The organism is Phreatobacter sp., assembly GCF_030691135.1.
Classification (GTDB): Bacteria; Pseudomonadota; Alphaproteobacteria; order Rhizobiales; family Phreatobacteraceae; genus Phreatobacter.
In genome coordinates, this window is record NZ_JAUYFA010000099.1 from 1 (window position 1) to 51917 (window position 51917).

Annotated in this window: 47 protein-coding genes and 1 pseudogene; 22 read left to right on the forward strand and 26 right to left on the reverse strand. The window is 68.6% G+C overall.

All coding sequences use genetic code 11. The annotated features are described in order from the left end of the window. Positions 1-212 precede the first annotated feature (212 nt). Genes Q8O26_RS18265 through Q8O26_RS18275 form a run of 3 tightly spaced genes read right to left on the reverse strand, consistent with a single transcriptional unit; the run spans position 213 to position 1658 of the window. On the reverse strand, positions 213-656 hold the full coding sequence (locus tag Q8O26_RS18265; protein WP_305578206.1) for a thioesterase family protein: 444 nt from the start codon (positions 654-656) through the stop codon (positions 213-215). Positions 657-695: 39 nt separating this feature from the next. Then, the gene (locus tag Q8O26_RS18270; protein ID WP_305578208.1) at positions 696-1169 is read right to left on the reverse strand and encodes a hypothetical protein; all 474 of its coding nucleotides are present in this window, start codon (positions 1167-1169) and stop codon (positions 696-698) included. Between the two features lie 18 nt (positions 1170-1187). Next, complete coding sequence (locus Q8O26_RS18275) at positions 1188-1658, reverse strand: GtrA family protein (protein ID WP_305578210.1); 471 nt, start codon at positions 1656-1658, stop codon at positions 1188-1190. Between the two features lie 139 nt (positions 1659-1797). Here Q8O26_RS18275 and Q8O26_RS18280 point away from each other — a divergent pair, with 139 nt between their 5' ends. From Q8O26_RS18280 to Q8O26_RS18300, 5 genes are all read left to right on the forward strand, one after another. After that, positions 1798-2847, forward strand: a complete 1050-nt coding sequence (locus tag Q8O26_RS18280) for a glycosyltransferase family 2 protein (protein WP_305578212.1) — start codon at positions 1798-1800, stop codon at positions 2845-2847. 15 nt (positions 2848-2862) lie between these two features. Beyond that, positions 2863-3660, forward strand: coding sequence for a ChbG/HpnK family deacetylase (locus Q8O26_RS18285; RefSeq protein ID WP_305578214.1), 798 nt, complete (start codon positions 2863-2865; stop codon positions 3658-3660). 151 nt (positions 3661-3811) lie between these two features. Next, positions 3812-4738 (forward strand): hypothetical protein, encoded by a 927-nt coding sequence (locus tag Q8O26_RS18290; protein WP_305578216.1) that lies wholly within the window; start codon positions 3812-3814, stop codon positions 4736-4738. Positions 4739-4855: 117 nt separating this feature from the next. Beyond that, entirely contained in the window at positions 4856-5146 is a 291-nt protein-coding gene (locus Q8O26_RS18295; protein WP_305578218.1) for a hypothetical protein, read from the forward strand. A 129-nt stretch (positions 5147-5275) separates the two neighbouring features. Then, positions 5276-7375, forward strand: a complete 2100-nt coding sequence (locus Q8O26_RS18300; RefSeq protein WP_305578221.1) for an ABC transporter ATP-binding protein/permease — start codon at positions 5276-5278, stop codon at positions 7373-7375. A 7-nt stretch (positions 7376-7382) separates the two neighbouring features. Here Q8O26_RS18300 and Q8O26_RS18305 read toward each other — a convergent pair whose 3' ends face one another. The 8 genes from Q8O26_RS18305 to Q8O26_RS18340 form a co-directional block, all read right to left on the reverse strand. Then, positions 7383-7862, reverse strand: a complete 480-nt coding sequence (locus tag Q8O26_RS18305; RefSeq protein ID WP_305578223.1) for an META domain-containing protein — start codon at positions 7860-7862, stop codon at positions 7383-7385. Positions 7863-7911: 49 nt separating this feature from the next. Continuing rightward, positions 7912-9342, reverse strand: a complete 1431-nt coding sequence (locus tag Q8O26_RS18310) for a sigma-54 dependent transcriptional regulator (protein ID WP_305578225.1) — start codon at positions 9340-9342, stop codon at positions 7912-7914. Between the two features lie 163 nt (positions 9343-9505). Continuing rightward, entirely contained in the window at positions 9506-10141 is a 636-nt protein-coding gene (locus Q8O26_RS18315; protein ID WP_305578227.1) for a Spy/CpxP family protein refolding chaperone, read from the reverse strand. A gap of 82 nt (positions 10142-10223) precedes the next feature. Next, a complete protein-coding gene (locus Q8O26_RS18320; protein WP_305578229.1) occupies positions 10224-11066 on the reverse strand; it encodes a DUF937 domain-containing protein in 843 nt (280 codons plus the stop codon). 68 nt (positions 11067-11134) lie between these two features. Continuing rightward, entirely contained in the window at positions 11135-12577 is a 1443-nt protein-coding gene (locus Q8O26_RS18325) for an MATE family efflux transporter (protein WP_305578231.1), read from the reverse strand. Then, the gene (locus Q8O26_RS18330; protein ID WP_305578233.1) at positions 12574-14421 is read right to left on the reverse strand and encodes a monovalent cation:proton antiporter-2 (CPA2) family protein; all 1848 of its coding nucleotides are present in this window, start codon (positions 14419-14421) and stop codon (positions 12574-12576) included. Before Q8O26_RS18330 ends, Q8O26_RS18325 begins: the two co-directional genes overlap by 4 nt. A gap of 154 nt (positions 14422-14575) precedes the next feature. Further along, positions 14576-15991, reverse strand: coding sequence for a metalloprotease TldD (gene tldD, locus Q8O26_RS18335; protein ID WP_305578235.1), 1416 nt, complete (start codon positions 15989-15991; stop codon positions 14576-14578). Positions 15992-16067: 76 nt separating this feature from the next. Continuing rightward, the gene (locus Q8O26_RS18340) at positions 16068-16601 is read right to left on the reverse strand and encodes an invasion associated locus B family protein (RefSeq protein WP_305578294.1); all 534 of its coding nucleotides are present in this window, start codon (positions 16599-16601) and stop codon (positions 16068-16070) included. 511 nt (positions 16602-17112) lie between these two features. Between Q8O26_RS18340 and coxB the strand changes: the two genes are divergently transcribed. The 8 genes from coxB to Q8O26_RS18380 all read left to right on the forward strand — a co-directional run bounded on the left by coxB (position 17113) and on the right by Q8O26_RS18380 (position 25305). Further along, positions 17113-18030, forward strand: a complete 918-nt coding sequence (coxB, locus tag Q8O26_RS18345; RefSeq protein WP_371134605.1) for a cytochrome c oxidase subunit II — start codon at positions 17113-17115, stop codon at positions 18028-18030. A 43-nt stretch (positions 18031-18073) separates the two neighbouring features. Beyond that, positions 18074-19690: a cytochrome c oxidase subunit I gene (gene ctaD / locus Q8O26_RS18350; RefSeq protein WP_305578237.1), complete on the forward strand. Its 1617-nt coding sequence runs from the start codon at positions 18074-18076 to the stop codon at positions 19688-19690. 119 nt (positions 19691-19809) lie between these two features. Beyond that, a complete protein-coding gene (locus Q8O26_RS18355) occupies positions 19810-20715 on the forward strand; it encodes a heme o synthase (protein ID WP_305578240.1) in 906 nt (301 codons plus the stop codon). 12 nt (positions 20716-20727) lie between these two features. Continuing rightward, on the forward strand, positions 20728-20892 hold the full coding sequence (locus tag Q8O26_RS18360) for a CoxF protein (protein WP_305578241.1): 165 nt from the start codon (positions 20728-20730) through the stop codon (positions 20890-20892). 7 nt (positions 20893-20899) lie between these two features. Next, positions 20900-21517 (forward strand): cytochrome c oxidase assembly protein, encoded by a 618-nt coding sequence (locus Q8O26_RS18365; protein ID WP_305578243.1) that lies wholly within the window; start codon positions 20900-20902, stop codon positions 21515-21517. A gap of 49 nt (positions 21518-21566) precedes the next feature. Continuing rightward, the gene (locus tag Q8O26_RS18370; RefSeq protein WP_305578245.1) at positions 21567-22448 is read left to right on the forward strand and encodes a cytochrome c oxidase subunit 3; all 882 of its coding nucleotides are present in this window, start codon (positions 21567-21569) and stop codon (positions 22446-22448) included. A 170-nt stretch (positions 22449-22618) separates the two neighbouring features. After that, positions 22619-23962, forward strand: a complete 1344-nt coding sequence (locus tag Q8O26_RS18375; RefSeq protein WP_305578247.1) for a pitrilysin family protein — start codon at positions 22619-22621, stop codon at positions 23960-23962. Further along, positions 23962-25305, forward strand: a complete 1344-nt coding sequence (locus Q8O26_RS18380) for a pitrilysin family protein (protein WP_305578249.1) — start codon at positions 23962-23964, stop codon at positions 25303-25305. The genes Q8O26_RS18375 and Q8O26_RS18380 overlap by 1 nt, the downstream gene beginning before the upstream one ends. Before the next feature lie 9 nt (positions 25306-25314). Here Q8O26_RS18380 and Q8O26_RS18385 read toward each other — a convergent pair whose 3' ends face one another. Both Q8O26_RS18385 and Q8O26_RS18390 read right to left on the reverse strand, forming a co-directional pair. After that, positions 25315-26115 carry an SURF1 family protein gene (locus tag Q8O26_RS18385; RefSeq protein WP_305578251.1) on the reverse strand — a complete coding sequence of 267 codons (801 nt, stop codon included), beginning with the start codon at positions 26113-26115 and terminating at the stop codon, positions 25315-25317. Between the two features lie 21 nt (positions 26116-26136). Next, positions 26137-26508, reverse strand: a complete 372-nt coding sequence (locus tag Q8O26_RS18390; RefSeq protein ID WP_305578253.1) for a DUF983 domain-containing protein — start codon at positions 26506-26508, stop codon at positions 26137-26139. A 239-nt stretch (positions 26509-26747) separates the two neighbouring features. On the opposite strand from Q8O26_RS18390, the gene Q8O26_RS18395 reads away from it, so the two are divergent. Together Q8O26_RS18395 and Q8O26_RS18400 are read left to right on the forward strand one after the other, a co-directional pair. Next, on the forward strand, positions 26748-27131 hold the full coding sequence (locus tag Q8O26_RS18395) for a response regulator (protein ID WP_106746950.1): 384 nt from the start codon (positions 26748-26750) through the stop codon (positions 27129-27131). A 113-nt stretch (positions 27132-27244) separates the two neighbouring features. Next, positions 27245-27922 (forward strand): protein phosphatase CheZ, encoded by a 678-nt coding sequence (locus Q8O26_RS18400; protein ID WP_305578256.1) that lies wholly within the window; start codon positions 27245-27247, stop codon positions 27920-27922. Positions 27923-27961: 39 nt separating this feature from the next. On the opposite strand, the gene Q8O26_RS18405 is transcribed toward Q8O26_RS18400, so the two are convergent. The 3 genes from Q8O26_RS18405 to purD are packed head-to-tail and all read right to left on the reverse strand — an operon-like array spanning position 27962 to position 31171. Beyond that, on the reverse strand, positions 27962-28852 hold the full coding sequence (locus Q8O26_RS18405) for a TIGR01459 family HAD-type hydrolase (protein ID WP_305578258.1): 891 nt from the start codon (positions 28850-28852) through the stop codon (positions 27962-27964). Positions 28853-28907: 55 nt separating this feature from the next. Further along, entirely contained in the window at positions 28908-29819 is a 912-nt protein-coding gene (locus Q8O26_RS18410) for an alpha/beta fold hydrolase (RefSeq protein ID WP_305578260.1), read from the reverse strand. A 59-nt stretch (positions 29820-29878) separates the two neighbouring features. Next, positions 29879-31171 (reverse strand): phosphoribosylamine--glycine ligase, encoded by a 1293-nt coding sequence (purD, locus tag Q8O26_RS18415; protein WP_305578262.1) that lies wholly within the window; start codon positions 31169-31171, stop codon positions 29879-29881. Between the two features lie 119 nt (positions 31172-31290). On the opposite strand from purD, the gene xseA reads away from it, so the two are divergent. Beyond that, a complete protein-coding gene (xseA, locus tag Q8O26_RS18420) occupies positions 31291-32883 on the forward strand; it encodes an exodeoxyribonuclease VII large subunit (protein WP_305578264.1) in 1593 nt (530 codons plus the stop codon). A 7-nt stretch (positions 32884-32890) separates the two neighbouring features. Here xseA and Q8O26_RS18425 read toward each other — a convergent pair whose 3' ends face one another. Further along, on the reverse strand, positions 32891-34012 hold the full coding sequence (locus Q8O26_RS18425; protein WP_305578266.1) for a carboxylate-amine ligase: 1122 nt from the start codon (positions 34010-34012) through the stop codon (positions 32891-32893). A 291-nt stretch (positions 34013-34303) separates the two neighbouring features. Continuing rightward, on the reverse strand, positions 34304-35050 hold the full coding sequence (locus Q8O26_RS18430; protein ID WP_305578298.1) for a 16S rRNA (uracil(1498)-N(3))-methyltransferase: 747 nt from the start codon (positions 35048-35050) through the stop codon (positions 34304-34306). 173 nt (positions 35051-35223) lie between these two features. Between Q8O26_RS18430 and Q8O26_RS18435 the strand changes: the two genes are divergently transcribed. Continuing rightward, on the forward strand, positions 35224-35709 hold the full coding sequence (locus tag Q8O26_RS18435; RefSeq protein WP_305578268.1) for a hypothetical protein: 486 nt from the start codon (positions 35224-35226) through the stop codon (positions 35707-35709). A gap of 7 nt (positions 35710-35716) precedes the next feature. After that, positions 35717-36658 carry a 4-hydroxybenzoate octaprenyltransferase gene (ubiA, locus tag Q8O26_RS18440; RefSeq protein ID WP_305578269.1) on the forward strand — a complete coding sequence of 314 codons (942 nt, stop codon included), beginning with the start codon at positions 35717-35719 and terminating at the stop codon, positions 36656-36658. Here the strand turns inward: ubiA and Q8O26_RS18445 are convergent. The 4 genes from Q8O26_RS18445 to Q8O26_RS18460 form a co-directional block, all read right to left on the reverse strand. After that, positions 36651-37349, reverse strand: coding sequence for an FMN-binding negative transcriptional regulator (locus Q8O26_RS18445; RefSeq protein WP_305578271.1), 699 nt, complete (start codon positions 37347-37349; stop codon positions 36651-36653). The two genes, ubiA and Q8O26_RS18445, sit on opposite strands and share 8 nt — an antisense overlap. 52 nt (positions 37350-37401) lie before the next feature. Next, the gene (locus tag Q8O26_RS18450; RefSeq protein WP_305578273.1) at positions 37402-39111 is read right to left on the reverse strand and encodes a methyl-accepting chemotaxis protein; all 1710 of its coding nucleotides are present in this window, start codon (positions 39109-39111) and stop codon (positions 37402-37404) included. Positions 39112-39230: 119 nt separating this feature from the next. Next, complete coding sequence (locus Q8O26_RS18455) at positions 39231-40196, reverse strand: bifunctional riboflavin kinase/FAD synthetase (RefSeq protein WP_305578275.1); 966 nt, start codon at positions 40194-40196, stop codon at positions 39231-39233. An 86-nt stretch (positions 40197-40282) separates the two neighbouring features. Continuing rightward, positions 40283-40735 (reverse strand): MaoC family dehydratase, encoded by a 453-nt coding sequence (locus tag Q8O26_RS18460; RefSeq protein ID WP_305578277.1) that lies wholly within the window; start codon positions 40733-40735, stop codon positions 40283-40285. 219 nt (positions 40736-40954) lie between these two features. On the opposite strand from Q8O26_RS18460, the gene Q8O26_RS18465 reads away from it, so the two are divergent. Both Q8O26_RS18465 and mutL read left to right on the forward strand, forming a co-directional pair. Then, positions 40955-42493 (forward strand): EAL domain-containing protein, encoded by a 1539-nt coding sequence (locus Q8O26_RS18465; protein ID WP_305578279.1) that lies wholly within the window; start codon positions 40955-40957, stop codon positions 42491-42493. A 32-nt stretch (positions 42494-42525) separates the two neighbouring features. Next, a complete protein-coding gene (mutL, locus tag Q8O26_RS18470) occupies positions 42526-44328 on the forward strand; it encodes a DNA mismatch repair endonuclease MutL (protein WP_305578281.1) in 1803 nt (600 codons plus the stop codon). Between the two features lie 2 nt (positions 44329-44330). Here mutL and Q8O26_RS18475 read toward each other — a convergent pair whose 3' ends face one another. Next, positions 44331-45227 (reverse strand): patatin-like phospholipase family protein, encoded by an 897-nt coding sequence (locus Q8O26_RS18475; protein ID WP_305578283.1) that lies wholly within the window; start codon positions 45225-45227, stop codon positions 44331-44333. 104 nt (positions 45228-45331) lie between these two features. Here Q8O26_RS18475 and Q8O26_RS18480 point away from each other — a divergent pair, with 104 nt between their 5' ends. Then, entirely contained in the window at positions 45332-46294 is a 963-nt protein-coding gene (locus Q8O26_RS18480; protein ID WP_305578285.1) for an alpha/beta hydrolase, read from the forward strand. A 12-nt stretch (positions 46295-46306) separates the two neighbouring features. On the opposite strand, the gene Q8O26_RS18485 is transcribed toward Q8O26_RS18480, so the two are convergent. Next, entirely contained in the window at positions 46307-49852 is a 3546-nt protein-coding gene (locus Q8O26_RS18485; RefSeq protein WP_305578287.1) for a NahK/ErcS family hybrid sensor histidine kinase/response regulator, read from the reverse strand. A gap of 206 nt (positions 49853-50058) precedes the next feature. Between Q8O26_RS18485 and mscL the strand changes: the two genes are divergently transcribed. Beyond that, entirely contained in the window at positions 50059-50469 is a 411-nt protein-coding gene (mscL, locus tag Q8O26_RS18490; protein WP_305578289.1) for a large conductance mechanosensitive channel protein MscL, read from the forward strand. Between the two features lie 8 nt (positions 50470-50477). Here the strand turns inward: mscL and rsmD are convergent, their stop codons facing one another. Then, positions 50478-51032 (reverse strand): 16S rRNA (guanine(966)-N(2))-methyltransferase RsmD, encoded by a 555-nt coding sequence (gene rsmD, locus Q8O26_RS18495; RefSeq protein WP_305578292.1) that lies wholly within the window; start codon positions 51030-51032, stop codon positions 50478-50480. A gap of 3 nt (positions 51033-51035) precedes the next feature. Further along, positions 51036-51917 (reverse strand): annotated as a pseudogene (locus tag Q8O26_RS18500) (RNA-binding protein); the annotation flags it as partial.

The following is a 51917-nucleotide window of genomic DNA, read 5'->3' on the forward strand; positions in this document are numbered from 1 at the left end:
GCTCGGCCGGCGCCGCCACGGGGGCGGCCGGCGCCTCGACGGCGCTCGGCACCGCCTGCGCCATGGCTGCGAAGGGCACGAGCGGCCCCGTGGCGCTGAGAAGCGCGGCGAGGACCAGCCGGGGGGCGATGCGATCTGTCATGAATCCGTTCGTCGTCAACACGATGGCCAGGTTCCATAGCTGAAATAAGGCAAGGTGTCGCAACGCGGGATTAACGGGCCCGCGCGATCGCCGCCGTGAGGCTTTCCGGCAACGCGATCGGCCGCCGGCTGGCGGCATCCACATAGACATGGACGAAATGGCCATGGGCGAGGGTCGTCTCGCCGCCCTGCGCGAAGATGCCGATCTCGTAGCGCTGGCTCGACCTGCCAGCCTCGGCGAAGGCGAGGCCTGCCTCCAGCGGCGCGGGGTAGCTGGCGGGGGCGAAATAGGAGCAGCGCGTGTCGACGACGAGGCCCATCCACGGCCCGGTCACCGGCACCAAGCCGGCCTCGGCGATGAGGAAGGCGTTCACCACCGTGTCGAAATAGGAATAATAGACGACATTGTTGACGTGGCCGTACTGGTCATTGTCCGACCAGCGCGTCTGGATCGGCGAGAACCAGGTGAAGTCGCTCCGCAGGCGGGGCGTCGGGCGAGGCGGGACGACGGTCATCGGCAGGGGCTTTCTCGAGGGAGAAGTGGCATCGGCAGGCTAGGCGAGGAGCGCCGCCGGATCGAGGGGGCGGATGTCCGGCTCGACCCAGGCCAGCCGCGCTTGCGGCGACAGCAGGCACTCCCGCGTCCAGAAGGTGAAAACGCCGTCCTTGGCGCCGAAGGGGCCGGCGACATAGGCATTGACCCGGCCGGCGAGATCAGCCGGAGCGCCGGCCTTGAGGAACCGGGCGGCGGACCAGACGAAATACACCGTCACCGTCTCGTGATAGCCGCGCATGGCGTCGTTGACCCTGCCGCCGGCGAGATTATAGGCCTTGATCCCCTCGCGGAGCAGGACCCGCGCCGCCGTCTCGCCATAGGTCGCCACGTGCCAGAGGCCGGTGGCGAGGTGGGCCTGGTGCGACCAGTCGGCGAAGGGCAGGGTGCGCGCCCGGAAGGCCTCGACGATAGCGAGGATAGCGGCGTCCGAGCCGAAGGGCGGGAAGCTGCGCGCCGGTGTGTCCATGGCCATGGAAGGCCCCCTGCAGTGTCAGTGCCGGCCGCCCGGCCGGGAGAAGACGAAGATCCGCGCCATCGCGAAATTGGCGACGAAGGCGAGGCCGATGGGCACGATCGCGGCGAGCGACAGGGGGAGATAGCGCACCGCGAAGAGAAAGCTGACGACCTCGATGGCAAGCCCCACCGTGCCGGAGGCGACGAAGCGCAGATAGGTCGGCCAGGTCAGTCGCCGGCCGCTCTCGGCGGAAAAGGTGAAGAGCGTGTTGAACAGGTAGGAGTTCGACACCGCCACCGCCCAGCCCAGCGCCTTGGCGAGGCCGAGGGCCGGGTCGCTCGCGGCAAGGCCGAGGGGGGTGAGCGCCAGCACGGTCACGCCGACGGTGATCGCATAGTTGACGAAGCCGTTGCCGACGCCGATCACGCCGAAGGACAGCATCTTGCGGCCTTCGCGCATCAGGGCGGCGGTGCGGCCGGCGGGCGGGTTCTGTTGTCCGTCATTCATCACAGCGCCGTCGTCTACACGCTTTTGCACCATGAAACAGCCGGCACGCGGTGACCATGATCTGCAATCGCCCTTCACGGCGGCGTGAACTCGGCTATCATGATCCCAGTTTCAGGAGCGGTCCCCGGGCCGTCGGCACATGATCATCAGCGACAGGCGTGTCATCGCCTTTCCCGGCGCCGAGACGCCGCCCTTCGGCCTCACCATCGTGGTGCCGGCCTATAACGAAGCCGAGGCTCTCCCTCACACCCATGCCAAGCTGACGGCCTTCGCCCGCAAGCTCAGGGAACAGCGGGGCCTTGCGGTCGAGATCCTCTATGTCGACGACGGCTCGCGCGACGGTACGCTGGCGGTGGCCGAAAGTCTCAAACCCGACGGCGCCGATGTCCAGGTCATCGGTTTCTCGCGCAATTTCGGCAAGGAGGCGGCCCTCCTCGCCGGCCTCGACAATGCCCGCTTCGGTGCCGTGATCTTCATGGATGCGGACGGCCAGCATCCGACCGCGGTGGCCGAGACGCTCGTGTCGCGCTGGCTCGACGAGGGCTATGACGTCGTCTTCACCTACAAGGCCCATCGCCGCGACGAGCCGCGCCTGCGCACCATGTTCGTCAACGCGTTCTACGGCCTGGTCAATGCCGGCGTCCGCCACAAGATTCCGGCCGATGCCGGTGACTTCCGCCTGCTGTCGCCGCGGGCCGCTGCGGCCCTGCGCCGCCTCCCCGAGCGCGGCCGCTTCTTCAAGGGCCTGTCGAGCTGGGTCGGCTTCCGCCAGATCGGCATCCCCTACGAGCCGGACGCCCGCGAACAGGGCGAGGCCAAGTGGAGCTTCTGGGGTCTCCTCGCCTTTTCGATCGAGGGCCTGACCTCGTTCTCGATCGTGCCGCTGCGGCTCGCCAGCCTTCTCGGCGCGCTGCTGGCCGCGCTCGCCTTCTGCTACGGCCTGTTCATCGTCGGCGAGACCATCATCAACGGCCGGGGCGTGCCGGGCTATCCCTCGGTCTTCGTGGCGGTCACCTTCATCGGCGGCGTCCAGCTGCTGATGATCGGCGTCCTCGGCGAATACATCGGCAAGATCCTCTCGGAACTGAAGGGACGGCCGGTCTATCTCGTCGCCGAGCAGAGCCTGAAACGTGCCGCCGACCAGGCCGCGACCACCGACGCCCCGGGCCCGCTCGCCCAGGGCGACTGAGCGCGGACCCGCCCGATGAAGCGCCTGATCCTCTGCGCCGATGACTATGCGCTGGCGCCGGGGGTCTCGCGCGCCATCCGTGAACTGGCGGCCGCCGGGCGCCTGAACGCCACCTCGGTGATGACGCCGGGACCGGACCTCGCCGCCGAGGCGCAACGGCTGATTGCGGTCGCGCCGCCCGGGTTCCAGATCGGCCTGCATCTAACGCTCACCGGAGGGCTGACGCCCCTCACGGCGCCGCGTCTGGCCATGGCGGAGGGCATCGGTTCGCTCCTGATGCGATCGCATCTGCGCCGGCTCGATCGCGCCGAAGTCGCCGCCGAGATCGCGGCGCAGATGCGGGCCTTCATCGCCGCCTTCGGCGCGCCGCCCGCCTTTGTCGACGGGCATCAGCACGCCCATCTCCTGCCCGGCATCCGCGACCTCGTCGTGGCCGCGGCGGAGCGCCATGCGCCGGGCGCATGGATCCGCCAGTGCAGCGGGCCGGGCGGCGCCGGGACGGGCCTCAAGGGGCAGGTCATCGCCGGCCTGTCGCGGGGCCTGCGCCGCCTCCTTGCGCGTCACGGCGTGCCGACCAACCCGGCCTTTTCCGGCGCCTACGACTTCCGCCAGGCCTCCAATTTCGCTGCCATTTTCCCGACTTTCCTCACACGGTTGCCGGATGCCGCTCTCGTCATGGTCCATCCCGGCCATGTCGACGAGGCGCTGAGGGGGGTCGATCCGGTCCATGAGCCTCGCGCCCACGAATATACCTATCTCGCCGGCGACGCCTTCCCGGCCGATCTGGCGACGGCCGGCTTCGTGCTCGCCTGAGCCTGCCTCGCTTCTGCAATTTCCTGTTGCGAATGATTTGCAGGTAATCGAGAGTAGATTACGAATCACCGTCGGGACATTGTCGTGCGGTCGCCCCTGCCATTGGGAGCGCCGGGGCGGGTTCCGGCGAGGGGATCACCGGGGGCAGGACATGAATCGCATCGCCGCAGCGGCCGTGGCCGCATCGCTCTTCGCCCTGCCCGCCATGGCGGCCGATGTCGGTCGCCCGCAGGCCGGCGCGCCGGCGAGCGAGGCCGCCGGGCCCGATGACGCCTATGGCTTTCTCGACGGCACCGGCGTCGGCAGCCCCGGCGACCGCGGGCTGACCTCCGAGATCACCGCCCGCTTCGGTAAATTCGATGGCCGTTACACCGGCATCAATACCAAACTCGAGGCCGGCTGGACGCCGGTCCAGCGCCTGCAGGTCTCGCTGGCGGTGTGGGCGGCCTATCACGACATCCGCAACAACACCGTTCCCGGCTATCCGAATCAGAACCGCTTCGGCTTCGACGGCATCGCCGGACAGGTGCGCTACCAATTGAAGGAGCGCGGCGCGTCGCCCTTCGATCCCGGCCTCACCGTCGGCCTGGAACTGCGCTGGGGCCGCTTCTCCGAGGGGCTCGGCATCTCCGCCGAGCGTTTCGCCGCCACCTTCAAGATCGCCGCCGATGCCGCGCTGATCGGCGACCGGCTCTACGGCTCCGTCAACCTCAATATCGGCCCGGGCACCGAGCGCCCGCGCGGCGCGCTCGGCTATGCCAACGATTCCAGTCTCGAGCTCGGCGGTGCCCTGGCCTGGCGGCTGGGCGAGGGCAGCAGCACCTTCGTCGGCGGCAATCTGCGCTATGTCGCCGCCTATGGCGGCGCTTTCCTCAACCAGTGGGGCGGCCATGCCGTGCTCGTCGGTCCGACCCTCTTCCACAAGATCGGCGATGTCGGCCCGCTGAAGGACACCTTCGTCTCGCTCGCCTGGAACGCCCAGGTCTGGGGCAGGGCGGCGGGCGCCGCCACCGGCGGCCTCGACCTCGTCAATTTCGAGCGCCACCAGGTGCGTGTGAAGCTCGGCGGCGCCTTCTGAGCGCCGGGCGGCCCGGCCGCCGTGCACAGCCGCCGTGCACAGCCGCGTGAGCGGGCCTGCCGGGCGCTTCCGTCTGCGCCATGGATCGGCCATAACTCGCGCTGACAAGGCAAGGCCATGGCACGTTTCTTCTTCAACCGCAGGGCACCGGATCCGGAGACGGCGGACGCGTCGCGCCGCCTGACAACCCTCGTCCGCGAGATCCTTCACCTAACGGAAGATGACGGCGTGACCGTCAGCGAGATCGCCTGTTCCCATCCCGAATGCGGCGATGCCGAAACCGTCATCCTCATCATGCGCGTCGGACGCCGCACCGAAGCGGTGAAGGTGCTGAAGGCCATGCGCCTCGTCACTGAGGAGGAGTTGCGCCAGGCGCTTGCCGGCGCGCCCTCCGATGCGCTGTCCTGACATGGCTCTTCCCATGCCGCGGGGCGTGTGATTCATGAGGACGCGCGCCGGGGGGATCGTTACTCGCCCAGGGTTGCCCACACTCTTCCGCACGGCCTTTCCCTTTCCGACCAGCCCCGGGGTTCCCTCATGCTTCCCATCGCCATAGCAGCAGGATCGGCCGGCCTCGCGCTGGCGGTGGCGAGGCTCGTCGGATGGGTCGACCTGCCGCCCTATGTGTTCATCCTGACGATGGTCGCCGCCGTCGTCGCCTGGCTGTCGCGGCCGACATCGACGCTCATCCGGGCGATCATCGGCTTCCTCGTCGTCTGGCACCTCGTCTCGCTCGCCATCCTGCTCGCCAACGAAGCCGGCCTGATCTCCGAGGCTCTCGGCCCCTATCTGCCGACGCGGGCCAGCATCCTCCTGTCGGTGATCTTCGCCCTCGGCGTCTATGGCCTGAGCTTCGTCGGCACGATCCGCCAGATCACCAATCTCGCAGATCCCTTCTTCGAGACGCGTGACGTCGGCACCATCGAGCTGCCCTTTGGCATCGCCTTCCGCCTGCAGGAACGCTACATCGCGCATGCCCTGCTCTACCTGCTGCTGGTCATCAACATCGCCCAGGTTCTTGCGACGGTGCTGCTCAACCAGTGGAACAACCGCTTCTACACCGCGCTCCAGCAGCGCGCCGAGGCGACGTTCTGGGTCGAACTGCAATATTTCACTATCGTCGCCTTTCTCTGGGTGATCCTCGCCGTCTATGAACTCTATCTCACCCAGTTCACGCAGATGCGCTGGCGCCGCTGGATGACCGCCAGGCTGACGGGCCACTGGCTCGACGACGGCGGTCATTATCGCATGCGCCTGCAGGGGAACCAGGCCGACAACCCCGACCAGCGCATCGCCGAGGACGTCAGGCTGTTCACCGACAACACGCTCGGCCTGATGATCCGCTTCTTCTCGGCGATCCTGTCGCTCTATGCCTTCGTGCTCATCCTCTGGGGCCTGTCGGCGAGCTTCAAATACAACGTGCTCGGCATCGACCTCGAATCGATCCCCGGCTACCTCGTCTATGCCGCCCTCTTCGTCGCCATCTTCGGCACGGTCTGCGCCCATCTCATCGGCCGCAAGCTGATCGGCATCAACTTCCTGCGCCAGCGCTACGAGGCGGACTTCCGTTATGCGCTTGTGCGCGTGCGCGAGAACGACGAGCAGATCGCCCTTCTCAAGGGCGAGAATGCCGAGGCCCAGGGCCTGACGCGTCGCTTCGGCAACGTCGTGTCGAACTGGTTCGACTACATGAAATACACCAAGCGGCTCACCTGGTTCACGACCTTCGTCAACCAGGCCTCGGTGATCTTTCCCTTCATCCTGCTGGCGCCGGCCTATTTCTCCGGCGCGGTGCAGCTCGGCGCCCTGACCCAGACGGCCGGCGCCTTCGGCCGGGTGGAATCGGCCCTTCTCATCTTCACCAACCTCTATGCCTCGCTGGCCGACTACAAGTCGGTGATCGATCGCCTCACCGGGTTCGAGAAGTCGGCCGACGGCGCGAGGGCGAAGCCGGCGACGGCCATCGACACTGTCCGCGACGGCGACCGTCTGCAGCTCGCCAACCTCGCCGTGACCCTGCCGGATGGCCAGCAACTCGTCTCCGCCCCCGACCTCACCGTCAATGCCGGTGAACGCGTGCTGGTCACCGGTCCGTCGGGCTCGGGCAAGTCGACGCTGTTCCGCGCCATTGCCGGCATCTGGCCGCATGGATCGGGCACCGTCGTCTCGCCCGCGGGGGCCGACATCATGCTGCTGCCACAGCGGCCCTATTTCCCGGTGGCGACGCTGCGCGACGCGGTTACCTACCCAGCCGAGCGCGGCGCCTATACCGATGCCGCGATCGTCGAGGCTCTGGAGGCAATGAACCTCTCGGCGCTGGCCACCCGCCTCGACGAGGAGGCCGCCTGGCACCAGATCCTGTCGGGCGGCGAGCAGCAGCGACTGGCCCTCGCCCGCGCGCTGCTGTGCAAGCCGGACTGGCTCTTCCTCGACGAGGCGACCGCTGCCATCGACGAGACCGGTGAGGCCGCCCTCTACAAGGCGCTGTGCGACCGGTTGCCGAATTCCACCATCGTGTCGATCGGCCACCGCTCGACGCTGGTGAACTTCCACGACCGCCGCATCCATCTGGTCAAGGACGAGACGGGTCTCCACGTCGCCGGCGACGCGCCGCTGATGGCGCTGGTCAAGGCCTGAGGCGGGGTCAGAAGGCCGGCTCGAAGGTCACCGTGCCGCGCACGCCGGTGAAGGTCATGCCGCGCGCGCCGTGCGGCCGCCAGCGGGTCGCGCCCTGGATCGCCCAGAAGATGGCGCGCTCCTGCCGGTCGACCTCGCCACCGCACTTCCGCTCGATGAAGTTCAGCGGTCCGAAGCGGATGTCGCTCGGGCCGGCATTGCGGCGGTAGTCGGCGCTGACCGGGTTGCAGCCGCCGAAGCCGGTCATCCGGAGGCCCGGCGTGAAGGTGAAGGCCGGCCGGTCGTTGGCCACCGGCCGCCGGCCGTTGACCGACACCACAGCGAGGCGCAACCCGACAGGAAAGCTGTGGAACAGCATGACCTCGGCGCGGGTCGGCTGGCGCTGGCGCTGCGGCTCCTGCCGGCGCTGGGCTTCGGCGGCCGCTGTGGCGGTGATGAGGGCCGCCGCCGCCAGGGACGCGACGATCGCAGGACGTGTTGGGGTCATGCCCCCGGTTTAGGCAGATGGAGCCGGCGGTTCAACCCCGGCCCCGACATCAGCCGGCCTGCTGAAGCCCTTCGCGCGCCCAGCTCTCCCGCTTTCGGTAGATGGTGGACGGGCTGATCTCGAGGGCGGCGGCGGCCCGTGACAGGTTGCCGTCGAAGGCGGCGAGCGCTTCCTCGATGATCCGCCGTTCCTGCACCCAGAACGGCTCTACCGACGGCCTGAGGTCGCCGACCGTCGACGTTGCCGGCGCGGTGCCTGCCGCCGCGGGCTGCGAGCCATGGGCGAGCGCCAGGGGCAGCATGGGCGCCGTCACGTGTTCGCCGTCATGCATGACGACGAGGCGGCGGATGACGTTCTGCAACTGCCGGACATTGCCCGGCCAGGAATAGCGGGCGACGATCTGTGCTGCCGCCGGGTCGAAGCCGCGGAAATGCCGGCCCTCTTCCGCCGAGAAGCGGCCGAGGAAGGCCTCCGCCAGGCAGAGCACGTCGTCGCCGCGCCGCCGGAGCGGCGGCAGATGGATCGGCAGCACGCAGAGCCGGTAATAGAGGTCCTCGCGGAACCGTCCCGCAGCGACATCGGCCCGCGGGTCGCGGTTGGTGGCGCAGACGAAGCGCACGTCGACCTCGCGGGTGCGCGTGTCGCCGACGCGCCGCATCTCGCCGGTCTGGATGAATCGCAGCAGCTTGGTCTGCAGGGCGAGATCCATCTCGCAGATCTCGTCGAGGAACAGCGTCCCGCCATCGGCGAGTTCGGCGGCACCCGCGCGGTCTTCGGTCGCCCCGGTGAAGGCGCCCTTCACATGGCCGAAGATCTCGCTCTCCATCAGGTCCTTCGGGATGGCGCCGCAGTTCAGCGCCACGAAGCGCGTGGCGGGCCGGCCGGAATGGGTGTGGATGGCCTGGGCAGTGACCTCCTTGCCCGTGCCGCTCTCGCCGGTGACAAAGACCGGCGCCTTCGAGGGGCCGATGCGGCGGATCTGCTCGTAGACCTCTGTCATCGCAGCGGAGGCGCCGATGAAGCCCTCGAAATCGGTGGCGTCGCGCCCGCCGGTCCGGCGCGGCCTCGCCGGAGCGCGCTCGGCCTCGATCAGCTTGCCGACGCGCCGGACGAGGTCCGGCCCCGACACCGGCTTGCCGGCGACGTCGCTGGCGCCGGCGCGCATGGCCTCGACGGCGAAGCCGAGGGAGACGCGGGCGCTGGTGGCGAGGATCGGGCCTTCATAGCCGGCGAAGCGGAGGGCCTCGATATCGCCGGCATGGGGGGCGTCGGCGCCGTCCATCGAGACAATCACCAGGTCTGGATCGCGCTGGTCGAGGATCTCCAGCCCGTCGTCGATGGTCTCCGCCGCGCGGCAATCGACCTCGGAAGCCAGCGCCTGGCCGGCCATGCGCCGGAAGGCCGGATCGGCATCGATGATCAGGACGAGACGCCGGACATGCCGGGGCGCGGGCTCTTCTGGGCCCTGGAAAGGCATCATGGCCGGGCGACCCCTCACGCGGACCGAACTTCAATGCGGCCACTCTCCACGATCAGGGTAAACGCGGCGTTTCCAATCCCTTGCCAAATCGGCCGGATGGCGTCCCGAAACGGAACGGGCCCGCATGAGCGGGCCCGTCAAATGTCGAGAGGATCTGAGGATTTCAGAGCCGGCCGCCCTCGCCGCGGCCCGGGCCGCCCTGATGGCGCTCCCAATGGCCACCGCGACCATGGCCGCCGTGGCCCTCGCCGCCCCAGCCGCCGCCACCGCCACCCATCATCATCCGGCCGCCGCGCTGCATCATGCGGTCGACGCGGCGCTTCTGGCCCTCGTCGAGCGAGGCATAGAGCGGACCCGCCGCATCGGCGAGCTTGCGCATGGACGCGGCGTTCTCGCCCATGCGGTCGGCCATGGTGCGCAGGCGCTGCACCGGATCCGGGCGGGCGGCGGCATCACGGTTCTCGCGCATGTCGCGCCGGCGCTGCATCTGCTCCGTCATGCGCTGGCTACGCTGGGTAGCGGCCTCGCGCATCGCCGTTTCCAGCGCCGGCCAGTGCCGCTCCTGCTCGCTATTGAGGCGGAGCATGGCCTTGAAGCCGGCGATCCGCGCATCCGTCATGGCGGCGCGATCCTCGGGGCTCATCTGCATCATGCGGCCCGGGCCGCCGCGATAGCCTTCACCACCGGGGCCCGCCTCCGCGTTGGGGCCGCGCGGCCCGCCGGGACCCGGCTGGGCAAGGGCGACGGCGCCGATCGCCATGCTGGCCGCGACGCCGGCGGCAATGATCAACTTCTTCATGGGAGAGTCTCCTCGTGGGGTTGCCCCAGTTCGATGAGGAGAAAATACGCCACTGCGGCCGATGGACCGAGTTAAACTTCGTTCATGTGGGCGGAGGCTTCGGTGCGGTCGCCGTGCCGAACTCGGAGAAGAGCTTCTCGAGCTGGATGAATTGCTGCTCCTGGACCTCGCGGCCGGCCTCGAACATGCGGCCCATCGTGGCGGTCCAGGTATCGGCCGCCTGCTGGCCCATCGTGCGTGCCCCGGCCGTCTCGGCCTGAGGTGCCTGCGGGTTCATGGCGGCGGCGAGCAGTGGATTGGCGGCCTGCATCTGGCGGGCGATCTCCATCATCTGCTCGAGGCCCGGCATGCCCGGCATTGCAGCCGGTTTGGGGGCCGCCGCCGGCCCGAAGAAATTGGTGAACATGCCCATCATGCCGCCCATCGGGTCGGCGGCGGCCGTCGCCTGCGGCGGCATCATCCGGGTGATCATGGCGGTTAACATCTCGCCGAGCGGGTTTTGCCCGCTCATCGCGCCCTTCATCAGGCCGCCCATCAGGAGCGAGGCCATCATCGGCATGACCTGCCGCATCGCCTCCTGCTGCATGCCGGTCGCCACCGCCGTCTGCTGGGCGATGGCCTGGGTGAGTTCGGGCGTGCCGAAGATACGGGTCAGGGCCTGCTGACCGGCCGCCATCATCGTCTGGCCCGCCTGCATGGGCTGCTCGAACATCTGGGCATAGTTGGTGCCCGTCGTGTAAAGGCCGAAGAGATTGGCCATGTCGGCGGGCGACTGCGTCGCGCGGTTGAGACCCAGCGAGAAGGCCGGCAAAAGGGCGTCCATCGCCGTCCTGACCTGCTGTGGTGCCATCCCGAACTGGCCGGCGAACTGGTCGAAGCCCTGCTTTGCCTGCGCCTGGGCGAGGATGTCGGCGAGGTTGAACATCGATGGCTCCCCCCGGGGTCGATTCCCGCCCCGTTAGCCGCCCATCTAATCACGGCGCCCGGCCAGCGTCACGACCCCGCTGTGGCGCCCTTGCCCGAGGTGAAGGGCGACAGCCCGCTCGCCGGCCCGGTCGCCGCCGGCGGATCGCCGGGCGGGCGGGTGGATATCCGGTCGATGACACGGAAGCAGATGACCATGGACAGGATGCCGAACAGGATGCCGCCGGCGGCCTGGCCGGCGATGATTCCCTGCGCGCCCATCTCGGGGCCGGCGATCCAGGCCCCTGCCATGGCGAAGGGCACGGTACCCACCGTCGCCCGCGCCCAGTTCAGCGCCGTCGAATAGGTCGGGAAGCCGAGATTGTTGAAGGCGGCATTGCCGACGAAAACCGCACCGTTGAAGGCCCACCCGAGCGAGGCATAGACGCAGAAGAAGGCGATGACCGCGGCGGAAGTTCCGGTGGCGTCAAAGAGTCGGACGACATGGGGCGACAGCATGAGCAGCGCCAGCCAGACCGCGACGCCGTAGAGGCTGAGGAAGACCAGAGCATCCACCAGGGTTTGCCGGACGCGACCGAACTGCCGGGCCCCGACATTCTGACCCATGATCGGCCCGACCGATCCGGACAGGGCGAAATAGGCCCCGAAGGCCACCGGCACGAGGCGGCCGAGCACCGCCCAGCCGGCGACCGCCCCGTCGCCGTAGCGGGCGATCATCGCGGTGACGATGCCGTTGCCGACGGGCGTCGCGATATTGGTCAGCACCGCCGGCACGGCGATGGCGGCGATCGGCCTGATGTCGCCGAGGACATCCGCCAGGACGGGCCGGGCGGTCAGCCGATGCACCAGCGTGACGCCACGGAAGCCCATATAGGCCATGGCGCAGCGCGAGATGATCGAGGTCACGGCCGCTCCGTCGACGCCGAGACCGAGCGCGAAGATGAAGACCGGATCGAGGATGGCCGTCACGACCCCGCCGGTCAGCGTCACCCACATGGCGCGCTTGGCGTCGCCGATGGCGCGCAGGATCGCCGCATACATCATGCCGAGGCCGAGAAAGGCCGTGGCCGGCACCACCATCCAGAGAAAACGGTCGGCGATGGCGAGGGTGCGGCCGGTTGCCCCGAGTGAGGAGAGCAGGAAGCCGGATACGGGCAGCATCATCGCCGACAGGATCGCCATCGACAGCGCCATGCCGATGAGGCTGGACGTCGCCAGCCGCCGCGCTTTCTCCCGGTCGCCGGCCCCCAGCGCCCGCGATACCAGCGCGGTTCCGGCGATCGACAGGCCGATAGCGAAGGAGGTCAGGAAGAACAGGACCGTGCCGGCATAGCCGATGGCGGCGGCCAGCTCCTGCTCGCCGAGCTGGGCGATGTAGAACAGGTTGAGGAGGTCGACCATGAAGACGGCCATCAGACCGACTGACCCGGTGAGGGTCATGACGATCACGTGGCGCATGGTGGAGCCCTGCGTGAACTTGCCCGGCATGCGGGCCGGGGCGACGACTGTCATCCCGAGAACCTCGTCTCGTCCGCCAGCACGTCCTCGGCTTCCGGGTTGAGGGCCTTCGCCTTGCGGGCCGGCTCGACCAGCGGCGCCGGCGTGACACGCTGCTGGTGCATGAGGTGCCGGCCGGCCTGGATGCCCTCATGCATCTGCAGTTCCAGCCGCGCCGCATCGCGCTTGCGCAGGTCGGCCATCGTCTGGGCGGCGATCTCGCGGTCGATGCCGAGCGCGACGAGAGCCTCGCGCCCGAAGACCAGGGCGCTCTCCAGCACCTCGCGGATCTCGTAGTCGACGCCCTCTTCCCTGAGCTTGATCGTGTGCTGCCGGTCGAAGGCGCGCACGAACAGCTTGGCGAACGGGAACTCGGCCTTGATCAGCTCGACGATCTTGTCGGAGGCCTCCTGCTTGTCGACGCAGACGCAGATCAGCCGGGCGGTGCCCGCACCGGCAGCACGCAGCACGTCGAGGCGGGTGCCGTCGCCGTAATAGATGCGGAACCCGAACGTGCCGGCCGCCTGGATCATCTCGACATTGTTGTCGATGATGGTGACCTCCGCCCGCTCCGACAGCAGCGCCTGCGACGCCAGTTGACCGAAACGGCCGAAGCCGATCATCAGCACCTCGCCGGTGAGGCCGTCGGCGACCTCCACCCCGTCGAGCGAGGGAGCCTTGGGCGCCGCGATGAGGAAGCGCAGGCCCATCAGCGCCAGCGGCGTCAGCACCATCGAGATGATGACGATGGCGGTCAGGGTAGCGTTGGCGCGGCCGTCGATGAGCCCCGTGCTGGTGGCGGCGGCATAGAGCACGAAGGCGAATTCGCCGCCCTGCGCCATCATCAGGGTGCGCTCCATGGCCTCGCTGTGGCCGGCGCGCGTGAGCCGGGCGACCGCGTAGATGCCGATGCCCTTGGCGATCATGTAGGCCGCCACATAGACGGCGATCAGCGCCCAGCTGGCCATGACCACCGACAGGTCGAGCGACATGCCGACCGCCATGAAGAACAGGCCGAGCAGGATGCCGCGGAACGGCTCGACATCGGCCTCCAGCTGGTGACGGAACGTGGACTCCGACAGCAGCACGCCGGCAAGGAAGGCGCCCATGGCCATGGACAGGCCGCCGAGCTGCAGGGCCAGGGCCGATCCGAGCACGACGAGCAGGGCCGCCGCGGTCATCACCTCGCGGGCGCCATAGGCGGCGAGGAAACGGAACAGCGGATTGAGGAGGTAGCGGCCGCCGACGATCAGCGCGGCGACCGATCCGACGCCGATGGCGACCGCGATCAGCCGCGAGGTCAGGTTACCGTCCTGCGCCCCGATGACGGTCGGCGCCAGGAAGGCGACGAGCGCCAGCAGCGGCACGATGGCGAGGTCCTCCAGCAGCAGGATGGAGACCATCTTCTGGCCGGGCGGCGTGTTGAGCTCGCCGCGTTCCTCCAGCGTCTGCATGACGATGGCGGTCGAGGTGAGGACGAAGCCGGCGGCGGCGACGAAGGACACGGCGAGGGGGAAACCACCGGCGAGACCCATCACGGTGAGGAGCCCGGTGCAGACGCCGACCTGCAGCAGGCCGAGCCCGAAGATCTGCCTGCGCAGGCTCCACAGCCGCGACGGCCGCATTTCGAGCCCGATGATGAAGAGGAACATCACGACGCCGAGTTCGGCGATATGCAGGATCGACGCAGGGTCCGAGATCAGGCGCAGGCCGAACGGGCCGATGGCGAGGCCAGCCGCGAGATAGCCGAGGATCGATCCGAGCCGCGCCCGGCGGAACAGCGGCACGGCGATCACCGCCGCGGCCAGCAGCGTGACGGCGGGAATCACGAAAGCGGTGGAGGAATGGGCGTCGGCCATGCGCTCGCGGGGGAAGGGGCGTGGAGGAGAGACAATAGCGTCAATCCGGCCCCGCATATCTAGGCGGCAATCTCGCGGACCGCATCCATGTGTTTTCACGCATGACGCAGCGTCAGCCGGCGACAGGGTGCCGGCCGCGGTGGCCTGGCGGATCTCAGCCCGTGCCGCCGACCGTGATCCGCTCCATCTTCAGCGTCGGCTGGCCGACGCCGACCGGCACCCACTGTCCCGCCTTGCCGCAGGTGCCGATGCCGGTGTCGAGGCTCATGTCGTCGCCCACCATGGTGACCCGCTTCATGTCGGCCGGCCCCGAGCCGATCAGCATCGCGCCCTTCACCGGCGCGCCGACCCGGCCGTTCTCGATCCGGTAGGCCTCGGTGCACTCGAAGACGTATTTGCCAGAGGTGATGTCCACCTGGCCGCCACCGAAGCTGACGGCATAGAGGCCGTTCTTCACGCTGGCGAGGATCTCGTCCTTGGTGTGGGACCCGCCGAGCATATAGGTGTTGGTCATGCGTGGCATCGGGACATGGGCATAGCTCTCGCGACGGCCATTGCCGGTGGCCGCGACGCCCATCAGGCGGGCGTTCTGCCGGTCCTGCATGTAGCCGACGAGGCGCCCGTCCTCGATCAGCACGGTGCGGTGCGAGGCCGTGCCCTCGTCGTCGATGGAGATCGAGCCGCGCCGGTCCGGGATCGTGCCGTCGTCGACGACGGTGACGCCCCTGGCCGCCACCATCTCGCCCATCAGCCCGGCGAAGGCGGACTGGCCCTTGCGGTTGAAGTCGCCCTCCAGGCCGTGGCCCACCGCCTCGTGCAGCATGACGCCGGGCCAGCCCGGGCCGAGCACGACGTCCATCTCGCCGGCGGGGGAGGGGATGCTCTCCAGGTTGATCAGTGCCTGGCGGATCGCCTCGTCGGCGGCATGTTTCCAGCGCCCCTCGGTGATGAAACCGGCATAGCCGGCACGCCCGCCGAAGCCGTGGCTGCCGGCCTCCTGGCGGTCGCCGGACCCGGCGACGACGGTGACGTTGAGGCGCACCAGCGGCCGCACGTCACGGAAGGTTTCGCCGTCGGGCCGGAGGATCTCGACCACCTGCCACGAGCCGGCCAGCGACACCGTCACCTGCCTGACCTTCGGATCGCGTGCCCGCGCATAAGCGTCGATCGTCTCCATCAGCTTCACCTTCTCGGCGAAGGCGGGCGCGTCCAGCGGGTTTGCGTCGGCATAGAGCCTGACATTGGAGCGGATGGGCCCGGCGGCCAGCGTGCCGGCATAGCCGCCGGCCACCGCCCTGACCGTCTCGGCCGCCCGCTTCAGCGCCGGTTCCGACACGTCGGAGGAATGGGCATAGCCCACCGCCTCGCCCTTCACGGCCCGCAGACCGAAGCCCTGGCCGTTGTCGGTGCCCGCCTGCTTCAGCCGACCGTTGTCGAAGAGCAGCGATTCCGACTGCTTGTATTCGATGAAGAGTTCGCCGTCGTCGGCGCCGGCCAGGGCGTCGTCGAGGATGGCGCGGGCCCTGGCCGGATCGAGGTCGGCGCGGGCGAAGAGGGACAGGTCGGCCATGGCGGCTCCGGCGCGAAGGAAAGAAGTCTGACCGGCTATCTAGTGTGCCGGTCGCCGCGACGCGAGCCCGTCGCCCTCAGGGCAGGGCGTCGAAGCCCGGCCTGAACCCGTTGAGCGAGACCGGCACGCCGATCCCCTCTTCCGGGGTCTGGAAGATGATGAAGGTCGCGGTCTGGCCGCCGGAGAGTTGTGCCAGCAGATTGTCGTCCATCACCACCTCGGCGACGCAGCCAGAGGGCAGGCAGCGCACGAAGCCGGCGCGGCCGACATCGGCACTGTCGATCTTCAGGCCGAGTCCGGAAGGCAGCAGCACGCCGAGCGGCGCCAGGACGCGCAGCAGGCGCGCCCTGCCGTCGGCCGTCTTCAGCGCGATCACGGTGAGCGCGACGTTGGGCCGGTCCTCGGCCGCCACGTTCTGCACCAGGGCGCATTGTTCGGAGCGCGAGCCCGGCGGCGTGTCGCAGCGTACCTGCCAGTCGCCATGGGTGGCGCGTACGGCGCCCTGGGCAAGGGCCGCGCCGCTGACCGCGACCAGCGCTAGCGCGGCGAAGGCTGTGCCCAAGAGGCCGCGGCGCAGGGCCGTCCTCGGCAGTCGCGGCGATGTCGGCATGGTCATCCGTGGGGCTCCGGAGCTCGGGGCACGATCTGTGGCGGGCGTCGCCAGGTCCGCTGACCCGGTGAACGAATCGCCGCCGACGCGCAGCGGGGACGACGGAACCGCGAGGGACCATTCTCGCGCAATGGTGTCAAGATTATGCAGGAGCGAACGTCCGGCCATGTCGATTTCACAGGAGACGACCGCCTTTCGGCCAATTCCTAAGCCTGTCTCCGGAGTTTATAAACGCTTCAGGCTGCAGGCGGTCCCGAAGGCTCGAAAAGCTCTCAACGGTCGCATTGCGAGCATGGCGTTTTTGTGTTTCAAGGGGCCGGCAAAACCCTCAGCTGAGCCGCTTGTGAGACGCATTGATCGGAGATGCGTCCCCGGTCGTACAGGAGAGGTAGCTGAAAGCCCCGACGTGCGGTCAACCGATCCGCCGGGACTGCGAGCGACAACAGAGACAGGGTCGATGTCCGGCGATTTTCGGCCCTTGGCTACGGAGCGGAAGAACATGGGTTTGGCGATGCGGAACGGCGCGCCGGCGGCTCGGGGCGGAAAAACCGCTCTTGGAGCACGTGTGTCGGGTGCCTTGGCGGTTCTGGCTGCGATGGCGGCCTCGGGGTCGGCTATGGCGCAACAAGGCCTCGGGCAACCGGTGCCGGGGGGGCTGGCCTTCCAGGAGTCCGCCTCTCCGGTCATGGATTTCATCCAGTGGTTCCATAACTGGCTGCTGCTGCCGATCATCACGATCATCAGCATCTTCGTGGCCGGCCTGCTCCTCTGGTGCATCTACCGCTACTCCGAGAAGCGCAACCCGAAGCCCTCGACGACCACCCACCATGTCGGGCTCGAAGTGGCCTGGACGGTCATTCCGGTGCTGATCCTGATCATCATCGCCATCCCGTCGTTCCGCCTGCTCTATCAGCAGCAGGTGATCCCGCGCGCCGACATGACGATCAAGGCGACGGGCTCGAGCTGGCGCTGGTCCTACGATTATCCCGACCACGGCAACTTCAACTTCGTCTCTACCATGCAGACGGATGCCGAGCGCCAGCAGCGCATCCGGGCCGGCGCCCCCGCCAATGAGGTGCCGCGCCTGCTCGCCGTCGACAACGAGGTCGTGGTTCCCATCAACAAGGTGATCCGCGTCCAGGTGACGTCCTCTGACGTGCTGCACGCCTTCGCCGTGCCGTCCTTCGGCGTCAAGATCGACGCTGTGCCGGGACGCCTGAACGAGACCTGGTTCCGCGCCACCCGCGAAGGAATCTATTTCGGCCAGTGCTCCGAGCTGTGCGGCAAGGATCACGCCTTCATGCCGATCGCCGTGCGCGTCGTCTCGGAACAGGCGTTCGCGACCTGGGTCGAGGATGCGAAGCGTCGCTTCGCTTCGGCCGACCGGGCGACGACCGTCGCCGCCAACGATATCCCCGCGGCGCGCTGACGCGCCGCCCCCGAGACGATACCTGTCGAGGATCGACCCCATCATGGCAAACGCTCACGCGACCGCCGGTCACGACCATCACGACGACCACGCCATTCCCACGGGTTGGCGCCGCTACGTCTATTCGACGAACCACAAGGACATCGGCACGATGTACCTGATCTTCGCGATCATCGCGGGGCTCATCGGGTTCGCTCTCTCCATCGGCATCCGCATCGAGCTGATGGAGCCGGGGATGCAGATTTTCACCAATCCCCACACTTTCAACGTCTTCACCACCGGCCACGGCCTGATCATGATCTTTTTCATGGTCATGCCAGCGCTGATCGGCGGTTTCGCCAACTGGTTCGTCCCGATCATGATCGGCGCGCCGGACATGGCCTTCCCGCGGATGAACAACATCTCGTTCTGGCTGCTGCCGCCGGCCTTCGCACTGCTGCTGATCTCCCTCTTCGTCGAGGGCCCGACCGGCTCCAACGGCTTCGGTGGTGGCTGGACGGCCTATCCGCCGCTGTCGTCGAAGATGGGCCACCCCGGCCCGGCCATGGATTTCGCGATCCTGTCGCTGCATATCGCCGGCGCCTCGTCGATCCTCGGCGCGATCAACTTCATCACCACCATCTTCAACATGCGCGCCCCCGGCATGACGCTGCACAAGATGCCGCTCTTCGCCTGGTCGGTCCTCGTCACGGCCTTCCTGCTGCTGCTGTCGCTGCCCGTCCTCGCCGGCGCCATCACCATGCTGCTGACGGACCGCAATTTCGGCACGACCTTCTTCGATCCGGCCGGCGGCGGTGACCCGATCCTCTACCAGCACCTGTTCTGGTTCTTCGGTCACCCCGAGGTCTACATCCTGATCCTGCCGGCCTTTGGCATCGTCAGCCACATCATCTCGACCTTCTCGAAGAAGCCCGTCTTCGGCTATCTCGGCATGGCCTATGCCATGGTCGCGATCGGCGTCGTCGGCTTCATCGTCTGGGCGCACCATATGTACACGGCCGGCCTGTCGGTCACGACCCAGGCCTATTTCGTCGCCGCCACCATGGTCATCGCGGTGCCGACCGGCGTGAAGGTCTTCTCCTGGATCGCCACCATGTGGGGTGGTTCGATCCGCATGACGACCCCGATGCTCTGGGCCGTCGGCTTCATCTTCCTCTTCACCGTCGGTGGCGTCACCGGCGTCGTCCTCGCCAATGCCGGCGTCGACCGCGCTCTCCACGACACCTATTACGTCGTCGCGCACTTCAACTACGTGCTGTCGCTCGGCGCCGTCTTCGCCATCTTCGCCGGCTGGTACTACTGGTTCCCGAAGATGTTCGGCTACATGTACTCCGAGTTCATCGGCAAGCTGCACTTCTGGGTGACGTTCGTCGGCGTCAACCTGGTGTTCTTCCCGCAGCACTTCCTCGGACTGCAGGGCATGCCGCGCCGCTACGTCGACTATCCCGACGCCTTCGCGATGTGGAACTACGTGTCGTCGGTCGGCTCCTATGTCGCCGCCGTCGGCGTGGTCATCTTCCTCGGCGGCGTCGTCCATGCCTTCGTCCGCAAGGAAGCCGCAGGCGAGAATCCGTGGGGAGAGGGTGCGACCACCCTGGAATGGACCCTGTCCTCGCCGCCGCCCTTCCACCAGTTCGAGCAGCTTCCGCGGATCCGCTGAAGCGCTCGTCGCCATGAAGCCCGGAGCATGACGCCCCGGGCTTCGGCTCCGGACAGGGATGACCGTCATCCCGCCAAACCCTCGAGACCGTTTTGTCCCTCGTCGACGACACTGCGAGCATGAACCGCTCCGCCCTGGTCAGCCAGGCCGAGCCGCGGGACTTCATTGCCCTCCTGAAGCCGCGGGTCATGTCGCTCGTCGTCTTCACGGCTTTGACCGGGATCGTCATCGCGCCGGTCGGCGTGCATCCGGTGCTGGCGGCGATCAGCCTCCTGTGCATCGCGGTCGGTGCCGGCGCCTCCGGCGCCTTGAACATGTGGTACGACGCCGACATCGATGCGCTCATGGGCCGGACCGCCACGCGGCCCATCCCCTCCGGCCGCGTCACGCCGGGCGAGGCGCTCGCCTTCGGTCTGGTGCTGTCGGTGCTGTCGGTCCTCGTGCTCGGCCTCGTCGCCAACTGGCTCGCCGCCGGCCTGCTCGCCTTCACGATCTTCTTCTACGCCGTCGTCTACACGATGTGGCTGAAGCGCTGGACGCCGCAGAACATCGTCATCGGCGGTGCTGCCGGCGCCTTTCCGCCGATGATCGGCTGGGCCGCCGTCACCGGGTCCATCTCGCTCGAATCCTTCGTGCTCTTCCTCATCATCTTCATCTGGACGCCGCCCCATTTCTGGGCGCTGGCGCTGATCAAGTCGGAAGATTACGCGCGCGCCGGCGTTCCGATGCTCCCCGTCGCCTGCGGCGAAGCGGAGACGCGCCGCCAGATCCTGCTCTATACGCTTGTCCTCGCCCCCGTCGGCATGGCGCCCTGGTTCCTCGGCTTCGCCGGGCTCACCTACGGGCTGGTCGCGGCGGCCGGTGGCCTCGGCATGATCTGGCTCGCCATCGAAATCTATCGTCGCCGGGAAGGCGCGCCGGCCCGCAAGGCGTCCGGTCGCATGTTCGCCTTCTCGATCCTCTATCTGTTCGCGCTCTTCGCCGTGCTCCTCGTCGAGCAGGGCGTCCTGGCGCGGATCCTCTGAGGAGGCACCACCATGGTCGACCATCCCACCGAAGCCGGCATCGTGCTGACGCCCGAGGAAAAACGCCGCCAACGTCAACGCAACCTCGCCATCGCTTTTGCCCTGGCCGGGCTCTGCGTGATCTTCTGGGTCGTCACCATCGTCAAAGGGGCCGCTATTCTCCAGCGGCCGATGTGAGGCGCATATGAGCGATATGCCCGTCGAGATCTCCCCCCGCGCCCGCGACTGGAAGCGCGACATCAAGGTCGCTCTGTCGGCCTTCGCCTTCGGCGCGGCGATGTTCGGCGCCGCCTATGCCGCCGTTCCGCTCTATGACCTGTTCTGCCGCGTCACCGGTTTCGGCGGCACGACGATGCGTGCCGAAAGGCCCGCCGACCGCGTCATCGATCACCCCGTCGACATCCGCTTCGATTCGAATATCGGCGCCGGACTGCCCTGGCGCTTCCAGGTCGATACCACCCGCCATTCGATCAAGGCGGGCGAGACCCATACGATGACCTACCGGGTCACCAACATGGCGGACGTGCCGGTCACCGGCATGGCGACCTACAACGTCGCCCCCTATGAGACGGGCCGCTTCTTCAACAAGCTTGAATGTTTCTGCTTCACCGAGCAGACGCTCGCCCCTGGCGAGTCGCGCGAGTTTACCGTCGTCTATTTCGTCGATCCCGCGATCGTCGATGATCCGTCGGCGCGCACTGCCAACACGATCACGCTGAGCTATACCTTCTACCGTCAGAATCAGCCGCCGAGGCCCGTCGCTCAGAGCGCCGCGCCGACGCCTGTTTCGCGGTCCAACTGATTGACCGCCGTGACGGGATACCGTCACGGAGAGCCATACGGAGACTTCAATGGCCGAGGCCCACGCCAAGCAGCAGCACGACTACCACCTGGTGCCCCTGAGCCCCTGGCCGTTCATCGGCTCGATGTCGGCCTTCGTCATGGCCGTCGGCGCGGTCATGTGGATGAAGGCCATGCCGCTCGCCGGGCTCCAGCTCGGCTGGGTGCTCTTCTCCGCCGGCCTCATCGGCGTTCTCTACACGATGTTCGGCTGGTGGTCGGACGTCATCCGCGAGGGTCAGGAAGGCCATCACACCCGCGTCGTGTCGCTGCACCTGCGCTACGGCATGATCATGTTCATCGCCTCGGAGGTGATGTTCTTCGTCGCCTGGTTCTGGGCCTACTTCGACGCCGCCTTCTTCCCCGGCGAGGCTATCCAGTACCAGCGCACCGAGCTGACCGGTGGTCACTGGCCGCCGAAGGGCATCGCGACCTTCAATCCGCTGCAGCTCCCCCTGCTTGGCACCCTGGTTCTGCTGCTGTCGGGCACGACGGTCACCGCCGCGCATCACTACATCGTCACCGGCGAGCGCGAGCAGGCCAAGATGTACCTGTGGTTCACGGTCGTCCTCGGCGTCCTCTTCACCTGCCTCCAGATCTACGAGTACACCCACGCCTATTTCAGCTTCTCCGGCAACATCTACGGCGCCACCTTCTTCATGGCGACCGGCTTCCACGGCTTCCATGTCGTCGTCGGCACCATCTTCCTGCTGGTCTGCGTGTTGCGCCTCTACCGGGAAACCCACCTGACCCCGGAGAAGCATTTCGGCTTCGAATCGGCGGCCTGGTACTGGCACTTCGTCGACGTGGTCTGGCTGTTCCTCTTCGCCGCGATCTATGTCTGGGGCCATGACTGGGCGGGCCGCGCGCTCGCCGGCGCGGCCGGCCATTGATCGTCCGGCTTCGGACCTGACCTCAAAAGGGCGGCTTCGGCCGCCCTTTTCCGTGGGCGGGGCGGTCCGTTCCGGTCACGGGCTTGTCATGTGTCTCTACGGGGCGATCCATGGCTCAATGCCGTTCGGGAACCCGCGATGATGGTGGTGCGATGCCGATGACACGACGGATGTTCACGACGGCCCTGTCGGCCCTCGCCGCGCCGGCGCTGCTGCCTTCGGCGGCGCAGGCCGCCGTTCCGGTCGAGCGCGCCTATCGCCACGTCCTGGCCAACGGCCTCGAGGTCGTCGCAATCCCCGATCACCGCGTACCGGTGGTCACCCACATGCTCTGGTACAAGGTCGGCTCGGCCGACGAGGAGCCGGGCAAGTCCGGCCTCGCCCATTTTCTCGAGCACCTGTTGTTCAAGGGAACGACCCGCAACCCGGCGCCGGTCTTCTCGCGGGCCATCTCGGCAGCAGGCGGCCAGGAGAACGCCTTCACCTCCTACGACTATACCGGCTATTTCCAGCGCATCGCCCGCGAGCAACTGCCGGTCATGATGGACTTCGAGGCCGACCGCATGACCGGCCTCGTGCTCACCGACGCCGTCGTCCTGCCCGAGCGCGACGTGGTCCTCGAGGAGCGCCGCCAGCGCATCGACAACGAGCCGGGCGCGCGCCTCGGCGAGCGGATGCAGGCCCGCCTCTGGGGCGAGACCCACCCCTACGGCATCCCGATCATCGGCTTCGAGCACGAGATCCGGCAGCTCAATCTCGATGATGCGATGGCCTTCTACCGCCGCCATTACGCGCCGAACAATGCCATCCTCGTGGTCGCTGGCGACGTCAGCTCCGACACCGTCTTCCGGCTCGCCGCCGAGACCTACGGCCGGATGGACGCCAATCCGCGCATCGTGGCCCGCACCCGGCCGCCGGCGATCGCCCGCACGACGCGCGAAAGGGTGCGTCTCGCCGACCAGCGTGTCCGGCAGCCGAGCCTGAGCCACACCCACGTCGTCCCGTCCTACCGTTCGGCGAGGCCCGGTGAGGCCGAGGCCCTCGAGGTGCTCGCCCAGGTGGTCGGGACCTCGCCCAATGGCCGGATCTACAAGACGCTCGTCTCCGACAGGGAGATGGCGGTCAGCGCCGGCTGCTTCTATGCCGGTTCCGCCCTCGGCGACGGCCGGTTCGGCATGCACGCCGCGCCGCGTCCCGGCGTCAGCATCGAGACGCTGGAGACGGCGATGCTGGAGGTCGCCGCGCGCGTCGCCGGAGAGGGGGTCCGTGACGACGAGATCGCCCGCGCCAAGACGCGGCTCATCGCCGAGTCGGTCTATTCGCAGGACAGCCAGGCCTCGATGGCCCGCATGTATGGCGCCGCCCTCACCAGCGGCTCCTCCATGGAAGACCTGCAGCAATGGGTGGAGCGCATCCGGGCTGTCAGCCGCGAGCAGATCAACGCCATGGCGCCGCGGGCCTTCGATTTCTCGCGCGCCGTCACGGGCGAGCTCGCGCGCGCGGAGCGCAGCTGATGCACCGCGCCCTTCAAGTCCTCGCCGCTGGAATCCTGATGATGACGCCCGCCCTGACAGCGACCGCCTCGGCCCGGACCGAGGCCCCCGCGAGCCAGGCGAGCCGCATCGAGCGCGTCGTCTCGCCCGGCGGTATCGAGGCCTGGCTCGTGCGCCAGACGCACCTGCCCGTCCTCGCCGTCTCCTTCGCCTTCCGGGGCGGCTCGGCACAGGATCTGCCCGGCCGCGAGGGCACCGCCAATCTGATGGCCGCCCTGCTCGACGAGGGCGCCGGCGACTTCGATTCGGAGGCCTTCAACGGCCGCCTGCAGGACCGCGCCATCGAGGTCAGCTTCTCCGCCAGCCGCGACCTCTTCTCGGGCTCGCTGCGCACGCTGACAGAGCACCGCGCCGAGGCCCTCGACCTGCTGCGGCTCGCCCTGACGCGCCCGCGCTTCGACACGGCGCCGCTGGAGCGCATGCGCCAGTCGGTGCTCGCTTCCGTCCGCCGCGCCTCGACCAATGCCGGCTCCATCGCCAGCGACACCTTCTGGGCGACGGCCTTTCCCGGCCATCCCTATGGCCGGCGCGGGGCCGGCACGCTCGATAGCGTCGGCGCCATCACCGCAGCCGATCTCTCCGGGCTCCATCGCCGCATGCTGGCGCGCGATCATCTGAAGGTCGCCGTGGTCGGCGATATCACCGCCGGTGAACTCGCCCCGCTGCTCGACATGGTCTTCGGCAGCCTGCCGGCGAAAGCCGATCTCACGCCCGTGCCCGAGGCCGTCATCGCCGGCACCGGCCAGCGACGGGTCATTCCGCTGGACGTGCCGCAGGCGACCATCTCCTTCGGCCTTCCCGGCTTGAAACGCGACGACCCGGACTTCATCCCCGCCTTCGTCGTCAACCACATCCTCGGCGGCGGCGGGTTTTCCTCGCGTCTCTACCAGGAGGTTCGCGAGAAGCGCGGTCTCGCCTATTCCGTCTCCTCCGGTCTCGCCGCCTTCGATGCGACGGGCCTCGTGACGGGCGGAACCTCGACGCGCAACGACCGCGCCGCGGAGAGCCTCGCCGTGATCACGTCGGAGTTGCAGCGTCTCGGCGCCGAGGGTCCGACCGACCTCGAACTGGAACAGGCCAAGCGCTACCTGATCGGCTCATGGGCGCTGCGCTTCGAGACGTCGACGCAGATCGCCTCCAACCTCATTCGCCTGCAGCTCGACGACCTTCCACCCGATTATCTCGACCGCCGCAACGGGCTCATCGATGCGCTCAGCATCGACGACGTCCGCCGCGTCGCGCGCCGGCTGTTCGGCGACCCGAAGTTGCTGGTCGTCGTGGTCGGCAAGCCCGAGGGAATGTGAGGGGCGCGCTCAGCGCCCCCGCAGCCGCTGGAACGCAAAGGCGCCGAAGACGCCGACGAGCGTCAGGGCGAGGCCGAACCAGGTCAGCGCATATTCGAAATGCCGGTTGGTGAAGACGAGCCGCGTTTCGCCGCCCACCGGCAGGCCACCCGGTACCGGCGCCGCATCGGCGTCGAGGGAGAAGGGCGCCGTAGCGGCGGCGTCGAGACCGAGCGTGCGGCCGATCCCGGCGGTGTCGCGTGTGTAGAAGGTCCGCCGCGCCGGATCGTCGGGTGCCGCCAGGGCGCCGCGCTCTTCGGGATAGCGGATCAGGCCGGTGACGCTGACGGACCCCTCCACCAGTCCGGCCGCGCGCGTGGCGGGATCGCGCCGGTCCGTCGGCACGAAGCCGCGGTTGACGATCACGGTATCGCCCTCAGCCGTCACCAGCGGCGTCAGGACGAAGAAGCCCTGTCCCCGCGGTCGTGTCGCGTCGGCCTGACGGCTGTCGCCCGCCACATGGTAGAGATAGGCCTCCGCGTCATGGCGGAAGCGGCCGGTGACGGTCACCCGGCGGTAGTCGTCGCGCGCGGCGCTCATGCGCGGCCAGGCGTCGCGCCCGGGAAGCGGGATGGCGGGCGCCCGCGTCCGCTGCTCGACCTGGGCGACCAGACCGTTCTTCCAGGCGAGCCGCGACATCTGCCAGGCGCCGAGGACGACGAGAATGGCCAGCGCCAGCAGGGCGGCGATGCCGGGGACGACGAGGGTTTTCAGCCGGCCGGTCATCGGCAGGGTCGAAACGGGAGCGGGGCTGTTGGATGTCGGGGTCATACAGCGCAGATAGGCGCTGCTTCACTCCCTGTCGAGGCGGCCCTCGCTTGCACCATGGCGATATTGCAGTGCGACCATCAGTCCCTTCATCGGCCGCAGCAGGCCGAGGCAGACGACCAGCACAAGCGGCCCGAAGATGACGGCGTGAACCCAGAAAGGCGGCGAATGGCGGACCTCCACCACCAACGCCAGTGCGCAGATGATGAACCCGGCGAACAGGATGACGAAGACCGCGGGGCCGTCGCCCGCATCGGCGAAGGCGAAGTCGAGATCACAGGCGCCGCAGCGGGGCCTCACCGTCAGGAAACCGTCGAAGAGATGGCCCTCGCCGCAGCGCGGACAGCGCCCGCGCAGACCGGTCGAAACGGCAGACTGCTCTTGGTAAAAGGTCATGGACGCTCCGGGACGACGCCACCCAAGCCTGCCAAGACCTTCGAACCAATTTCTAACCCTGTCTCGCATTGCAGGTCCGCGGCGCCAATGCTGCTAACTTTTCCCGGTCCTCCAGACGCCGCGTTAACTGCTTCTTCAACGCTGACAGGCATTTTCATACCGATCGCCGCGACGCGTGCGGTTTGAAAAATTTTCCGGAACGGTCCCACAAGATTGGCGCCGGCGCTTGGAGCAGTGTGATGGCTGTTGACCTTTCGATGCCGATCCTCGTGGTCGACGATTACAACACGATGATCCGCATCATCCGTAACCTCTTGAAGCAACTCGGCTTCGACGACATCGACGACGCGTCCGACGGTTCGGCCGCTCTCGCCAAGATGAAGGAGAAGAAGTACGGGCTGGTCATCTCCGACTGGAACATGGAGCCGATGACCGGCTACGAGCTCCTCAAGGAGGTCCGCTCGGACGGGTCGCTCTCGCGCACCCCGTTCATCATGGTCACGGCGGAATCGAAGACGGAAAACGTCATCGCCGCCAAGAAGGCCGGCGTGAACAATTACATCGTGAAGCCGTTCAACGCCCAAACGCTGAAGGCCAAGATCGACGCAGTCTTCGCCGACTGACCGGCCTGAACCTCGACTGCCCGGGATCTCCGGCCGCCTGGGCCGGGGCTCGGGCGGGCATTCCAGCCGACCGGACAGGCGCCGCCGCTACTGTCCCTGAGGAACGGGCCACCATGAAGCAAGTTTCCACCGAGCACCTCGACCGCATCGTCCAGTTCATCCGGACGAAGGGCAACGGGGACGTCTCTCTCGGCGATGTCGTCGCCCTCGCCGAGGTGACCGTCGAATCGCTGTCGAGCTTCTTCCGCTCGATCGACATGTCGGTCTATCGCGAGCTCTCGGACATCGCCTCCTTCATCACCAACATGAAGCATGAGGTCGGTCGCCTGCAGCCGAACGATCTCAAGCACAGCCGCATCCCGGCCGCCGGCATGGAACTCGACGCCATTGTGAAGGCGACCGAGAAGGCCACCGACACCATCATGGGCGCCGCCGAGGAACTGATGGCGGCCGACGCCTCCGATCCTGTCGCCTACAAGGCCATGGTCGACGAGCGCATGATGCTCATCTTCGAGGCTTGCTCGTTCCAGGATATTACCGGTCAACGCGTCGCCAAGGTCATCGACACGCTCAAGCACATCGAGGCCCGCGTCACCCGCTTCGCCGACGCCATCAGCGCCGCCGATGCCGACGGCTACCTCTCGGAAGACGAGCGCCGGCGCGAGGAACGCAAGGCGAAGAACATCCTGCATGGTCCTCAGCTCGACGGCGAGGGCGTGGACCAGAACGACGTCGACGCCCTGTTTGCCAAGCCCGCCAAGAAGGGCGCCAAGCAAAGCACCGACGCCTGATCCAGGTCTGGACCTTTCGGTCCGATCGCGGCGGGTCTTCTACCAGGCGAGCTTGCGCATGACGTGACGGGGGCTTTGTCCGGTCTCGGCGATCAGCGCGGCCAGACCGTCGGTCCTGAGCCCGGCATCGTCCAGCAAAACTTCCGCGTGGATACCTTCCGCAAGGAACAGGCAATCGTAGCCCATGCGCATGGCACCGGCGACGTCGGTGCGCATCGCATCGCCGATGGCGAGAACCCGGCGGCCGTCTGGCCGGTGCCCGAGGATGCGCTCGGCATAGCGCCAGCACGCCTCATAGGCCGGCTCGTAGGGCTTGCCGGCATAGAGCACCGAGCCTCCCATCGACTGGTAGCGGTCGCCGATGGCGCCGGCGCAGAAGATCAGCTCGTGGCCGACCTCCACCACCTTGTCAGGATTGCCACAGAGGAAGAACAGGTCGCGCGCCTTCATGCGCTCCAGCCGCTCCTGATAGTCGTCCGGGGTCTCGGTCCGGTCGTCGACGAGACCGGTGCAGACAACATAATCCGCCTCCTCGATGCCGACGAGACGGGTGTCGATCCCCTCGAAGACGACGAGGTCGCGCTGCGGGCCGACATGGTGCACCGGCGCGCCCGGGCGCGTGCGCATGTAGTCGCGCGACACATCGCCCGAAGTCACAATGGCATCGTAGGCGGCGCGCGGCACGCCGAGCCGGTCGAGCTGGCCGACCACCACGGGCGCCTGACGCGGCGCATTGGTGATGAGGATGACCGGAACACCGCGCTTGCGGATGGCGACCAGCGCCTCGCAGGCGGCTGGATGCGCCTTCATGCCGTTGTGCAGCACGCCCCAGACATCGGAGAAGACGAGATCATACCCCTCCGCGATGGCGGAGAGTCCACCGATGATCGCGGGCGGGGCAAGGGCGGGAGCGGCGAGGGCGTCGGTCATGAAAGCGGGGTTAAGCGGCGGCGACGGCAGGGTCAAGCGCGCCGCTGCGCCGCCGTCAGGCGAGGGTCGTCGCCGTCAGGAAGGGCAGCACGGCGGCCAGGCAGCCGGCGGGATTTTCCTCCGGGATGAAATGGCCGGAATCAACTGCCTCGCCGGTGGCCTTCGGCGCGAAGACCGTCCAGGCCTCCAGCGGGCTCGTCCCGGCCGAGGGAATCCCAGCATCGCCCCAGACTACATGGGCCGGCACGGCGATGGTCCGCCCGGCCGCCTTGTCGGCCGCGTCGGCGGCGAGATCGACGGTGGCGCCGGCGCGATAGTCCTCGCAGCAGGCATGGATGCGCGAGGGGTCGTTGAAGAAGTCGCGGTAGTGCTGCAGGGCGCGGTTGTCATAGGCGTCGAGCGTGCCGGTCTTGGTCCACAGCGACAGTTTCTCTTCGAGATAGGCGGTGGGATTGCGCCCGATCACCGCCTCCGGAACCCCGTCCGGTCCCGACAGGAAGATCCAGTGCTCGGTTTTCGGCGACGGCGCCGCGCGGATGCGCTCCCACATGACGAGCGTCGGCACGATGTCGAGGAGTGCGATGCGCTCCAGCCGCCCGGGATGGTCGAGCGCCATGCGGTAGGTTACCCGCGCGCCGCGGTCGTGGCCGCAGGCCATGAAGCGGACATGGCCAAGCGTCTCCATCACCTCGATCAGGACCTTCGCCATGTCGCGCTTGGCATAGGGGAAATGGTCGTTGCCGCCGCGCGGGGCCGTCGACCAGCCGTAGCCGGGAAGGTCCGGCATGACGAGGGTGAACCGTTTCGCCAGTTCGGGCGCTATCCTGTGCCACTCGACATGGGTCTGCGGAAAGCCGTGCACCAGCAGCAGCGGCGGCCCCGCGCCGCCGGAGCGGGCGAAGATCTGGCCGATCGACGTGTCGATCCAGTGCGATTCGAAACCGGGGAACAGGTCATAGGTGGACATGGGCGCTCCTTGGTCCGCACGGTCGGGAGCATAGCCGAATTTGCCGTCCGCGGTCCGGCTCAATCCTGAGCGGGCGCTGCGCCCTCGCGTGCCACCGCCTGCCAGCCGATGTCGCGGCGGCAGAAGCCGCCCGGCCAGTCGATCAGGTCGACCGCCCGATAGGCCGTCTCCTGTGCCTCCGTCACCGTGCGCCCGGTGGCGGTGACGGCAAGAACGCGGCCGCCGGCAGCGACGACCTCGCCGTCCTTCAGCGCCGTTCCCGCATGGAAGACCTCGACCCCGCCGAGCGCCCGCGCCCGTTCGATGCCGCGGATGACGGTGCCCTTCTCCGGCGTGCCGGGATAGCCTTTCGCCGCCATGACGACGGTGAGCGCCGCCTCGTCGTACCAGCGTGCACTCATCGTCTTCAGCTGGCCGTCTGCGGCGCCGAGCAGCAGCGTCAGGAGATCGTCCTTCAGCCGCATCATCAGCACCTCGCATTCGGGATCGCCGAAGCGGCAATTGTACTCGATCAGCTTCGGCCCTTCCGCCGTGATCATCAGACCGGCGAAGAGGACACCCTTGAACGGCCGGCCCCTGGCCTTCATCGCCGCGAGCGTCGGCCGGATGATCTCCGCCATGGTGCGCTCGACCAGGGTGGGCGTCATCACCGGGGCCGGCGAATAGGCGCCCATGCCGCCGGTATTCGGCCCGGTATCGCCGTCGCCGACGCGCTTGTGGTCCTGGGCGGTGGCGAGCGCCAGCGCATGGTCGCCGTCGCAGAGGGCGAAGAACGAGGCCTCCTCGCCGGTCATGAACGCCTCGACGACGACCGAGGCGCCGGCCGCCCCCATGCCGCCCTCGAACATCATGTCGACGGCCGCCAGCGCCTCGTCGAGGGTCATGGCGACGACCACGCCCTTGCCGGCGGCGAGACCGTCGGCCTTGATGACGATCGGCGCGCCCATGCGGCGCACGTAGTCCTTCGCCGGGCCGGGCTCGGTGAAGCGCTCATAGGCAGCGGTGGGAATGGCGAATTCCCGGCAGAGGTCCTTGGTGAAGCCCTTCGAACCCTCGAGTTCGGCTGCCGTCCGCGACGGGCCGAAGACCTTGATGCCGGCGCTCGCGAGGTCGTCGGCGATCCCGGCCACCAGCGGCGCCTCAGGCCCCACCACCACGAAGGTGATGGCGTGCCGGCGGCAATAGGCGATGACGGCGGCGTGGTCGGTGACATCGATGGCCGCGAGCGTCGCGACCTCGGCAATCCCGGGATTGCCTGGTGCGCAGTGCAGGGTCGTCAGCAGCGGGCTCGCCGACAGTGCCCAGGCGAGGGCATGTTCACGGCCGCCGCCGCCAATCAGAAGCACGTTCATGGCTGTCTCCGCCTGGTGGCCGGCGAACTGCACATCGGCTGATGCAAGCCGCCCCTTCAACCCTCGTCCCGCAGCGTCTAGACAAGAGTGCCCCGTCCGGCAACGGATTCGCTTCGCGCATGACCGACACCGTCCCGTCCAACACGCCCGAGATCTCGGTCTCGGATCTCTCCGCCGCCATCAAGCGGACGGTGGAGGATGCCTTCGGCTATGTGCGGCTGCGCGGCGAGGTCTCCGGCTTTAAGGGCCCGAGCGGCTCGGGCCACTGCTACTTCCGCCTCAAGGACGAGGGCGCCGCCATCGAGGCGGTGATCTGGAAGGGCACCTACGGGCGGCTGAAGTTCAAGCCGCAGGAGGGCCTCGAGGTCATCGCCACCGGCCGCGTCACCACCTTTCCCGGTTCCTCCAAATACCAGGTGGTGATCGAGAGCCTGGAGCCGGCCGGTGTCGGCGCGCTCATGGCGCTGCTTGAGGAACGCCGCAAGAAGCTCGCCGCCGAGGGCCTGTTCGACGCTGCCCGCAAGCGCCCCTTGCCCTACCTGCCGCAGGTCATCGGCGTCGTCACCTCGCCGACCGGCGCCGTTATCCGCGACATCCTGCACCGCCTCGAGGACCGCTTCCCCCGCACCGTCCTGGTCTGGCCGGTGCGCGTCCAGGGCGAGGGCAGCGCCGCCGAGGTGGCGAACGCCATCCGCGGCTTCAACGCCATCGGTCCCGACGACGACCTGCCGCGCCCGGACGTCATCATCGTCGCCCGCGGTGGCGGCTCGCTGGAGGACCTCTGGGGCTTCAACGAGGAAATCGTCGTCCGCGCCGCTTTCGACAGCGCCATCCCGCTGATCTCCGCCGTCGGCCACGAGACCGATACGACGCTGATCGACTTCGCCTCCGACCGCCGCGCCCCGACGCCGACGGCAGCGGCTGAGATGGCGGTACCGGTGCGTGCCGACCTCATTGCCGAGACGAACGGTCTGGGACGGCGCCTTGTCCTATCGGTCGCCCGCGGCATGGAAGGCAGGCGGACCGAACTGCGTGCTGCGACGCGGGCGCTGCCCGATGCCGAGCGCCTTCTGGAGGCGGCCCGCCAGCGCCTCGACGCCGCCTCGGAGCGGCTCCCGAATGCGCTCGCGGCCAATGCGAGCGCTCACCGGACGCGGCTGGTCCGCGCCGCGGGGCGGTTGTCGCCGGCCTTGCTGGCCGGGCGGATCGCCCGCTCCCGGGACCGGATCGAAACGCTCTCGGCGCGCGCCGCCGCAGCCCTGGCGCAGCGGACCGAACTGCGCCGGCAGGTCTTCAAGACGTTTTCCGAGCGGCTGTCCCGCTCGCTCGGCGTCTATGCGCGGACGCAGGCCGACCGGATCGAGCGGTCGCGCGAGCGCCTCGACAGCCTGCATGCCCGCGCACCGCGAGCACTCGCCCTCATCCTGCGCAGCAGCCGCGACAGGCTCGCCGGCGCCGACAAGCTCCTCGCCGCGCTCTCCTACCAGGGCGTGCTGGCGCGCGGCTTCGCGCTGGTCCGCGACGGCGAGGGCCGGCCGCTGCGCAGCGCGAGCGCCATCGCGCCGGGCATGGTTCTCGCGCTTGAATTCGCCGACGGCCGCATCAAGGCGACCGCCGAGGGCGAGGCCCCGCACACGCCGCCGAAGCCCGCGCCGCGCAGCGCCGAGCCGAAGGGTCGCAAGAGCGGCGAGGGGCAGGGCAGCCTGTTCTGAAGCCCGCCTATTGCAGTGTCTGCTGGGCGATCCAGGTCTTCACCGCCCGCAGCGCGTCATGCGGGGTCTCGGCGAGGCCGAGCGCCGATTTCCACACCGTGAGCTGGCCGTCGGCGCTGGTGCCGCGCGTGCAGATGTCGAGGCAGCGGGCGAGGTCCTCGCCGCATCCGAGCGCTTCCGCATCCTCCTCTAGCATCGTCACGGTCTCCTGCACCTCGTCGGCGATCGAGACGGTGGTGCGCCGCTCCTCGTCGACGAAGGAGCCGTGGATGCCATAACGCTGGGCCCGCCACTTGTTCTCCTGCGCCACCGCCCGCGACAGCGGCGAGAGATCGGAGCGATAGTCGGGATGACGCAGCAGGTAGCGCACCATCGACCGATAGAGCGCGGCGATCGCCAGGGAATCGTCGAGATTGGTGCAGGAATCGGGCGCCCGCAGTTCCAGCGTCGGGAAGCGACGTGAGGGGCGCACCGCCCACCAGACATAGCTGGAGTCCTGGATGATCCGCGCCTCCACCAGAAGCGAGACGTAATCGTCGTATTCGGCCTGGGTCTTGAACATTTCGGGGAGGCCGGTGCGCGGCAGCTCGTCATAGGCGGCGAGCCGGTAGCCCATCAGCCCGGTCGCCCGCGCCTGCCAGAACGGCGAGGAGGTCGACAGGGCGATGATCAGCGGGATGGTCGGCATCAGCCGGCCCATCACGTCGATGCGTCGCGACAGGTCCTCGAACTCGGCATGGACATGCATGCCGCAGACGATGTTGCGCTGCCCCAGCATCTGCAGGTCGTGCATGACGCTGTCATAGCGCGGCGCGTCGCTGGCGCGCTGGGTCGCCCACATGGCGGTGGGATGGGTGCCGGAGGCGAGCACGGCGAGCCCGTGGCGCGCCGCCACCTCGCCGAGCGTGCCGCGCATGGCCTGCAGCTCGTTGCGCGCCGCGGCGGCGGAGGAATGGACGGAACTCGTCAGTTCGACCTGTGACTGCAGCATCTCGCTGCCGACGCGGTCGCCGAGCCGTTCCTTGGCGGCGCTGAAGAAGCCCTGCGGCATGCGCCGCATGACGGCCTTGGTCTCGGCATCGACCACGAAAAACTCTTCCTCGATCCCAAATCGGCGGGTGTCCGACATGTTGGTCTCCATGAACCGACGTCGGAAAGATCGACGTCACGTGATGGGTTGCAGCGGACGAGAAGCGACCGCTCGCCGGGGCGCCCCTCCCAGTCCGGGGCGCTGGCCGGTGGCTCAGAGGCTGTCGGGCGGAGGGGCGAAAATGTGGCCTGATCCGGTCACGGAATGCCACGATTTCGTAACATATTGAAAGATCGCGTGAACTTAAATCCGTTGACTTCGACCTGGAAAGCCGTCGTCAGGGCCATCGCCGCTTCGCGGCGGAGGTGTTTCGCGGCGGTGCCGCTCCGTTCAGCGCCAGTCGCCGAGGCTCGCCTGAACGACCGCGAGCGCCGCGACAGCCGCTGTGTCCGCCCGCAGGATGCGCGGACCGAGCGACAGGGCGAGGGTGCGCGGGCGCCGGCAAATGAGGGCGCGCTCCTCGTCGGAGAAGCCACCTTCCGGGCCGATGAGGACGGCGAGGCCACCATCGGCCAATCCCGCCGCCTGCAGTGCCGCGACAGGGTTGGCGATCGCCGCGCCCTCGTCGCAGAAGACGAGAAGCCGGTCGGCGGAGAGGGCGGCGAGGGCGGCGGCGAGGGGTTGTGTGTCATCGCACCCGGCAACGGTCAGGATGCCGCATTGTTCCGCCGCCTCCACCGCATTGGCCTTCATGCGATCGAGATTGACCCTCGCCGCCTGGGTGTGGCGCGTGATGACGGGAACGAGGCGCGAAACGCCCATCTCCACCGCCTTCTGCACCATGTAGTCGAGACGGGCATGTTTCAGCGGCGCGAAGAGCAGGAGGAGATCGCTCCCGGCCGGCTGTGGCCGCAACCGCTCCAAGACGATGAGGGACAGCCCCTTCTTGCCGTTGCGCTGCAGGCGCGCCGCCCATTCGCCGTGGACCCCGTCGAAGACGGCGATGCGCCCACCGTCATCGAGCCGCATCACGTTCAGGAGATAATTGGCCTGGTCGTGGTCGCAGGGCAGGACGGTATCAGCCGCGAGGGGGCCGGCCACGAACAGCCTTATCGCCTTGAAATCATAAGCCGCCATCATCAGGTCCCATCCTGCGCCGACCGTCTCCGGCCGGTGCCCGCCTCGCCTCGCCGGCGTTGCCGATCCTCCGGGACCAGCCGTCACATTGCCACGATGCTGACGGATTGATATGTAACCTCTCGATTTCACTCAACCTCGCTCGCTCTGCGGACGTGTTCAGGGGCCGAACGATGTACCGTCGCCACGCGTTGAAGACTTCCCTGGCCGCTCTCGGCATCACCGCTCTGATGGCGGGCGGCAGCGCCTCGCGGGCCAACGAGATCTGCCAGGCCGAGTTCCAGCCGATGATCACCGCGCACCAGGAGGTCATGAAACAGACCCAGGCGGCGATTCCGCGCGGCCGTCCGACGACCTTCGAACAGGCCAAGGCCAATGCCCAGCGCGCCTGCCAGGCCCTGACCACCGCGCAGGCCTCCTTCCGCCGGCTGCAGCAGTGGATGACCACCAACGCCGATTTCTGCCGCCTGCCGGAGCAGATCATGAACGACGTCAACACCGGCGTCGCCAACATCACCCGCAACCGGACCCAGGCCTGCAACGGCGTCGCCCAATTGGAGCGCCAGCGCCGCCAGGCCGAGGCGGGCGGCGGCAATCCCTTCGCGCCCAATGCCGGCCGACGGCCGCAACTCGACCTGCGCACGCCCGGCGCGCTCTGATCCCGCGATGACCGCCGCCGACGGACGGGTCGCCGACGCGGTTCGGGGCTCCTGGGTCGATACCCACGCGCCTCTCGCCTGGCGGCCCTATCTCAGGCTCGCCCGTGCCGATCGGCCCATCGGTTCCTGGCTTCTGCTGCTGCCCTGCTGGTGGTCGGCGGCCTTCGCCGCGCTGGCGGCGGGGCACCCGCTTCCCAACCTCTGGCACATGCTGCTTTTCGCCGTCGGCGCCGTGGCGATGCGTGGCGCGGGCTGCACCTACAACGACCTCGTCGACCGCGACATCGACGCCATGGTCGAGCGCACCCGATCGCGGCCTCTGCCCTCTGGCCAGGTCACGGCGCGACAGGCCAAGCTCTTCCTCGCGGCTCAGATCGGCCTCGGCGCCCTGGTGCTGCTGGCGCTCTGGCAGCCCTTCGCCTGGGCGGTCGGCATCGCCTCCCTGGCGGTGGTCGCGGTCTACCCCTTCATGAAGCGCATCACCTCCTGGCCCCAGTCGGTGCTCGGCCTCGCCTTTTCCTGGGGAGCACTGATGGGCTGGGCGGCGGCCTTCGGGCGGCTCGATGCCGCCGCGATCCTGCTCTATGCCGGCTCCGTCCTCTGGGTCATCGGCTACGACACGATCTACGCCCACCAGGATCGCGAGGACGACGCCATCGTCGGCGTCAAGTCGACGGCGCTGCTCTTCGGCGAGAAGACCCCGCTCTATCTGTCGCTGTTCTACGCCGCGGCGGTGGGGCTCTTCGGCGCCGCGCTGTTCGCGCTCGCCGCGCCCCTCATCGCCTATGCGGGGCTAGCGGCCTTCGCCGTCCACCTGGCGTGGCAGGTCCGCTCCCTCGACATCGCCAATCCGGATCTTTGCCTGAGGCTGTTCAAGTCGAACCGCGACGCCGGGCTGATCTTACTCGCCGGTTTGATGGCGGCCGCGCTTATCGCCGCCTTCACCTGAGCCTGTCGCCGCGCAGCGCCGCGACGAGACCCGCCACTGCGGCGTCGCCCGCCTCGCCCGATGCCGCAAGGCCCGAGATGACGCCGTCGACATCCGCCGCCGGTCGGTTCTGGCTCATCTTCATCTTGGCGTCGAAGGACGAGACCGCAAACCGCATGCCGACGATCGCCCGCATCTGCATGGCGAGAAAATCGTCCGGCGCGTCCGACATCGCCCAGGGATGATCGCGCCCGGCCTCGTGTCGGTCCGTCAGGTCGGAGAGGTTCTCGCGCAGGAAGGCGGCATCATGCGGCCAGGACACATGCCCGCGGACATGGACACTGGCATAGTTCCACGTCGGCACGACCTTGGCGGTCTCCTTCTTGGTGGCGTACCAGGAGGGGGTGACGTAGGCCTGCGGCCCGGAGAAGACGAGCAGCGCCTCGGACCCCGAATCGGTGTTCTGCCAGTGCGGATTGGCCCGGGCGACATGGCCGAAGAAGGCCGCGCCGGCTGTCGCTTCGCGCTTCAGGATCACCGGCAGATGGGTCGCGTAAAGCCCCTGCCGGCCATGGGTGACCAGAAGGGCGAAGGGATGGGCGCTGCAGAAGGCCATCACCTCGGCCTCCTCTCCCATCGCGAACAAGGGGGGCACATACACGGGCGCGAACCTTCTGCCGGAAAAACAAGACGGCCGGAACGATAGGATCATCGTTCCGGCCGGTCCAATGGAACATCATCATGGGGCCGATCTGCCCCATTGATCAGGCGGCGCGCACCTCGGCGACGAAGGACTTCAGCGCATCTTCGATGCTCGTCGAGCAGCCGGCCAGCCGCCGGCTCGCCTCGTTCACCTCGGAGGCGGACTTCCCGGTGCCGGCGGCCGCGCCGCTGACGTCGAGGATCGAGCGCCGGGCGAGGTCCGCGTGGCTGTTGGCCTGGGAGATCGCCCGCGAGATCTCGGCCGTGGAGGCCTGCTGCTCATCCACCGCGGCGGCGATGGCGGTGGTGATATGGTCCATCGAGCCGATCGTCTCGGTGATAACGCCGATCGCCTGCACCGTGGCGTTGGTCGCCGCCTGCATCCGGCTGACCTGGGAGGCGATCTCCTCGGTGGCCTTGGCGGTCTGGCCGGCGAGTTGCTTCACTTCGGAGGCGACGACGGCGAAGCCCTTGCCGGCCTCGCCGGCGCGGGCCGCCTCGATCGTCGCGTTGAGGGCGAGCAGGTTGGTCTGCTGGGCGACGGCGTTGATCAGGCTGATAACCTCGCCGATCTTGCGCGCCGCGCCGTCGAGTTCGGCGACACGCGAGCTGGTTTCCCCCGCTTCCCTGACGGCCCGGCCAGCCACTTCCGACGATGCCGACACCTGCCGGCCGATCTCGGTGATGGAGGCGGCGAGCTGGTGGGCGGCGCTCGCCACCGCATGCATGTTGGCCGTGGCCTCGTCGGTGGCGCCCGAAGCATTGCTGACCTTGCCCGACATGGCGGCGGAGGCCGAACCGAGCGCGGCGGCGCTGGTGTCGAGGCCGCCGACCGCGGCATTCGCATCGGCGATACGGGCCGCCATGCTCCTCTCGTAGCCGATGACCGCCGCTTCGAGCCGGCGGCCGCGTTCGGCCCGGGCTTCCGCCTCGGCGAGGCGCTCGCCTTCGGCCGCTTTGGCCTCGCGGGCATTGTCGCGCAGGACCAGCAGGGCGCGCGTCAGGTCGCCGATCTCGTCGCCGCGGGCGGAGGCGGCGATTGGGGTGTCGAGGTCGCCGGCCGCGACCCGCTCGAGCGAGTTGGTGGCCGCCACCAGGGGCTTCACCGCCCGGCGCACGACGAAGGCGGCGAGACCGCCGAGCACCACGACGATGGCGAGCAGGGCGGCGATCATGCCGTAGAGCGTCTGAAGCGCCTCGGCTTGCATCTCCGCGGTGGGAATGCCGATGAACAGCACGCCGATGACCCGCCCGGCTGAGTCGAGGACTGGCTGATAGGCCGTGTAGAAGGAGCGGCCGAACAGTGTCGCCGGACCGTAATAGGGCTGGCCGGCCTTCAGCGGGGTCTGCGCCGGATGATCGGCGGCGAGCGCCGTGCCGACGGCCCGGTCGCCGTTCTCCCTCTTCACATTGGTGGTGCGGCGGATGAAGAGGCCCTTGTCGTCGGTGACGAAGATGGTGGCGACACCGCCGACCGCCTGAACCGCGCGGTCGACGATGGAATGGTCGCTGAAGGTCGGCATCGCGCCGGCCCGCAGATCCGTCACCCGGTCGGCGACGACCGCGAAGCGGCTGTCGGCATGGCTCATGGCGAAGAGAACCGTCAGGCCGCGCAGATTGGTCTGCGCATCGCGCTGAGCCTCCCCGTTGTTACGCGACTGGATCAATGACCAGCCGGCGACCACTGTGATGATGGCGGTGATGGCGAGAAGGAGAATCACGAAGGCGACGGACTTGCCGCCGATCTTGAGTGCCGGAAGGCGGGAGAGCATGGAAAGCCGTCCTTGAAAATGACTGGTGTCATAGTAGGACGGCTCGGTGGTTAAGATCGGATCAACATCCGGGGTATGTAATTCCAAATTGGATCGGATCGAGAGAAAAAAGCAACGAATCAGCCCCGGTTCAGGATGTTGCGGGCATCCCGGCTGTCCTGATCCATCTGCGCGATCAGGGCTTCCAGGGAATCGAACTTGGCTTCTCCGCGGATATAGCCGGCGAAGACGATGTCGAGCTCGCGGTCGTAGAGGCTCTCGTTGAGGTCGAAGACATGGACCTCGAGCAGCGGTGCGCCGTTGTCGAAGGTCGGGCGGCGGCCGAAGCTCGCCACGCCGTCGAGCCAGCGTCCGTCCAGGCCGACCTTCACCGCGTAGATGCCGTGGCGCGGGCTGCAGGCGGGATCGAGCCGCAGGTTCGCCGTCGGATAGCCGAGCGTGCGGCCGCGCTTCTCGCCGTGGATGACGGTCGCCGAGACGAACCAGGAATGGCCGAGCTGCCCGTTGGCTGCGTCGAGATCGCCTGCGGCGAGGGCATGGCGGATCGCCGACGACGAGATGGTTCCGGCGTCGCTGTCGAGCGCCTCGACCTGCACGACGCCGAAGCCCTTGGCCAGCCCTGCCTTCCGGAGGGTTTCGGCATTGCCGCCGCGCCGCGCGCCGTAATGGAAATCGCGCCCGACGACCACCACCGCGGCGCCGAGCCACTCGACGAGCAGACCCGTTTCGAAGGCGTCGGCGGAGGTTTCCGCGAGGGTCCGGTCGAAAGGCAGCACGGCCAGCGCGTCGATCCCGAGCCCTGCCAGCAGGCGCACCTTGGCCGCCGCGTCGCTGAGCCGGAACAGGGGGACGTCCGGCTGGAAATAGGAACGCGGATGCGGCTCGAAGGTCATGACGACAACGGGCCGTCCTTCCCTCGCCGCCGCGCCGCGCGCCGCCTCCACCACATGCTTGTGACCGCGGTGCACGCCGTCGAAATTACCGATGGCGACGACCGCGCCGCGCAGGGCGTCCGGCACGGTTTCTCCGCGGGCCAGGACCGGAAAGACGGTGGTCGGCCGTGGCGGCGGCAGGATCAGGGACATGACGGGAGCGGGGCTTCGATGGGCATGGGCTTGGCGCGGCGGACCCTGCCGATGCCGGCCCGGCCCGTCAAGCCGCCTGTTCGGGCTCAGGCCGCCGCATCGAGTTCGGCGCGCGAGGGAACGCGAACCCAGGCCTCGCCCTCCAGGACCACCGCCGCATCGACGGCGCATTCGCAGGCGAGCCGCGCCCGCTGCCGCCCCGGGATCAGTTCGGCCACCTCGACATGGACCCTGACGACGTCTCCGATCTTCACCGGCGCCCGGAAGTTCAGCGTCTGCGACAGGTAGACGGCGCCGGGCCCGGGCAGGCGCGTGCCGATCACCGCCGAGATGAGGCTCGCGGTGTAGAGGCCGTGGGCGATGCGCTGCCCGAACCGGGTCTTCGCGGCATAGACGTCGCAGAGATGGATCGGATTCTGGTCACCGGAAACATCAGCGAAGCCGACGACGTCCTGGTCCGTCACGGTCTTCAGTACCAGTTCGGACAGGCCGGTTGTCAGGTCCTCGTAGGCCAGGGACCGGATCGAGCGGATCGGCATGGGCGCGCACCTTCTTCGGGGGCGTCACATTCGCCACCGCGATGATGCAGCGCAATAAGACCATCTGCTGACGACCCCACCGTTCCGGCAGATTGCGGCAGCGTCCTGTGGGGAAGCGCGCCTGAGCCGGTTCGCCGCATGGAAATGCGAGACGAATCAGCGCAGCGCGTTGCATTCTCCGACATGGATCAACAGCCAGCGGACCACATTCGGCTCAACATGCCCCGATCGGGTTCCTACTTCATCGCGCTCTGCATGGTGGCGATCGCCGGGTCGGCGTCGGTGCTCGCCTTCACCGTGGGAGCGGTCGGCGCGGGATCGGCGGCAGCTGTCGGGCTCGCGTTGCTGCTCGCCATGGTCATCGGCCATATCGCCGGGCAGATCGGCGCGGACAGGACCGCCGCCGAGGCCCGCTTCGCCGATCTGACGCGGGCCAGTGGCGAGGCGACCCGCAACCTCGTCGAACTGACCGAGCGGGTCGAGCGTTTCGAGGCTTTGGCACTCGACCGGTCGCGGTCGGCGAGCGATCCGCTCGCGGCGGAGGTCGACGAACTCGGAGCCATCGTGAAGCAGTTTGCCGAGACGCTGCAGCTTCACGAGGAGGCGATCCTCCAGTCCGCCGGCTTCGCGCCGGAAACGGTTCCTGCGGCCCCGGCCGCGGTGGCGGCACCGCCGCCGGCTCCCGTCATGCGCGAGGCGCCGCCATCGCCGCCCGTCCAGGTGCTGCAGCGGCAGGCCGCACAGTTGCGTCGCCAGTCCGAGGCCCGCCAGCCGCCCGTCGACCTGCCGCAAGTGTTCGCCGGCCTCGGCCGCTCAGACGCCATTGCCGTCATCGACGAGGCGATCTCCGCCAAGCGCTACGAGCTCTTCCTGCAGCCCATCGTCACCCTGCCGCAGCGCAAGGTGCGTTCCTACCAGGCCTCGGTGCGGATCCGCACGGCCGACGGGCAGGTGCTGCTGCCCGAGGACTACCGGAGCCTCGCCGACGACGCCGGACTCATGCCTGGCCTCGATGCCGAGGTGCTCGGCCGCTGCGTCCAGATCGTCCGCCGTCTCACCGCCCGCAACCGCGACGTCGGCCTCGTCTGCGATCTCTCGGGATCGTCGCTGGCGGACGCGGCCTTCGCCTCGGAACTGATCGCCTCGCTGGAGGCCTCGCGCACCATCGCCGGTTCGCTGGTGCTCGGCTTCACCCAGGCGACCGTGCGTGCGATGAGCGCGCTGGATGTCGAAACCCTGCGCAGCCTCTCCGATAAGGGTTTCCGCTTCGCCATGGACGGCGTCCGCGACCTGCGCATCGAGCCGCGCGACATCGCCGACAAGGGCATCCGCCTCGTCAAGGTGCCGGCCTCGCTGATGATCGCGCGATCTTCCGAGACCGGCGCCGCCATCCATGTCGCCGATCTTTCCGGCCTGTTCCTGCGCTACGGCATCGACCTCGTGGTCGAGGATGTCGAGACGGAAGCGGTGGTGGTCGACCTGCTCGACTACGAGGTGAGGTTCGCGCAGGGGGCGCTGTTCTCGCAGCCGCGTCCGGTGCGGGCCGAGGTCATGGCCACGGCCGAGCCGGCATCGCCGCCGGTTCCCGCGGCAGCACCCGCCGCCCGGGTGCGCGCCGATCAACGGCCGGAGCCGCGGCCCGAAGCTCGGCCGCAGACCCTCGGCGCCGCCGTCCTGGCGCAGGGCGCGGTGTCGCGGGAATCGCGCCGGCCGGCCGGCGGCTCGGGGCTCCGGGCCCTGATCCGTGACCGGTCCTGACGTCCGGGCCGCCGGGCGCTAGGATCACTCTCATGGTCGTCCGCCAGCTCCCTGAAGGTGTCGTCAACCGCATCGCCGCCGGCGAGGTGATCGAGCGTCCCGCCGCGGCGGTGAAGGAACTGGTAGAGAACGCCCTCGATGCCGGAGCCTCGCGCATCGACGTGCTGATCGAAGCCGGCGGCCGCCGGCTCATCCGCGTCGCCGACGACGGGAGCGGCATGGGCCGCGACGACCTCGCGCTCTGCGTCGAGCGGCACGCGACCTCGAAGCTCGACGACGAGGACCTCCTTGATATCCGAACCCTCGGCTTCCGCGGCGAGGCGCTGCCCTCCATCGGCGCCGTCTCCCGCCTCACCCTCACCACCCGTCATGCCGGCGAACCCCATGCCTGGTCGCTCACCGTCGATGCCGGCCGCAAGGGCGAATGCCGCCCGGCGGCGCTCGCTGCCGGCACGCGGGTGGAGATCGCCGACCTCTTCGCCGCGACGCCGGCCCGGCTGAAGTTCCTCAAGAGCGACCGCGCCGAAGCCACCGCCGTCGCCGAGGTGCTGAAGCGCCTGGCGCTGGCCCATCCGACGGTGGCCTTCTCGCTCGCCGATGCCGACGGCCCGACCCGCCACTTTCCGGCCCAGGCCTTCGGCGAGGCGGGGCTTCTCGCCCGCATCGGCGACGTCGCGGGCCGCGACTTCGCCGAGAACGCGCTGCCGATCGACGTCTGGCGCGGTGCGGTGCGGCTGTTCGGTTTCGCCGGCCTGCCCACCTTCGGCAAGGCCACGGCGGCGAGCCAGTTTCTCTTCGTCAACGGCCGGCCGATCCGCGACCGGCTGGTGCTCGGCGCGCTGCGCGGCGCCTATGCCGACACCATGCCGCGCGACCGCCATCCGGCCGTCGCCCTCTTCCTCGAACTTGACCCGCATGAGGTCGACGTCAACGTCCACCCCGCCAAGACCGAGGTGCGCTTCCGCGATGCCGCCCTCGTCCGCGGCCTCATCGTGGCGGCGGTCCGTGAGGCCATCGCGGCGGCCTCCCCGGCGACCGCGACGACGATCGGCGCGGCCACCGTCGCCGCCTTCCGCCCGGCGGGTCCGTCGGTACCGGCGCGCGGCTGGGACTGGCGGGCCTCGCCGTCCCGCCCGCTCCCGCCCGGCGTCCGGCAGGGCTTCGGCGAGGCGGACCAGGCGGGCTTCGCCCTCGACCTCGCACCCTCCGCCGATGCGCGGGCGGGCGAGGGCGCGCCCGCAGACGATGATCTCGACCGGCCGCTGGGCGCGGCGCGGGCCCAGGTCCACGGCACCTATATCCTGTCGCAGACCCGGAACGGCCTCGTCATCGTCGACCAGCACGCCGCCCACGAGCGTCTCGTCTACGAGCGGCTGAAGCGGCAGATGGCCGCGACCGGCATCGCCCGCCAGGCGCTGCTGATCCCCGTCGTGGTCGAACTCGACCCGACCGACGCCGCCCGCCTGCTCGACCGCGCCGCCGATCTCGCGGCCTTCGGCCTCGTCGTCGAGGGTTTCGGGCCGGGCGCCGTCGTTGTGCGCGAAACGCCGGCCATGCTCGGTGAGGTCGACGCCGAGGCGCTGACCCGCGACATCGCCGAGCACCTCGCCGAGTGGGACAGCACCGGCCCGCTGGAGCAGCGGCTTATGGCGGTCGCTGCCACCATGGCCTGTCACGGCTCGGTCCGGGCCGGGCGGCTGCTGCGGCCGGCCGAGATGAACGCGCTGCTACGCGAGATGGAGGCGACGCCGGGCTCGGCCCAGTGCAACCACGGCCGGCCGACATCGGTGACGCTGTCGCTCGCCGACGTGGAGCGGCTGTTCGGGCGGCGCTGAGTTCACAGGCCCTCGCGGATGGCGAGTTCGGCGGGGATCGCCTCCAGGGCCAGGGTCACCCGGCGCTTGACCTCGTCCTTGACCGGTTCGCAGGCTTCCATGATCTCCCCCGCGCGCAGGAAATCCAGCACGCGGAAGGCGTCGACCGGCGGGCGCAGGTGGATGGTCGGGCGGTGTTCGGCGAGCCGGATGGCACTGAGGACCTGCATCATCAGCGTCACCGAGCCGAACATGGCGTCCCAGGGATCGGGAATGACGTCGTCGATCTGCCGTTCCGTCCCCGATTCGCTGAGCACGTCGACGGCGAGCGTCACCGCCGCCGTTACCCTGTCGACCGGCACCGGGTTGATGGTGCCGCCGTCGATCAGCACGTGGCCGCGGTGGCGGACGGGACGGATGGCACCGGGAATGGCCATCGAGGCGGCGACCGCCGGGACCAGCGGCCCGTCGGTGAAGCCGACATCGACGCGGGCATAATAGTCGGTCGCCACCACCGTCAGCGGCGTGACGAGGCTCTCGAACGTCTCTGGCACGACCGGCGGGAGGAAGGCGGCGAGCAGCTTTTCCGCGTCGACCAGCACCGGGTTGGTCAGGCCGCCGCGAAGCATGTCGGAAAAGCGCCCGACGCGCGCCGCGAACAGCGCCCGCAGCACGTCCGGCTTCATCCGCAGCACCCCGAGCGCGTAGTCCCGCATCTCGGCGCCACTCATGCCGGCGCAGTAGCAGGCACCTATGATGGCGCCGATGGAGGTGCCGGCGACCTCACGCGGACGGATGCCGAGCTCATCGAGCGCCTCGATCACCACGATATGGGCGAGGCCCTTGGCGCCGCCGCCGCCGAGGACCAGCGCGAAGTCTTGGGACGGTTTCGGACGGGGGGCGAGATCGGTGGGTGTCATGGTGCCAAGTCTAGCCCAGCGAGCCGCATGGCGGGAGCCCGCTGGCCGACTTGCCCTCGCCGGCCCGTCGGGCTTTCATCGCCGCACCCCGAGGCGGATGAATCATGATCGACCTGTCCAGCGCCATTGCCATTTCCTTCGCCTCCGGCGAGGCGCCCGCTGATGCCCTCGCCGTCAATGCGGCGATCGTCAAGCGCCTCGAAACCTGGGACAACTGGGCCTTCGCCCCCGAAATCATCCGGCAGATGCGGCGCGAGGGCCGCGGCGCCTTCCCGGCACCCATCCCCTCGCCGCGGGCGCGGACCATCACCATGGAGGGGCCGCACGGTCCCATCGATCTCAGGATCATCGCGCCCGAGAGCCCCAAGGGCGTCTATCTGCACATCCACGGCGGCGGCTGGGTCCTCGGCAGCGTCGACCAGCAGGACCAGTGGCTGGAGCGCTTCGCCGACCGCGCCGGCATGGCCTGCGTCTCCGTCGACTATCGTCTCGCGCCCGAACATCCCTATCCCCAGGGCCCGGACGACTGCGAGGCGGCGGCACTGTGGATCGCCCGCGAGGCCCGGGCGCTGTTCGGCACCGACCGCCTGGTCATCGGCGGCGAGAGCGCCGGTGCCCATCTGGCCGCCGTGACGCTCCTGCGCCTGCGCGACCGGCACGGCGTCATGCCCTTCCGCGCCGCCAATCTCCACGCCGGCTGCTACGATCTCGCCCTGACCCCCTCGGTGCGGCGCTGGGGCGCCGAGAAGCTGGTGCTGAACACCCGCGACATCGAGATGTTCGTGCGCCATTTCCTGGTCCAGGGTGGCGACGTCAGCGACCCCGACATCTCGCCGCTCCATGCCGACCTCCGGGGCATGCCGCCGGCCCTCTTTACCGTCGGAGCCGCCGATCCGCTGGTCGACGACACGCTGTTCATGGCGCCGCGCTGGGCCGCCGCCGGCAACGGCGCCTCACTCGACGTCTATGCAGGCGGCTGCCACGTCTTCATCGCCTTTCCCGGCTCCAACACAGACCGGTGCCTGTCGCAGATCGAGACCTTCATGGCGGCGGCCTGCGCCGACTGAGGCGCGGCCGGTCTATTCCGCCGCGATCTTGCGCACGCGCCACTGGGCGAGCAGCGCCCTGAGTGCTGCCGGCCGCACCGGCTTGTTCAGGAGATGCACCGATTTCGCCTGCGCCCGGTCGCGCACCTCTTGGCTGCGGTCCGCGGTGATCAGGATGGCGGGCAGCGAGGCTCCGAAGCGCCAGCGCAACTGGGTAACGACGTCGAGGCCGTTGCCGTGGTCGAGGTGGTAGTCGACGATGACCACGTCGGGCGGCGTCTGGCTGGCGTTGAGCACGTCGTGGGTCGCCTGCCAGCCGTCGGCCAGCAGCGTGCGGCAGCCCCAGCCCGACAGCAGCGCGTCCATGCCCTCGAGGATCTTCGGTTCGTTGTCGATGGCGAGGACCGTCAGGCCGTCCAGCGGCGCCGCAGGCATGGGCGGCGGGGCAGGGCCCGGAGCGACGGCAGGCAGGGCAGGCGCGATCGGCACCACGACCGCGAAGGTCGAACCGCGGCCCACTTTCGACTTCACGGTGAGCCGGTGCTCCAGAACGCGGGCGATCCGCTCGACGATCGACAGGCCGAGCCCGAGGCCGCGTGCGACCTTGGCGCCCTGCTCCAGGCGCTGGAACTCCTGGAAGATGATCCGCTGCTTGGCCTGGGGGATGCCGGGTCCGGTATCGTGCACCTCCAGCGACAGCTTCTTGCCGCGGCGGCGGCAGCCGATGAGGACATTGCCCTTGGCGGTATATTTGATCGCGTTGGAAATGAGGTTCTGCAGCAGCCGCCGCAGCAGCCGCCGGTCGGAATGGATGGCGAGGGCGGTCGGCACGAAGGTGAGGCTCAGCCCCTTCTGCTCGGCGATCGGGGCGAATTCGACGGCCAGCTGGCGGAACAGCTCGTCGATGCGGAAGCTTCCGAATTCCGGCTTCATCGCGCCGGCATCGAGCCGCGAGATGTCGAGCAGCGCCGCGAGGATCTCCTCCACCGCCTCGAGAGAGGCGTCGACATTGTCCACCAACCGGCGCTCGTCGCCGCTGGTGCCGCGCTCGACGAGGCTGGTGGTGTAGAGACGGGCGGCGTTCAGAGGCTGCAGGATGTCGTGGCTGGCCGCCGCCAGGAAGCGCGTCTTGGAGAGGTTGGCCTCGTCGGCCTCCTGCTTGGCCTTGGCCAGTTCGGCGTTGAGCCGCGTCAGCTCTTCCGTCCGCTCGCGCACCCGGCGCTCCAGCGTCTCGTTGGCCCGCTCCAGTTCTTCCGCCGCGGCGACCGACGCGGTGACGTCGGTATAGGTGGTGACGATGCCGCCGTCCGGCAGGCGGGCGGCGCGCACCTCGATGAACAGCCCGAGCATGGCCAGGCGCTCGATCTGCGGCTCGTCGGCGCGCAGCAGGCGGTCGGCGCGCTCGGCGACCAGGGCTTCGACATCGCCCGCCCCGAACTCCCCGCGGACGGCCAGCGCCCGCAGGATCCGGTCGAAGCCGGTGCCGATATGCAGCGTCTCGGCCGGCAGGGCGAGGACCTCGGCGAAGGGCCGGTTCCACACCATGAGATTGCCGTCGGCATCGAAGACGCTGACGCCCTGGCGTGCATGTTCGAGCGCCGTCTGCAGCGCCTCGCGGTTGTACTGCATCGCCGCATTGGCATCGTCGAGCAGCTTCAGCGCGTCGGTCGTCGACACCGACCGCTTCTTCAGCAGCAGCGACAGGACGAGCCGCGACGACGCCGTGCCGATGGCCGAGGCAAGCAGGCGTTCCGAATAGCGCAGCAGGTCGATGTCGGCCTCCGCCGCGCCTTCCAGCGGAACGCCCTGCTCCATGGCATAGCTCTCGAACGCCGCATGGGTGCGCTCTGCGCCGAGATAGCGCGCCACCGTCGAGCGCACGTCCTCCACCGTCACCGCGCTGCGCCAGAGCCGGAAGCTCGGCGCATAGTCCGAGGACGGCGAGGGCAGGAAGACCTTGGACTGCATGACCTCGATGGCCGAGGCGCGGCGCAGGTGCGAGACGCCGACGAAGAGGACGATGTTGAGTGACAGCGACCAGAAGACCCCATGGGCGAGCGGCGGCAGGTCGACCAGCCCGAACAGGTTCTGCGGCCGCAGCCACTCGATCCCGAACGGCCCCACCGCGACCATGCTGATGGGCATGGCCCCCGTCGTCGTCAGCATGGGGACGAGAAGCGTATAGGCCCAGACCGCCAGCCCCCCGGCCATGCCGGCGATCGCTCCCCCGGCATTGGCGCGCCGCCAGAACAGGCCGCCGAAGAAGGCGGGTGCCAGTTGCGTCACTGCCGCGAAGGACAGGAGGCCGATGGAGGCTAGCTGCGCGTCGCCAGCCACCCGGTAATAGAGATAGGCGCCGATCATCACCGCGAGGATGATGGTGCGGCGGATCATCAGGATGGTGGGCCCGAGATCGGTCCGGTCGTCGGCCGATCCTTCTCTCGCCAGCAGCCGGCCCCGCAGCTTGAGCAGCGAGGGGATGACCACGTCATTGGAGATCATGATGGACAGGGCGACGCTCGCGACGATGACCATCGCGGTCGCGGCGGACAGGCCGCCGATGAAGGCCGCCAGTGTCAGGATCTCGTTGCCCCGCGACATCGGCAGCGCCACCACCGTCATGTCGCTGTCCATCGAGCCCGGCGGAAAGACGAGGAGCCCGGCGACGGCGATGGGGACGACGAAGATGTTGATCAGCACGAGATAGAGCGGAAAAAGCCAGGAGGCCCGCCGGATCTCGGCCTCGGAATGATTCTCCACCACGCCGACATGAAACATGCGCGGCAGCAGGATGGCGCAGCAGAAGGACAGGGAGCTCATGGCGACGAAGGTGGAGAGATCCGGCCAGCGCAGCACCGAGCCGACGATGTCAGGCCGGGCCATGGCCTGCCCGAACAGGTCGGAGAACCCGTCGAACATGACGTAGGTCGTGTAGAATCCGATGGCGAGGAAGCAGACGAGCTTGACGATCGATTCCGCCGCCACCGCCAGGATCAGCCCGTCCTGATGCTCGGTGGCATCCGCATGTCGGGTTCCGAACAGCATGGCGAACACCGCCATGGACACGGCCACGACCAGTGCGAGGTCGCCGAAGAACGGCAGTTCCTGCGTGACATTGACGATCTCGTCGGGCCGGATCGTCGTCATCAGGGATGAGGACACCGCCTTGAGCTGCAGCGCCACGTAGGGGATCGTGCCGACCGTGACGATGAGGCAGACCATGCCTGCCACCGCCTGGCTCTTGCCGTAGCGCGCGCCGATGAAGTCGGCGATGGACGTGATGTTCTGCGCCTTGGCGATCCGCACGACCCGGCTGATCAGCGGCCAGAACAGCCCGAAGAACAGCATGGGTCCGATATAGATGGCGAGGAAGTCGAAGCCGGAGCGCGAGGCGAGGCCGACCGATCCGAAGAAGGTCCAGGAGGTGCAGTAGACCGCGAGCGACAGCGGATAGATCCACGTCTGGCTGTGCCGGATCGCCTTTTCCTTGGCCCGGCGCCTGTCGCCCCAATTGGCCACGACGAAGAGCGCGCCCAGATAGGCGAAGGCGGTCAGGATGATGACGAGGCCCATGCTCATGGGAAGCGTGTCACGAAAACATTGTCATGGGAGCACTGTCATGGCGGCGTCGCGGGCCCCGTGTCGGGATTCGACTTGATCATGCGGGCCGGGACCTGTCCACGCCCCAGCGACATTCCGCTAGGGAAAGAGATTGCTTTCTCAGCGAGCCTGCCCAATCCTCCCGCTGCGATTCAGCAGCAGACACGACAGGGAAGGGGCTCGCCATGCTCAAGGAATTCAAGGAATTTGCCCTCAAGGGCAATGTCGTCGATCTCGCGATCGGCGTGATCATCGGGGCAGCCTTCGGCCGCATCGTCGAATCCGTCGTCGGCGACCTGTTCATGCCGATCCTCGGCGCCATCGGCGGCTTCGACTTCACCAACTATTTCCTGGCTTTGAGCAAGTCGGTCACCGCTACCAACCTCGCCGATGCGCAGAAGCAGGGCGCGGTCATCGCCTATGGCCGCTTCATCACCATCGCCATCAACTTCATGATCATCGCCGCGCTCATGTTCATGGTCGTGAAGGGCATGAACAGGCTGAAGCGGCAGGAAGAGGCCGCGCCGGCCAAGCCGGCCGAACCCCCGGCCGACGTCCTGCTCCTTACCGAGATCCGCGATCTCCTGAAGAAATAGGTCGGGACTCAGGCGGGGCGCAGGAACAGGAGCTGCGTCTCGCCCGCCTCGCGCCGTTCCTCCAGCACGTAGCCCTCGGGGATGGCGACGACGGTGTCCGCCGCCTCTTCCAGCACCACGAGCGCTCCGGCGGCGAGCCAGCCGCCCTCGCGCGCGCTTGCCAGCGCGCTTTCGCCGAGACCCTTGCGATAGGGCGGGTCGCAGAAGACAAGTGTGAACGGCTCGAAGGGCGCCAGCGCCCCGAGCCGGGTGGCGTCGCGTTTCAGCAGCCCGGTCACACCCGCCAGCCCGATCGCGTCGACATTGCCGCGGATTAGCCCGCGCGCCTCGGGGCTCTGGTCGACGAAGGCGGCATAGACCGCGCCCCGCGACAGCGCCTCGAGGCCGAGGGCACCCGTGCCGGCGAAGAGGTCGATGACCCGTGCGCCGTCGCACGGATCGCCGTAGCCGTGGGCGAGCACGTTGAACAGGCTCTCGCGCAGCCGGTCCGAAGTCGGGCGGATCGCGTCCGACTTCGGTCCGAGCAGGCTGCGCCCGCGAAACTTGCCGCCGACGATACGCAAGGCTCAGCGGTCCCGCTTGCCCCCGAAGGGCTTGCCGCCAGGCTTGCCCCCGAAGGGCTTGCCGCCCGGCTTCCCTCCGAAGCTCTTGCCGCCGAAGCTCTTGCCGCCCGACGGCCTGTCACCGAAGGAGCGCTCGCCGCGGGCACCGCCGAAACTCTTGCCGCCCGACGGCTTGTCGCCGAATGAACGCCCGCCGGAGGGACGGTCACCGAACGACTTGCCGCCGGAGGGGCGGTCGCCGAATGAACGGCCACCCGACGGACGATCACCGAACGACTTGCCGCCGGAGGGGCGGTCGCCGAATGAACGCCCACCCGACGGACGATCACCGAACGGCTTGCCGCCACGCGGACGGTCGCCGTCCGGGCGCTCGGCCCGATCACCGAAGCTGCGCTCGCGCGGCTTGAAGTCCCGACCGCCGCCACCGCGATCGTCGCGGTCGCCCCAGGGCTTGAAGTCGCGTCGCGGTGCATCGCCGTCCCTGGTGGGGCGCTCTCCACGGGGTTTGAAGTCACTGCGCGGCTTGAAGTCGCCACGCGGGGCGTCGCCGTCACGGTCGCGGAACGGGCGGTCGCCACGCGGCTTGAACTCACCGCGCGGCTTGAAGTCGCCACGCGGGGCGTCGCCGTCACGGTCGCGGAACGGGCGGTCGCCACGCGGCTTGAACTCGCCGCGCGGCATGAAGTCACCACGCGGGGCGTCGCCGTCACGATCCCGGAACGGGCGGTCGCCACGCGGCTTGAACTCGCCGCGCGGTTTGAAGTCTCCACGCGGAGCGTCGCCGTCACGATCCCGGAACGGGCGGTCTCCACGCGGCTTGAACTCGCCGCGCGGCTTGAACTCGCCACGCGGGGCATCGCCGTCCCGATCCCGGAACGGGCGCTC

What these genes read in the sequence shown, in the direction of transcription:
- Q8O26_RS18430 (WP_305578298.1), bottom strand. Translation starts at nt 35,050, where the DNA reads ATGGCGGCTTATGATTTCAAGGCGATAAGGCTGTTCGTGGCCGGCCCC.
- coxB (WP_371134605.1), top strand. Translation starts at nt 17,113, where the DNA reads ATGCGGAACGGCGCGCCGGCGGCTCGGGGCGGAAAAACCGCTCTTGGA.
- Q8O26_RS18480 (WP_305578285.1), top strand. Translation starts at nt 45,332, where the DNA reads ATGATCGACCTGTCCAGCGCCATTGCCATTTCCTTCGCCTCCGGCGAG.
- Q8O26_RS18410 (WP_305578260.1), bottom strand. Translation starts at nt 29,819, where the DNA reads ATGTCCACCTATGACCTGTTCCCCGGTTTCGAATCGCACTGGATCGAC.
- mutL (WP_305578281.1), top strand. Translation starts at nt 42,526, where the DNA reads ATGGTCGTCCGCCAGCTCCCTGAAGGTGTCGTCAACCGCATCGCCGCC.
- Q8O26_RS18385 (WP_305578251.1), bottom strand. Translation starts at nt 26,115, where the DNA reads ATGACCCCGACATCCAACAGCCCCGCTCCCGTTTCGACCCTGCCGATG.
- Q8O26_RS18455 (WP_305578275.1), bottom strand. Translation starts at nt 40,196, where the DNA reads ATGTCCCTGATCCTGCCGCCGCCACGGCCGACCACCGTCTTTCCGGTC.
- Q8O26_RS18330 (WP_305578233.1), bottom strand. Translation starts at nt 14,421, where the DNA reads ATGGCCGACGCCCATTCCTCCACCGCTTTCGTGATTCCCGCCGTCACG.
- purD (WP_305578262.1), bottom strand. Translation starts at nt 31,171, where the DNA reads ATGAACGTGCTTCTGATTGGCGGCGGCGGCCGTGAACATGCCCTCGCC.
- Q8O26_RS18365 (WP_305578243.1), top strand. Translation starts at nt 20,900, where the DNA reads ATGAGCGATATGCCCGTCGAGATCTCCCCCCGCGCCCGCGACTGGAAG.
- Q8O26_RS18475 (WP_305578283.1), bottom strand. Translation starts at nt 45,227, where the DNA reads ATGACACCCACCGATCTCGCCCCCCGTCCGAAACCGTCCCAAGACTTC.
- Q8O26_RS18390 (WP_305578253.1), bottom strand. Translation starts at nt 26,508, where the DNA reads ATGACCTTTTACCAAGAGCAGTCTGCCGTTTCGACCGGTCTGCGCGGG.
- Q8O26_RS18280 (WP_305578212.1), top strand. Translation starts at nt 1,798, where the DNA reads ATGATCATCAGCGACAGGCGTGTCATCGCCTTTCCCGGCGCCGAGACG.
- Q8O26_RS18375 (WP_305578247.1), top strand. Translation starts at nt 22,619, where the DNA reads ATGTTCACGACGGCCCTGTCGGCCCTCGCCGCGCCGGCGCTGCTGCCT.
- Q8O26_RS18445 (WP_305578271.1), bottom strand. Translation starts at nt 37,349, where the DNA reads ATGATCCTATCGTTCCGGCCGTCTTGTTTTTCCGGCAGAAGGTTCGCG.
- Q8O26_RS18320 (WP_305578229.1), bottom strand. Translation starts at nt 11,066, where the DNA reads ATGTTCAACCTCGCCGACATCCTCGCCCAGGCGCAGGCAAAGCAGGGC.
- Q8O26_RS18275 (WP_305578210.1), bottom strand. Translation starts at nt 1,658, where the DNA reads ATGAATGACGGACAACAGAACCCGCCCGCCGGCCGCACCGCCGCCCTG.
- Q8O26_RS18285 (WP_305578214.1), top strand. Translation starts at nt 2,863, where the DNA reads ATGAAGCGCCTGATCCTCTGCGCCGATGACTATGCGCTGGCGCCGGGG.
- Q8O26_RS18435 (WP_305578268.1), top strand. Translation starts at nt 35,224, where the DNA reads ATGTACCGTCGCCACGCGTTGAAGACTTCCCTGGCCGCTCTCGGCATC.
- Q8O26_RS18485 (WP_305578287.1), bottom strand. Translation starts at nt 49,852, where the DNA reads ATGAGCATGGGCCTCGTCATCATCCTGACCGCCTTCGCCTATCTGGGC.
- Q8O26_RS18305 (WP_305578223.1), bottom strand. Translation starts at nt 7,862, where the DNA reads ATGACCCCAACACGTCCTGCGATCGTCGCGTCCCTGGCGGCGGCGGCC.
- Q8O26_RS18340 (WP_305578294.1), bottom strand. Translation starts at nt 16,601, where the DNA reads ATGCCGACATCGCCGCGACTGCCGAGGACGGCCCTGCGCCGCGGCCTC.
- Q8O26_RS18265 (WP_305578206.1), bottom strand. Translation starts at nt 656, where the DNA reads ATGACCGTCGTCCCGCCTCGCCCGACGCCCCGCCTGCGGAGCGACTTC.
- ubiA (WP_305578269.1), top strand. Translation starts at nt 35,717, where the DNA reads ATGACCGCCGCCGACGGACGGGTCGCCGACGCGGTTCGGGGCTCCTGG.
- Q8O26_RS18360 (WP_305578241.1), top strand. Translation starts at nt 20,728, where the DNA reads ATGGTCGACCATCCCACCGAAGCCGGCATCGTGCTGACGCCCGAGGAA.
- Q8O26_RS18400 (WP_305578256.1), top strand. Translation starts at nt 27,245, where the DNA reads ATGAAGCAAGTTTCCACCGAGCACCTCGACCGCATCGTCCAGTTCATC.
- xseA (WP_305578264.1), top strand. Translation starts at nt 31,291, where the DNA reads ATGACCGACACCGTCCCGTCCAACACGCCCGAGATCTCGGTCTCGGAT.
- Q8O26_RS18425 (WP_305578266.1), bottom strand. Translation starts at nt 34,012, where the DNA reads ATGTCGGACACCCGCCGATTTGGGATCGAGGAAGAGTTTTTCGTGGTC.
- Q8O26_RS18325 (WP_305578231.1), bottom strand. Translation starts at nt 12,577, where the DNA reads ATGACAGTCGTCGCCCCGGCCCGCATGCCGGGCAAGTTCACGCAGGGC.
- Q8O26_RS18355 (WP_305578240.1), top strand. Translation starts at nt 19,810, where the DNA reads ATGAACCGCTCCGCCCTGGTCAGCCAGGCCGAGCCGCGGGACTTCATT.
- ctaD (WP_305578237.1), top strand. Translation starts at nt 18,074, where the DNA reads ATGGCAAACGCTCACGCGACCGCCGGTCACGACCATCACGACGACCAC.
- Q8O26_RS18270 (WP_305578208.1), bottom strand. Translation starts at nt 1,169, where the DNA reads ATGGCCATGGACACACCGGCGCGCAGCTTCCCGCCCTTCGGCTCGGAC.
- Q8O26_RS18380 (WP_305578249.1), top strand. Translation starts at nt 23,962, where the DNA reads ATGCACCGCGCCCTTCAAGTCCTCGCCGCTGGAATCCTGATGATGACG.
- Q8O26_RS18405 (WP_305578258.1), bottom strand. Translation starts at nt 28,852, where the DNA reads ATGACCGACGCCCTCGCCGCTCCCGCCCTTGCCCCGCCCGCGATCATC.
- Q8O26_RS18300 (WP_305578221.1), top strand. Translation starts at nt 5,276, where the DNA reads ATGCTTCCCATCGCCATAGCAGCAGGATCGGCCGGCCTCGCGCTGGCG.
- mscL (WP_305578289.1), top strand. Translation starts at nt 50,059, where the DNA reads ATGCTCAAGGAATTCAAGGAATTTGCCCTCAAGGGCAATGTCGTCGAT.
- Q8O26_RS18395 (WP_106746950.1), top strand. Translation starts at nt 26,748, where the DNA reads ATGGCTGTTGACCTTTCGATGCCGATCCTCGTGGTCGACGATTACAAC.
- Q8O26_RS18310 (WP_305578225.1), bottom strand. Translation starts at nt 9,342, where the DNA reads ATGATGCCTTTCCAGGGCCCAGAAGAGCCCGCGCCCCGGCATGTCCGG.
- tldD (WP_305578235.1), bottom strand. Translation starts at nt 15,991, where the DNA reads ATGGCCGACCTGTCCCTCTTCGCCCGCGCCGACCTCGATCCGGCCAGG.
- Q8O26_RS18295 (WP_305578218.1), top strand. Translation starts at nt 4,856, where the DNA reads ATGGCACGTTTCTTCTTCAACCGCAGGGCACCGGATCCGGAGACGGCG.
- Q8O26_RS18290 (WP_305578216.1), top strand. Translation starts at nt 3,812, where the DNA reads ATGAATCGCATCGCCGCAGCGGCCGTGGCCGCATCGCTCTTCGCCCTG.
- Q8O26_RS18465 (WP_305578279.1), top strand. Translation starts at nt 40,955, where the DNA reads ATGCCCCGATCGGGTTCCTACTTCATCGCGCTCTGCATGGTGGCGATC.
- Q8O26_RS18460 (WP_305578277.1), bottom strand. Translation starts at nt 40,735, where the DNA reads ATGCCGATCCGCTCGATCCGGTCCCTGGCCTACGAGGACCTGACAACC.
- Q8O26_RS18315 (WP_305578227.1), bottom strand. Translation starts at nt 10,141, where the DNA reads ATGAAGAAGTTGATCATTGCCGCCGGCGTCGCGGCCAGCATGGCGATC.
- Q8O26_RS18450 (WP_305578273.1), bottom strand. Translation starts at nt 39,111, where the DNA reads ATGCTCTCCCGCCTTCCGGCACTCAAGATCGGCGGCAAGTCCGTCGCC.
- Q8O26_RS18370 (WP_305578245.1), top strand. Translation starts at nt 21,567, where the DNA reads ATGGCCGAGGCCCACGCCAAGCAGCAGCACGACTACCACCTGGTGCCC.